Origin of the sequence: Massilia oculi, assembly GCF_017582745.1 — a bacterium.
Taxonomy (GTDB): domain Bacteria; phylum Pseudomonadota; class Gammaproteobacteria; order Burkholderiales; family Burkholderiaceae_D; genus Telluria; species Telluria oculi_A.
Window position 1 is genome coordinate 1 of sequence record NZ_JAFVIM010000029.1, and the last position, 56457, is coordinate 56457.

The 56457-nt window shown below is 65.5% G+C and carries 51 protein-coding genes, 1 tRNA gene and 1 other RNA gene (1 of these 53 only partly in view); 29 read left to right on the plus strand and 24 right to left on the minus strand.

Annotated features, from left to right (window positions below):
• Positions 1 to 114: 114 nt before the first annotated feature.
• The gene (locus J3U95_RS24390) at positions 115 to 1836 is read right to left on the minus strand and encodes a type VI secretion system Vgr family protein (protein WP_229520077.1); all 1722 of its coding nucleotides are present in this window, start codon (positions 1834 to 1836) and stop codon (positions 115 to 117) included.
• 156 nt (positions 1837 to 1992) lie between these two features.
• Between J3U95_RS24390 and J3U95_RS24395 the strand changes: the two genes are divergently transcribed.
• The 4 genes from J3U95_RS24395 (at position 1993) to J3U95_RS24410 (ending at position 4787) form a co-directional block, all read left to right on the plus strand.
• Positions 1993 to 2667, plus strand: a complete 675-nt coding sequence (locus J3U95_RS24395; protein WP_229520078.1) for a hypothetical protein — start codon at positions 1993 to 1995, stop codon at positions 2665 to 2667.
• Between the two features lie 51 nt (positions 2668 to 2718).
• Positions 2719 to 2794, plus strand: a tRNA-Lys gene (locus J3U95_RS24400).
• Positions 2795 to 2855: 61 nt separating this feature from the next.
• Complete coding sequence (locus J3U95_RS24405; RefSeq protein ID WP_208281232.1) at positions 2856 to 3470, plus strand: IMPACT family protein; 615 nt, start codon at positions 2856 to 2858, stop codon at positions 3468 to 3470.
• Between the two features lie 138 nt (positions 3471 to 3608).
• Positions 3609 to 4787: an MFS transporter gene (locus J3U95_RS24410; RefSeq protein ID WP_208281233.1), complete on the plus strand. Its 1179-nt coding sequence runs from the start codon at positions 3609 to 3611 to the stop codon at positions 4785 to 4787.
• Between the two features lie 59 nt (positions 4788 to 4846).
• Here J3U95_RS24410 and J3U95_RS24415 read toward each other — a convergent pair whose 3' ends face one another.
• The 10 genes from J3U95_RS24415 to J3U95_RS24460 all read right to left on the minus strand — a co-directional run bounded on the left by J3U95_RS24415 (position 4847) and on the right by J3U95_RS24460 (position 17215).
• Entirely contained in the window at positions 4847 to 5776 is a 930-nt protein-coding gene (locus tag J3U95_RS24415) for a choice-of-anchor A family protein (protein WP_208281234.1), read from the minus strand.
• A gap of 98 nt (positions 5777 to 5874) precedes the next feature.
• Positions 5875 to 6714, minus strand: coding sequence for an HDOD domain-containing protein (locus J3U95_RS24420; protein ID WP_313166120.1), 840 nt, complete (start codon positions 6712 to 6714; stop codon positions 5875 to 5877).
• 128 nt (positions 6715 to 6842) lie between these two features.
• Positions 6843 to 7916, minus strand: coding sequence for a BON domain-containing protein (locus tag J3U95_RS24425; protein ID WP_208281236.1), 1074 nt, complete (start codon positions 7914 to 7916; stop codon positions 6843 to 6845).
• Positions 7917 to 8145: 229 nt separating this feature from the next.
• The gene (locus J3U95_RS24430) at positions 8146 to 8550 is read right to left on the minus strand and encodes a cell envelope biogenesis protein TolA (RefSeq protein WP_208281237.1); all 405 of its coding nucleotides are present in this window, start codon (positions 8548 to 8550) and stop codon (positions 8146 to 8148) included.
• Positions 8551 to 8688: 138 nt separating this feature from the next.
• Positions 8689 to 9387 (minus strand): hypothetical protein, encoded by a 699-nt coding sequence (locus tag J3U95_RS24435; RefSeq protein ID WP_208281238.1) that lies wholly within the window; start codon positions 9385 to 9387, stop codon positions 8689 to 8691.
• Positions 9388 to 9489: 102 nt separating this feature from the next.
• Complete coding sequence (locus J3U95_RS24440; protein ID WP_208281239.1) at positions 9490 to 11103, minus strand: methyl-accepting chemotaxis protein; 1614 nt, start codon at positions 11101 to 11103, stop codon at positions 9490 to 9492.
• Between the two features lie 117 nt (positions 11104 to 11220).
• Entirely contained in the window at positions 11221 to 12945 is a 1725-nt protein-coding gene (locus tag J3U95_RS24445; RefSeq protein ID WP_208281240.1) for a DUF8614 domain-containing protein, read from the minus strand.
• Between the two features lie 32 nt (positions 12946 to 12977).
• A complete protein-coding gene (locus tag J3U95_RS24450; RefSeq protein WP_208281241.1) occupies positions 12978 to 14411 on the minus strand; it encodes an efflux transporter outer membrane subunit in 1434 nt (477 codons plus the stop codon).
• 26 nt (positions 14412 to 14437) lie between these two features.
• Positions 14438 to 16054, minus strand: a complete 1617-nt coding sequence (locus tag J3U95_RS24455) for a DHA2 family efflux MFS transporter permease subunit (RefSeq protein ID WP_208281242.1) — start codon at positions 16052 to 16054, stop codon at positions 14438 to 14440.
• Between the two features lie 9 nt (positions 16055 to 16063).
• Entirely contained in the window at positions 16064 to 17215 is a 1152-nt protein-coding gene (locus J3U95_RS24460) for an HlyD family secretion protein (RefSeq protein ID WP_208281243.1), read from the minus strand.
• 117 nt (positions 17216 to 17332) lie between these two features.
• On the opposite strand from J3U95_RS24460, the gene J3U95_RS24465 reads away from it, so the two are divergent.
• The gene (locus J3U95_RS24465) at positions 17333 to 17992 is read left to right on the plus strand and encodes a TetR/AcrR family transcriptional regulator (protein WP_208281244.1); all 660 of its coding nucleotides are present in this window, start codon (positions 17333 to 17335) and stop codon (positions 17990 to 17992) included.
• 129 nt (positions 17993 to 18121) lie between these two features.
• The gene (locus J3U95_RS24470; RefSeq protein ID WP_109346579.1) at positions 18122 to 18307 is read left to right on the plus strand and encodes a hypothetical protein; all 186 of its coding nucleotides are present in this window, start codon (positions 18122 to 18124) and stop codon (positions 18305 to 18307) included.
• A 68-nt stretch (positions 18308 to 18375) separates the two neighbouring features.
• Here the strand turns inward: J3U95_RS24470 and J3U95_RS24475 are convergent, their stop codons facing one another.
• The gene (locus J3U95_RS24475; RefSeq protein ID WP_229520079.1) at positions 18376 to 18702 is read right to left on the minus strand and encodes a hypothetical protein; all 327 of its coding nucleotides are present in this window, start codon (positions 18700 to 18702) and stop codon (positions 18376 to 18378) included.
• Positions 18703 to 18919: 217 nt separating this feature from the next.
• Here J3U95_RS24475 and J3U95_RS24480 point away from each other — a divergent pair, with 217 nt between their 5' ends.
• Genes J3U95_RS24480 through J3U95_RS24495 form a run of 4 tightly spaced genes read left to right on the plus strand, consistent with a single transcriptional unit; the run spans position 18920 to position 22734 of the window.
• Positions 18920 to 19330 carry a DUF2141 domain-containing protein gene (locus J3U95_RS24480; RefSeq protein WP_208281245.1) on the plus strand — a complete coding sequence of 137 codons (411 nt, stop codon included), beginning with the start codon at positions 18920 to 18922 and terminating at the stop codon, positions 19328 to 19330.
• A 7-nt stretch (positions 19331 to 19337) separates the two neighbouring features.
• Positions 19338 to 20813 carry a carotenoid oxygenase family protein gene (locus tag J3U95_RS24485; protein ID WP_208281246.1) on the plus strand — a complete coding sequence of 492 codons (1476 nt, stop codon included), beginning with the start codon at positions 19338 to 19340 and terminating at the stop codon, positions 20811 to 20813.
• The gene (locus tag J3U95_RS24490) at positions 20810 to 21967 is read left to right on the plus strand and encodes a sensor histidine kinase (protein WP_208281247.1); all 1158 of its coding nucleotides are present in this window, start codon (positions 20810 to 20812) and stop codon (positions 21965 to 21967) included. Before J3U95_RS24485 ends, J3U95_RS24490 begins: the two co-directional genes overlap by 4 nt.
• A gap of 20 nt (positions 21968 to 21987) precedes the next feature.
• The gene (locus J3U95_RS24495) at positions 21988 to 22734 is read left to right on the plus strand and encodes a LytR/AlgR family response regulator transcription factor (RefSeq protein WP_229520082.1); all 747 of its coding nucleotides are present in this window, start codon (positions 21988 to 21990) and stop codon (positions 22732 to 22734) included.
• A gap of 156 nt (positions 22735 to 22890) precedes the next feature.
• Here the strand turns inward: J3U95_RS24495 and lpdA are convergent, their stop codons facing one another.
• From lpdA to aceE, 3 genes are all read right to left on the minus strand, one after another.
• On the minus strand, positions 22891 to 24714 hold the full coding sequence (gene lpdA, locus J3U95_RS24500) for a dihydrolipoyl dehydrogenase (RefSeq protein ID WP_208281248.1): 1824 nt from the start codon (positions 24712 to 24714) through the stop codon (positions 22891 to 22893).
• 13 nt (positions 24715 to 24727) lie between these two features.
• A complete protein-coding gene (gene aceF / locus J3U95_RS24505; protein WP_208281249.1) occupies positions 24728 to 26395 on the minus strand; it encodes a dihydrolipoyllysine-residue acetyltransferase in 1668 nt (555 codons plus the stop codon).
• A 67-nt stretch (positions 26396 to 26462) separates the two neighbouring features.
• Entirely contained in the window at positions 26463 to 29159 is a 2697-nt protein-coding gene (gene aceE / locus J3U95_RS24510; RefSeq protein ID WP_208281250.1) for a pyruvate dehydrogenase (acetyl-transferring), homodimeric type, read from the minus strand.
• 329 nt (positions 29160 to 29488) lie between these two features.
• Between aceE and folD the strand changes: the two genes are divergently transcribed.
• The 8 genes from folD (at position 29489) to J3U95_RS24550 (ending at position 38561) form a co-directional block, all read left to right on the plus strand.
• Entirely contained in the window at positions 29489 to 30397 is a 909-nt protein-coding gene (folD, locus tag J3U95_RS24515) for a bifunctional methylenetetrahydrofolate dehydrogenase/methenyltetrahydrofolate cyclohydrolase FolD (protein ID WP_208281251.1), read from the plus strand.
• An 84-nt stretch (positions 30398 to 30481) separates the two neighbouring features.
• Complete coding sequence (locus J3U95_RS24520; protein WP_208281252.1) at positions 30482 to 32551, plus strand: M3 family metallopeptidase; 2070 nt, start codon at positions 30482 to 30484, stop codon at positions 32549 to 32551.
• 53 nt (positions 32552 to 32604) lie between these two features.
• Entirely contained in the window at positions 32605 to 33030 is a 426-nt protein-coding gene (locus J3U95_RS24525; protein WP_208281253.1) for a DNA polymerase III subunit chi, read from the plus strand.
• Complete coding sequence (locus tag J3U95_RS24530) at positions 33027 to 33452, plus strand: DUF2486 family protein (protein WP_208281254.1); 426 nt, start codon at positions 33027 to 33029, stop codon at positions 33450 to 33452. The genes J3U95_RS24525 and J3U95_RS24530 overlap by 4 nt, the downstream gene beginning before the upstream one ends.
• Positions 33453 to 33595: 143 nt before the next feature.
• Positions 33596 to 33928, plus strand: a complete 333-nt coding sequence (locus J3U95_RS24535) for an H-NS histone family protein (RefSeq protein WP_109346568.1) — start codon at positions 33596 to 33598, stop codon at positions 33926 to 33928.
• A 133-nt stretch (positions 33929 to 34061) separates the two neighbouring features.
• On the plus strand, positions 34062 to 36203 hold the full coding sequence (locus J3U95_RS24540) for an NHL repeat-containing protein (protein WP_208281255.1): 2142 nt from the start codon (positions 34062 to 34064) through the stop codon (positions 36201 to 36203).
• A 70-nt stretch (positions 36204 to 36273) separates the two neighbouring features.
• Positions 36274 to 37803, plus strand: coding sequence for an FAD-dependent oxidoreductase (locus J3U95_RS24545; protein ID WP_208281256.1), 1530 nt, complete (start codon positions 36274 to 36276; stop codon positions 37801 to 37803).
• Positions 37804 to 37913: 110 nt separating this feature from the next.
• Entirely contained in the window at positions 37914 to 38561 is a 648-nt protein-coding gene (locus J3U95_RS24550; RefSeq protein WP_208281257.1) for an SIMPL domain-containing protein, read from the plus strand.
• Positions 38562 to 38616: 55 nt separating this feature from the next.
• On the opposite strand, the gene J3U95_RS24555 is transcribed toward J3U95_RS24550, so the two are convergent.
• Complete coding sequence (locus J3U95_RS24555) at positions 38617 to 39786, minus strand: L-dopachrome tautomerase-related protein (protein WP_208281258.1); 1170 nt, start codon at positions 39784 to 39786, stop codon at positions 38617 to 38619.
• A 210-nt stretch (positions 39787 to 39996) separates the two neighbouring features.
• On the opposite strand from J3U95_RS24555, the gene J3U95_RS24560 reads away from it, so the two are divergent.
• On the plus strand, positions 39997 to 41031 hold the full coding sequence (locus J3U95_RS24560; RefSeq protein ID WP_208281259.1) for a CHAD domain-containing protein: 1035 nt from the start codon (positions 39997 to 39999) through the stop codon (positions 41029 to 41031).
• A 79-nt stretch (positions 41032 to 41110) separates the two neighbouring features.
• Positions 41111 to 42247: a branched-chain amino acid ABC transporter substrate-binding protein gene (locus J3U95_RS24565; RefSeq protein ID WP_208281260.1), complete on the plus strand. Its 1137-nt coding sequence runs from the start codon at positions 41111 to 41113 to the stop codon at positions 42245 to 42247.
• 25 nt (positions 42248 to 42272) lie between these two features.
• Here J3U95_RS24565 and J3U95_RS24570 read toward each other — a convergent pair whose 3' ends face one another.
• Positions 42273 to 42839, minus strand: a complete 567-nt coding sequence (locus J3U95_RS24570; protein WP_208281261.1) for a DUF3617 domain-containing protein — start codon at positions 42837 to 42839, stop codon at positions 42273 to 42275.
• 592 nt (positions 42840 to 43431) lie between these two features.
• Positions 43432 to 43740: a c-type cytochrome gene (locus J3U95_RS24575; protein ID WP_109346562.1), complete on the minus strand. Its 309-nt coding sequence runs from the start codon at positions 43738 to 43740 to the stop codon at positions 43432 to 43434.
• 181 nt (positions 43741 to 43921) lie between these two features.
• Between J3U95_RS24575 and J3U95_RS24580 the strand changes: the two genes are divergently transcribed.
• From J3U95_RS24580 to J3U95_RS24610, 7 genes are all read left to right on the plus strand, one after another.
• Entirely contained in the window at positions 43922 to 44146 is a 225-nt protein-coding gene (locus J3U95_RS24580; protein ID WP_208281262.1) for a TIGR04438 family Trp-rich protein, read from the plus strand.
• A gap of 68 nt (positions 44147 to 44214) precedes the next feature.
• A complete protein-coding gene (locus J3U95_RS24585; protein ID WP_208281263.1) occupies positions 44215 to 45117 on the plus strand; it encodes a LysR family transcriptional regulator in 903 nt (300 codons plus the stop codon).
• A gap of 13 nt (positions 45118 to 45130) precedes the next feature.
• On the plus strand, positions 45131 to 45940 hold the full coding sequence (gene lgt / locus J3U95_RS24590; RefSeq protein ID WP_208281264.1) for a prolipoprotein diacylglyceryl transferase: 810 nt from the start codon (positions 45131 to 45133) through the stop codon (positions 45938 to 45940).
• Between the two features lie 25 nt (positions 45941 to 45965).
• Positions 45966 to 46583: a hypothetical protein gene (locus tag J3U95_RS24595; RefSeq protein WP_208281265.1), complete on the plus strand. Its 618-nt coding sequence runs from the start codon at positions 45966 to 45968 to the stop codon at positions 46581 to 46583.
• Positions 46584 to 46689: 106 nt separating this feature from the next.
• Positions 46690 to 47988 (plus strand): c-type cytochrome, encoded by a 1299-nt coding sequence (locus J3U95_RS24600; RefSeq protein ID WP_208281266.1) that lies wholly within the window; start codon positions 46690 to 46692, stop codon positions 47986 to 47988.
• Positions 47985 to 48464: a (2Fe-2S)-binding protein gene (locus J3U95_RS24605; protein ID WP_208281267.1), complete on the plus strand. Its 480-nt coding sequence runs from the start codon at positions 47985 to 47987 to the stop codon at positions 48462 to 48464. Before J3U95_RS24600 ends, J3U95_RS24605 begins: the two co-directional genes overlap by 4 nt.
• Complete coding sequence (locus tag J3U95_RS24610; RefSeq protein WP_208281268.1) at positions 48461 to 50644, plus strand: xanthine dehydrogenase family protein molybdopterin-binding subunit; 2184 nt, start codon at positions 48461 to 48463, stop codon at positions 50642 to 50644. The genes J3U95_RS24605 and J3U95_RS24610 overlap by 4 nt, the downstream gene beginning before the upstream one ends.
• On the opposite strand, the gene J3U95_RS24615 is transcribed toward J3U95_RS24610, so the two are convergent.
• From J3U95_RS24615 to J3U95_RS24635, 5 genes are all read right to left on the minus strand, one after another.
• Complete coding sequence (locus tag J3U95_RS24615) at positions 50641 to 51444, minus strand: sulfite exporter TauE/SafE family protein (RefSeq protein ID WP_208281269.1); 804 nt, start codon at positions 51442 to 51444, stop codon at positions 50641 to 50643. The genes J3U95_RS24610 and J3U95_RS24615 overlap by 4 nt on opposite strands.
• Positions 51445 to 51915 carry an EVE domain-containing protein gene (locus J3U95_RS24620; RefSeq protein WP_208281270.1) on the minus strand — a complete coding sequence of 157 codons (471 nt, stop codon included), beginning with the start codon at positions 51913 to 51915 and terminating at the stop codon, positions 51445 to 51447.
• Between the two features lie 88 nt (positions 51916 to 52003).
• Positions 52004 to 52185: non-coding RNA, 6S RNA (gene ssrS, locus J3U95_RS24625), on the minus strand.
• A 46-nt stretch (positions 52186 to 52231) separates the two neighbouring features.
• Positions 52232 to 52543: a cell division protein ZapA gene (locus J3U95_RS24630; RefSeq protein ID WP_123071851.1), complete on the minus strand. Its 312-nt coding sequence runs from the start codon at positions 52541 to 52543 to the stop codon at positions 52232 to 52234.
• The gene (locus J3U95_RS24635) at positions 52540 to 52830 is read right to left on the minus strand and encodes a hypothetical protein (protein WP_208281271.1); all 291 of its coding nucleotides are present in this window, start codon (positions 52828 to 52830) and stop codon (positions 52540 to 52542) included. Before J3U95_RS24635 ends, J3U95_RS24630 begins: the two co-directional genes overlap by 4 nt.
• A gap of 388 nt (positions 52831 to 53218) precedes the next feature.
• Here J3U95_RS24635 and groES point away from each other — a divergent pair, with 388 nt between their 5' ends.
• On the plus strand, positions 53219 to 53509 hold the full coding sequence (gene groES / locus J3U95_RS24640; RefSeq protein ID WP_005665652.1) for a co-chaperone GroES: 291 nt from the start codon (positions 53219 to 53221) through the stop codon (positions 53507 to 53509).
• A gap of 47 nt (positions 53510 to 53556) precedes the next feature.
• Positions 53557 to 55203, plus strand: coding sequence for a chaperonin GroEL (gene groL, locus J3U95_RS24645; protein WP_005665651.1), 1647 nt, complete (start codon positions 53557 to 53559; stop codon positions 55201 to 55203).
• A gap of 113 nt (positions 55204 to 55316) precedes the next feature.
• Here the strand turns inward: groL and J3U95_RS24650 are convergent, their stop codons facing one another.
• On the minus strand, positions 55317 to 56457 hold the 3' portion of the coding sequence (locus J3U95_RS24650) for a PEP-CTERM sorting domain-containing protein (protein WP_208281272.1). The gene runs 173 nt beyond the window's last position; 1141 of the gene's 1314 nt are visible here — the last part of the coding sequence; the start codon falls outside the window, past its right edge; the stop codon is at positions 55317 to 55319.

Consider the following 56457-nt stretch of genomic DNA (forward strand, 5'->3'; position numbering starts at 1 on the left):
CTTGCTTGAGGATGGCGATGATCTGGCTGTCGGTAAAACGGGACGTCTTCATGTAGAGCTTTCTGTTCTTAAGTAGAAAATTCTACTTCTAAACGCGCTCTTTCTGTGGGGGGATTACCCTTCGCTCTCCGGCGACGCGCCATGCCATACCGGGCTATTACCGCCCGCCAGATTGCCCTGCCCCGACCGCGCATGATCGTTCGCCTTCTCGAAGGGCGACACCTTGCCTTGCGCAACGCGCTCTCCGCCCGGCGTCGATACGATGCCGCCCTCCCCCTGCCCGTTATACAAAGCGCCCACGATCACCGGCCGATCGATATCGTTCTCCAGAAACTGGACCAGGACTTCCTGCCCAATGCGCGGCAAGAACTGGAACCCCACCGACCGCTGCGCTACGCGCACCCAGCAAGTCGCACTGCCGCTGTCCTGCCAGTGAAACCGGATCCGTACCCTTCCCAGCCGGTCGCAGCACAGCTCATCGGCGCCCTGCGCGCTGTCATTGCCGCCCATCCCGACCACGATCGCGCTCTGCGCGCCACGCGCCGTTGGTTTGGCATGCGTGCGCCCGTCGCTGCCCGGCAGTTCAGGACGCCAGGGCACCGCGGAAGGAATCGCCTCGAAGCAATTGGCATAGCCAGTGCGATGTGCCTGCGTGATCGCCAGCCCAAAATCCGCCGGCACCACGCGCACCGCCTGCTCCAGCAGTTCGGGAAGAGGACCGAATAACTCCGCCAGCGCATCCCGGGCCGGCGGCGGCAGATTGTTGATGCCGACGCTGCTTACCCGCAGGACAGTGAAGGCGCCGGCCGCACCAAGTTTTTGCAGCGGCGCGCCGGTCACGTCCATTCGCGTGCCGGCACGCAAGGTGCGCACGGTCGAACGTCCCGACCAGATCTGGCCGCGCGCCTCCTTCCCCTGCATCTGCAAATCCACATAACGCCGTGCCTGCGCGCTATTGGCGTAGGCATACTGTCCAGGCACGTCATACGACTCGAGTTCCGGCAACTTGTTGTAGCGCACGTGTGATGGGGAATTCGCGCTGATGCTGCGCCTGGCCTTGTAGTCGCTGCTGAGCACCGTCATGAGCGAGGCGTGCAGCCGCTGCTGGGCGTGCAGGGACTGCACGGAGTCGCGCTGCTCGACCGAGCTGACGCCGTGGTAGCGAATGCCGCCGTCCGACGCGCTGCTCGCATCTTCCGGCACGCCGCTCGGCTGGCTGCTGTCGGCGAACAGCACCAGCCCGTGCCCATCTTCGGTGTCCTCGACCCGCCAGGACAAACCCTCCTCGGCCAGCAGACGCAGCACGAAGTCCAGATCGGACTCACGGTACTGGCAGCAATAGCTGCGCGGCAGCGCGTCTACCATGAAGGAACCGGTCTCGTCGCTCCAGCGCCAGCGCGCCGCCGGCCGGTAATCCGCGAAAACCGCGTCGACGATGTCGATCACGCGCTTGTCTTGCCATACCCGGCAATTGCGCACATGGGCCAGGCGCCAGATCCAGGGGGCGAGGCGAATCCGGTAACGGGCCAGCCCGCCATCGCTGCCCAACATGGCGGCTTCGCAAACCTCCCCCGAGAACCGTGTCCGCGTGCCATTGGCCAGACTGAGCTCGAGCGTGGCCGGCTGTCCCAGCAATGCCGTTACCTGAATATAGGCGCTGGTCGACAAGGCGATCACATCCCGCAGACCGACCTCCTGCAGCGCCTCTTCGGCCGCGAACGCCTCGACCAGCAGCCGATACTCATCGCGCTCGCCGATGCTGAGGTCGATCAGCCTGGTCGTTCCGGAAAATTCCGCCAGCGCGGCGCTCACTTCCTCGATCAACGCGTTCGCCATGGCAATACGTGCTCCTCATCAACTGATCAGGCACACGATATAAGGTGTCCACGGCGTAGCTCTTGCGCACAATCATCATCAAGGCGTGCACTCATTCGTACATGGCATGGACGAAATTTAATGTTAAAGTAATTGCAACTTCTAGGGCTCCACGACATGCGTCTGATCGAAAAAATTTTCCTGCTCGGCTACCTGATGATCGTCACCTTGTTCTTCACTTGCGGAATGGGGCTGATCGTTCTGGCTGGCATCGAAACCTGGCATGCCCTCAATCCCATCAATACGATGCCCACGGACGACCGCTTCGACGTGCTGCTCGAATGCGTGGGCTTGCTGACCATCGCGGTGGCCTCGCTCGAACTCGGACAGACCGTGCTGGAAGAAGAGGTCCAGCGCTCGGCCAATATCAGCGCGCCGACCCGCGTGCGCCGCTTCCTGTCGCGCTTCCTGATCATCGTGGTCGTCGCCCTGTCGGTCGAGGCCTTGATCGGCGTGTTCAAATTCGTGAATGGCCAACCGCAATTCCTGCCGCATGCCGCCTCGGTCGGCCTGGCCGCGGCGGCCATCCTGGCAACCTGGGGCTTGTTCATTCGCATGAACACGGAGGCCGAGAAACTCGAGCCGGAAGCCATGCGCGAAGTGAAGGCCGAGGACGACGAAATCGAACGGGACATCGAGGGCGATCCCAAGACCAAATACGCTCCCGTCCAAAGGAGCGAGTTGCCACCGGGACACGATCATGCGCCGGATTCGCAGGGCGAAACAAGCGATGAAACGCAGGAGAAAGCGCAGGACAGCGAGCCCGACACAACCGGCGCGCATAAAAAGTGATTCGAAGCACTTGGTAAATCGGTCAAGTACCGCTATAATCTTGTCTTCTTCGGGTCGTTAGCTCAGTTGGTAGAGCAGCGGACTTTTAATCCGTTGGTCGCTGGTTCGAGCCCAGCACGGCCTACCAAAGATTCAAACAACAACGCCAGCCTTCGGGTTGGCGTTGTTGTTTTCACTTTCCGAACGCCATGCCCCAGACGATCGCCAGCGCCGTCCACCACGAACTGGTCATCAAGAAAAGCCGCTTCATCGCCTGCGTGCAGCCGATGCCGGACCGCGCCGGGGCCGTCAAGATCGTGGCCGAGCTGCGTGCCCAGCATCCGGGCGCGGCCCATGTGTGCTGGGTCCTGCTGGCCGGTGGCCAGTCCGCCGCGGTCGATGACGGCGAACCCAGCGGCACTGCGGGCCGTCCCATGCTCGACGTCTTGCGCCACCAGGACCTGGAAGGCGTGCTGGCCACCGTGGTGCGCTACTTCGGCGGCGTCAAGCTCGGCGCGGGTGGACTGGTGCGCGCCTATACCGACAGCGTTGCCCAGGCCCTGCTGACGGCGACCAAGGTACCGATCATCAAGCTGCGCCAGCTGCGCTGCACCGCCCCGTATGCCATGGAAGGCATGCTGCGGCGCGAACTCGATGGCGCCGGCGCCAGCCTCGAAGCGGTCGAGCACGGCGACGACGTGCGCTTCACCTTCAGTCTGCCGGCCAGCGCCGCCGACGCGCTGCGCGCCCGCCTCGACGAAGCCGGCCATGGCCGCATCGGCTGGCCGTCCGACGCCGAGGACGAGGACGGGACCCAGGCCTGAAGCCATTCCTGCGCCCTATACCCGTCATCACGACATGAAAGCGGACGCATCCGTCTGCTCCCGGTATAGTTCCAGACCCGGCCGCGCATACGCTTCGGCCGGCTTTCCTCTTTCCACCCCGAACAAAAACAATCCCCCGTGATCAAGAAAAGCCTACTTCCACTCGCCCTTGGCGGCTTCGGCATCGGCATGACCGAATTCGTCATGATGGGCATCCTGCCCGACATCGCCAGCGGCCTGCACATCACCATCCCGCAAGCCGGCTACCTGATCACCGCCTATGCGCTGGGCGTCGTGGTCGGCGCGCCGACCCTGGTCAGCCTGGTGGCGGGCCGCCCGCCGCGCAGCGTGCTGGTCTGGTTCATGCTGATGTTCGCCATCTTCAATGCGATGTCGGCCTTCGCGCCGAACTTCGAAATCATGATGGTGTCGCGCTTCCTGGCCGGCCTGCCGCATGGCGCCTTCTTCGGCGTCGGCGCCGTCGTGGCCAGCCGCCTGGCCGACGAGGGCCGCACCGCCGCTGCCGTCGCCACGATGTTCACCGGCCTGACCCTTGCCAATGTGCTGGGCGTGCCGCTCGGCACCTGGATCGGCCACGTCATCGACTGGCGCCTGGTGTTCCTGATCGTGGCCGTGATCGGCGTGCTGACCATGCTGAGCCTGCGCCAGTGGGTGCCGCACATCGAACCAGGAAAGCGCACCGGCATCATGCAAGACCTGCGCATCTTCCGCCACCTCGACCTGTGGCTGGCGCTGGGCATCGTCTCGATCGGCACCGGCGGCTTCTTCGCCTGGTTCAGCTATATCGCACCGCTGCTGACCGACGTCACGCGCTTCGATTCGACCACGATTCCCCTGATCATGACCGCGGTCGGCGTCGGCATGACGGTCGGCGTGCAGTTCGGCGGCCGCCTGGCGGACCGGGTGCACCCGCTGCCCGCCCTGCTGATCCTCATGATGTCGATGACCGTCCTGCTGCTGTGCAATGGCTTCCTCGCCGAGTCGAAACTGGCGATGGTCGTGCTGGCCTTCCTGACCGGCGCCAATGCGCTGGCGATCGGGCCGCCGATCCAGCTGTTGCTGATGGAGCACTCGCGCGAAGCCGAGATGCTCGGCTCCTCGCTGGGCCAGTCCGGTTTCAATATCGGCAATGCGCTGGGCGCCTTCCTTGGCGGCGTGCCGCTGACCCTGGGTTATGCCTACACGGCGCCGCAGTGGGTGGCGGCTGCCCTGGCGCTGTGCGGCGTGGGCCTGTCGGCGCTCATGCTGGCGCGCCACCGCATGCAGGCGCGCATGGCGGTGGCGGGGTGCGCCTGATCCGGAAATGACAAACGGCGGCTGACAGCCGCCGTTTGTCTTTCAAAACGAAAACTTCTTCAGGCGCGACGGCGCCGCACCGCGATCCCGCCGAGCAGCCCCGCCATCATCAGCGCCAAGGTGCCTGGTTCCGGCACCTCGGCCGGCGTGTCCACCGGCGGATTATCCTTGACCAGCTCGAAGCCAGGGACGTCGATCGGCGTGAAATAATTCTCGGCGTCCACCTGCACGCTTGAATTCCAGGTGTCGGCAATCACTTGGCCCTTAATGACGCCCCAGTTATGGACAACAGTAGCGTGCGGCGCGAGTACGCTGCCAAGGACACCTTTCACGTCGACCGTTTCTGCCTCGAAGAAGTTAAACAGGACGTTGTAGCCCCACAGCGTCTCCATGCCACCGTTGAATACGCCATGAGCGCCGCTGATATTGAAGATCAGCGTCTGCCCCTTGGTCAGGCCACTGAGCACCCAGTTATTTCCGCCACTAAGAAAATCGGCCGAGACATTGAATATGTCCACGCCACCCATGCCGCTACCGATGAGCTTGTTGGCGCTGTACTCGCGCTCGACCTTGCCTGTCGCATCGACCAGGCTCAGTCCCGCGGCAATATCCTTGAACTGCTCGGTCGCTGTAGCAAAGTCCACAGGATTGACCGTCGAACGCGGCGGCGTGGCCGCGCTCTGCATGGTCACGGTACCGCCGGCATACACCGGGCCGTTGTGGATGCTGCCGCTCGTCAGCGAAATATTGCCGCCTGCGACAATCGAATAACCGGCGTAGGCCGCCTTGTTCTTGAGGTTGACTGCGTAATTCTGGATCGTGACGTTACCACCAGAGACGATCGCCCCTTCGACGTCGCTCGAGATCGCCTTGAAGTCGCGCGCCGTATAGACGTTCGCGCCGCCCATGATGGCCCCCAGATCGATGACGCCTGCCTGGGCAACCGTGCTGGCCAATGCCACGCCTAGAAATACGCCAAGCTTGATCATGAAAATTCCACATGGAAATTAATAATGATCAAGAGTATCACTCCAGCAACCCTTTTTGGTTGCAGGAAAGATACGTCCTCGGTAAATCTATCGAATGATCACACCAAGGCGACGTCGCCCATCGCCTTCGCGGTCTCGGCCGCTTCATCCAGGATGTCTTGCAGCGTGAATTCGTCGAACACGAAATCGAGCGCGCTCTCGCCGTGCTCCGGCAAGTTGGCGCGGCGGCTGTCGAGGGGCGACGCCACCGGCGCATACTGGTTCGCAAGCAACAAGGTATCGAGTAAGGTGCCCGGTGGCATATTCATCCAGCCGCCGCGCATGTCGGCGATCGCTTCCGACACCGCCGGCGGAATCGACAGCTTCTTCATCACCTCGGCGCTGACCACGTCTTCGCACAGGGCGCCCCAGTTTTCCGGATCGTCGTCCAGCAGGCCGGGAAATTCGTCGGCCCGCGCCAGCAGGTAAAAGGCGCCGACCTCGTGCACGATGCCGGCGAACAGGGCGGTATCGGGATTGACGCCGGTGACGCGGCGCGCCAGCGAATGGGCGATCGAGGCGACGTGGGTCGTGTGCGCCCACAATTGCTCGGCCTTGGCGCGCAGGCCGGGATCGTTGATGCGGTTGCCGAATTGCCGCACTACCAGACTGGCCACCAGGGCCTGCAGGCGCCGGTAGCCGATGCGCGCCACGGCGGCGCGAACATTGGTCACCGGCATCGCACTACTGCCACCGAAAGCGGGCGTATTGGCGATGGCGACCGTGCGCGCAGCCAATTGCGGTTCGGCCAGCACCAGGCGGATCGCCTCGTCGATATGACAATCCGGGTCGTCGAGGGCGAGCTGCAGGCGCAGCACGGCATTGACGCTGGTGGGGAAAGTGATCTCACCGCGAACGGCCTGCGCCGCGATGTATCCGAATGCTTCAAGTTTATTCACATCGGTAATTATAGCCCCCGCCGGATGCCGGACCGGACGCCGGGATCGCCCCATCTCGGCCGGCTGCCCAAACTGTGGCGCGTCATCCACACAGCATAAGCATCCGGCTCAACGCGATCGGGCCAGAATTACTTGACCTTGATTGCGCTCTTGACGTTGGTCACGCCATCGACGCCCTTGGCCACTTGCATGGCTTTATCGGCTTCGGCCTTCGACTCGACGAAGCCGCTCAGCATCACGACCCCGCCTTCGGTGTCGACGTTGATTTCCATGCCCTTCAGGACCGGGTCGGACACCAGGCCGGCCTTGACCTTGGCGGTGATGGTGCCGTCCGAGGCCACGCGGGCAGTCTTCTCGCCGGCGCGCTCGGTGGCGTTTTCCGCCTTGTGGGCGGCGTTCGACGCCATTTCCTTGGTGCGGTCGAAGGCGGCCGCGGTCTTTTCCTTCACGGTGGCGACCGCTTCGCGGGTGCGTTCGCCAGCGCCGGCCATGCCGGTCTTCTCGGCCACGTTCGATGCCACTTCGCGGGTTTTATCTGCCGCGGTGCGCGCCGCCTCGCGGGTGTTCTCGGCCGCGTTCGCCGCCGCTTCGCGGGTGTTGGCGGAGACGGCCGCGCCGGTGGTGGCGGCCACGTTGGTGGCGGTGGTGACGTTGCCGCGCTGGTCGACCACGCAGGCGGTGCGCGCATCGCCGGTCATCTGTTCGCACTTCTGGACGGCGGCGGCCGTCGCTGGATCCTTCGAGTCGATGCTGCTCACCAGCTCGCCACTGCTGCTGGGGCCGACGGCGCGGTCGATATTCCGGTCATCCAGGCGGGCCAGCGCGGCATCGCGGATCGAACCGGCCGTGGCCTTGCAGCGGTCCTTGTCGCCGGCCGCGGTGGCGTCGCACTGGGTGTCGGCCAGCTCGTGCTCGGCGCGGATCACCTTGGCGCGCGCATCGCGCAGGTTGCCGCCGGTGGTGTCGTGTTTGGTATAGGCATCGAGTTCGGCGCGCGCCTGGGCCAGCTTGGCTTCGTCTTCGCACACTTCCTCGGCATTGCCTTTCATGGCGTCGCACTTGGTCTTGGCAGTGCGGTAGTCGGCAGCGGCCTTGTCCATCGCGGCGCGGTGGGCGTCCTTGTCGACGGGTGCGGCGCTGGCGGGGGCAACGGCGACGGCCGACACGGCGGTCGCGATCAGGGTAGCGATGAGGGTTTTCATGGTCGGATTCCCTTGCATGCGTTGTTAGGATGGCATCCATTAAACGCCCTGCACCCTTCAACATCTGTGCGACAACGTACCTTGTTCGGACAAACCGGACTGCGGGATATGGCCACTGATAATTTGGCTTTTGTTAACGCAAAAACGCCGTTCCCACCAGTGGCAGGAACGACGTTCGCAGGCAAGACAATCGCGCCGCAGTGAGGTGCGAACGCGAAGGCCTCAGCGATTACTTGGCCTTGTTGGCATCACGTGCGGCATCGCGGGTCGACTTGGCCTGCGCTTCGCACTTGTCCTCGGCATCGCCTTTCAGCGAATCGCATTTTTCGTCGGCCAGTTCATACTCGGCATCGATCACGTTGTCGCGTGCCTTGCGCACATTGTTGCCGGTGTTGTCGAACTTGGTGGTGGCGTCCAGTTCGGCTTTCGCGCGCATCAGCTTGGCCTCGTCTTCGCAGATGTCTTCGGCGTGACCGCTCATGGCGTCGCACTTGTCCTTGGCGACGCGGTAGTCGGCCTTGGCCTTGTCCATCGCCGTCTTGAAGGCGTCCTTATTGGTTTGTGCGGCAGCAGGAGCGATGCCGATGGCGGCGACGGCGGCGGTGGCGATCAAGGTAGCGATGAACGATTTCATGTTGAGTCCCTCTATTGGTTATTGGTGAGTCCATTAAACGCCCACGCCGCAGAGCACTCTGTGCGGCACCGAACGCTTATTAAAAAACCAATTAAGCTTATAAGGACGATAGCGACCAACGTCGATCTACCTCAATGGTCAGTCGCCATGCAACAAGCCTTCGCGCCACAGCGCATCGGCGGCCTCGAATGGCGACAGGCGGCTGTCGAACTGGCGGCCGTTGCCGGCCAGCTTGACCCAGGCGCGCGTGTCGTGGCCGCTGCCCGGCACCGCGACGGTGGCGCGTACGCCGTGCAGCCAGTCGTGCACCCGCGCGTATTCTCCCGGCTGGGTGCGCTGGATCCAGGCCAGCGCCACCAGGTCGGCGAAACCCTCCTCGCGCCGGGTATCGCGCATCGCCTTCGCCGCCGCCAGCAGTTCGGGATCGTGCGAGGTCTGGTCGCCGGTCTCGACGAAGCCCGCTGGCAGCAGATGCCATTCTCCCTGGGCATAACGCCAGCAATGGGCCAGTTCATGCGCGGCCATCGCTTCGATCAGCAGCGCCTGCTCGTCGGCAGGAACGTCGGCCAGCACCTTCTCGGCCTCGGGATTGCCGCGCATCGACAGCACCAGCTTGCAGCGGCCCTTGTCGAAGCCCATCGCCAGCGGCACCGCGCCGGCCGGCGCCCGCGGCTGGACGATGATGTCGACCGGCAGGTCGATCGATTTCGAATATTCCAGCACGGGAGCGGCGGCGCGCAGCCAGCGCGTCTCCTGGGACGTCAGCGGGGACGCATGCGAGGGAAGCGAAGCGGATGCGGCGATCAAGACCGCCGCATTCAGGAGATGCCTGGACATGTGCTACTCCGGGGATGAACGAAATTCCTATCGGAAATTCTATCCCCGAATACAGCACAGCTTTCAGGAAAATATTCCTGTCTGTTTAAAAGAGCAAGGATGTCAGGTTGGCAGTGCCAGCCGCGTCTTGCCACCGACGTGCGCCGTCTGGTCGAGGCGGAAGATGCTCACCAGCTGGGCCAGGCGTTCCGCCTCTTCTTCCAGCGAGGCCGCAGCTTGGCTGGCCTGTTGCACCAGTTCCGCGTTCTGGCGCGTGGCGTCGTCGATCTGGCCGATCGCGCCATTGACCTGCTCGATGCCCGCATTCTGTTCCGCGGACGCATGGCTGATCTCGGCCATGATGTCGGTCACGCGCTTGACTCCGGTGACGATCTCGTCCATCGTCGCGCCGGCCTGGTCCACCAGGCGTGCGCCGGCATCGACCCGCTCGACCGAGCTGCCGATCAGGACCTTGATCTCCTTGGCCGCCGCCGCCGAACGCTGCGCCAGGTTGCGCACCTCGGTCGCCACCACGGCGAAGCCGCGGCCCTGCTCGCCGGCGCGCGCCGCTTCCACGGCCGCATTGAGCGCCAGGATATTCGTTTGGAATGCGATGCCATCGATCACGCCGATGATGTCCACGATCTTCTTCGACGATTCATTGATCGCCGCCATCGTGCCCACCACTTCGGCCACGACCTTGCCGCCGCGCTGCGCCACTTCGGAAGCCGATTCGGCCAGCATGTTCGCCTGGCGCGCGTTGTCGGCATTCTGGCGCACGGTGCCGGTCAGTTGCTCGACCGAGGCGGCAGTGGCCTGCAGGGTGCCGTTCTGGCGCTCGGTGCGGCTGGCCAGGTCGCGGTTGCCGTCCGCGATCTCGGTCGACACGGTGCCGATCGCCAGGGTGCCGTTGCGCACCTGGGCCACGATGCGCACCAGGCTGTCGCGCATGCCCTGCATCGCGAACAGCAGGCTGCCGCGGTCGCCCGGGCGGGTGACGATCTCCACGCCCAGGTCGCCGCTGGCGATGGCGCTGGCGATCGAGGCCGCATAGTCCGGCTGGCCGCCCAGCTGGCGCAGCAGGCCGCGGCTGATGTACCAGGCCGCCGCCGAGCCGGCCGCGATCGCGCCCGCGCACAGCAGCGCCATCCAGCCAAAGAAACCGTTGGCCATGCGGCGCGCCTCGGTGGCCGCGTCGTTGCTCAGCTTTTCCTCGAGGTCGATCAGGCGGTTGATGCTGGCCAGCCAGGCGGTGAACGCCGGCGCCGCTTCTTGCGCCAGCAACGCGTTCGCTTCGATCGCCTGGCCGGCGGCGTGCAGCGCGACCACGCGCGCAATCAGCGGCTTGGTGCGGCTTTCCTGGGCCTTGATCGCGGCGAGCGCCTCTTTTTCCTCGGGCAAAATGTCTTTGCGTTCATTGAACAGCGCATCGAGCGGGCCGGCCGAACGTGCGTAATTGTCGTCGAGGGTCTGGATCAGCGCGATCGGCGCGCTGGCGCCGGCCGCGTCAGGCGCCAGCGCCACGTCGCGCAGGGCAATCGCGCGGTCGTGTACGCTGCCGCGGAAATTGATGGCGTGGCGCTGCTTGACGCTGTTGACCTCGTTGATGTGGTTGAGAACGCTCTCGATCCGCCCTACGCGGTTCACCGCCAGCGCGACCAGGGCAATCATCAATAAAAAAACGGCGCCGTAGCCGATTGCCAGCCGAGCGCCGATGGTCAGGTTTTTGTTTTTCATGTTGGCTACAAATCGATTGTGTTAATCAAAAATAAATAAATATTTCCTAATTACAATCAACCGACTATAGCATGGCACTTTAAATTTTGCTTACAGGCATATTACTATCGTGTGCCCCTATTTCAGCAGGCCATCCGCCGTCACGAAAGCCGGACGAATGTCGTTCGGCACCGCCTTCAGCTTGTCGAGCGCCTTGCGCACCTCGGGACGGATGACCACGTACTTGTCCATCATCGCCTTGGCGCGCGCATAGTCGCCGGTGGCTTCGATGGTCAGGAATTCGCGATCCAGGTCGATCACGGCCCCCTTGATCTTCTTGAAGTCGACCGCGAAGGTGCCGTCGTCGTGGGCGACAAAGCCGCCCTTGTCGAGCAGGTAGTTGACCTGGATCGCCATGCCGCGCGCGTGCGAAGAACTCAGGCCGAAGTGCAGGGTGCGGAAGCTCGAGGCCAGGAAGGTGTTGTACAGCTTGCGCTCGGCCGCCGCGCCCTGTCCCAGCGTATCCTTCAGCAGGCCCTTGTCCATCATGTACTGCAGCGCCCACAGGCCGGTGATGTCGGCCTTCGCTTCTTCGATGGTCGAATAGGTTTCCTTCAGGTCCTGGCGCGGGGTCGAGTCCTTGCCGTCCTTCTTCGTGTGATGCGGTCCCAGGCCGTGCATGATCTCGTGCGCCAGGATGTGGGTGAAGAAGGAATCGAAGTCCAGGTCCTTCTGGTCCGCCGGCGTGAGCACCTGCTTGCTGATCGGGGTGAGCGTCGACGCGAACTTCGCCTGCTGCACGTTCTTGAGCATCACGCGCTTGGAGCCGCGCTCGCGGATCACGCGCTCGTCGTTCGGCAGGTTGTAGGCCGCGGTCTGCACGCCCATATTGCCGTCGCCGGCGCCATAGACCTCGTTGACCACCACCATCGGCGCGATGGCGCCGACCTTCGGGTTGCGGTACTGCTTGTCCAGCGGGAGGTTGTCTTCGAGTTCCTGCAGGTGCTTGCCGAAGAAGTCCAGCTTCGCCGTTTCCTTCGGATCGCGGATGCTCACATAGGCTTCGAAGGCGGCCTTGTAGCCGAACAGCTCGTCGTTATAGGTTTCATAGGGCCCGATGGTCACGTCGACCGGCGAGTCGAGGTCCATCCAGGCGAAGTCCGAGGCCAGGTAGTCGTTGGACAGAAAGGCGTCGGCGCGCAGGCTCAGGAATTTCTTGAGCGAGGCGTTGTCGGTGGATGCCGCGGCGTCGCGCAGCAGCTTCGCCAGCTGTTCCAGTTCGGGGCGGTACTCGCTTGAGTATTTCACGGTGCGCAGCTTGCCGTCCGGGCCGGTGCGGATCACGGTGAAGAACCACTGCGCCTCTTTCTTCTGCTCCGGCGCCAGGCCGTTCATCCAGCTCTCCAGCGATGCCTTGGTGGCGCCTTCCGGATAGAAGTTGGCGCCCTCGGGCTTCTTCGCCGGAATCCTGATGCCCGCATACTCGGCCGGCATGAACGAGGCATTGTTGTCGAGGCTCGACCACGGGCCCTTGTTGAGCCAGAAGGCGTCCAGGCGCGCGCGGCCGAGCGGCGTGGTGTCCTTCTTGAGCGCGTTCCACAACGCCTCGTTGTGGGCCCAGCGCTGGCGCAGCTGCAGCGTGTCGATGATTTTGGCCGCTTCGATCAGTTTCACGATGGCGGCGCGGTCGCCCTTCGACAGATGCGACAGGTCGGCGCGCAGCTCGACCGGCGCGAAGCGTTTCGACATGGCTTGCAGCTGGTCGGCGCTGGCGGCCGTCGGCGCCGTTTGCGCGTACACAGCCGGGGCAAAAGCGGCGCAGATCGCGGCGCACAGCACGAGTGGTGCGAGGATGGTTTTCATGGTCTCTCGGGTCGTGGATGACAACCGCACCATTATCGCACCGTCGCCAGCGCCTCCCCCTGCTCCCAACCGCCGCCGAGCGCACGCGCCACCGCCACCGTCGCCAGCAGGCGCTGGGTGCGGATCTGGGCCGCGGCGCGGTCCGCCGCCAGCGTGCTGCGCTGGGCATCGGTCACGTCGAGATAGGTCGACACGCCGCGCTCGTAGCGCGCCTGCGCGACCAGCAGCGCGCGCGCCGCGGCCTGTTGCGACTGGGCCTGCACATCGCCCTGTTGCTGGCGCTGCTGCAGGTCCGACAGCGCGTCTTCCACCTCGCGCAGCGCCGTCAACAACTTCGTCTGGTGGTTGGCCACCGCCTCGTCGTAGCGCGCCCTGGCCAGCGCCAGGTTGGCGCGATTGCGTCCGCCATCGAAGATCGGCAGCGACAGCGCCAGCGGGCCGGCCGAGAACTGGCGCGCGCCGCCGCTCGTCAGGTCGTTCAGGCTTTGCGAGGCATAGCCGAAATTCCCGGTCAGCGACAGCGCCGGATAGAAGGCGCCTTCGGCCACGCCGATCTGCGCATTGGCCGCCTTCAGCTGCGCCACGCTTGCCGCCAGGTCGGGCCGCTGGCCCACCAGGCTGGCCGGCAGGCCGACGGGAATCGCGGGCGGTTGCGGCAGTTGCGCGGCCGGCGTTGCCGGCAGCAAGGGCGCGCTCGGCGTGCTGCCCACCAGCGTGGCCAGCGCGTGTTCCACCAGGTTGCGCTGGCGCTGCACCTCGTGCAGGTCGGCTTCGGCGTTGGCGCGCTCGATGCGCGCGCGCGACACGTCCAGTTCGTTCGACAGGCCGGCATTGAAGCGGGCCTCGACCAGTTCCTGCGACTCGCGGCGCGTGGCCAGGGCGCCCTCCAGGATCGCCCGCTCGGCGTCCAGTCCGCGCAGCTGCCAGTACGACGAGGCGACCTGGCTCGACAGCAGCAGGATCACGCCGTCGCGGTCATCCTGCGCCGCCAGCGCCTGCGCATCGCTGGCCTCGACCACGCGGCGCACGCGGCCCCACAGGTCGAGCTCATACGACAGCGAGGCGCCGACGCTGTAGTTATTGCCCTCGATCGAACGGCCGCCCAGGGCCAGGCCCTGCGAGGTTTCGGCCGAGGTACGGGAATTCGACACGCCGGCGCCGACCGAGACGCTCGGGAGCTGGCCGGCGCGCACCACGCCCAGTTGCGCCTGCGCCTGCAGCAAGCGCTGGGCCGCGGCCTGCACGCCCGGATTGTCGCGCAGCGCGCGCGTCTCGAGGCTGTCGAGGGTGGCGTCATGGAACACGGTCCACCAGGCGGCCGGCAGGCGCGCGCTGTCGCTGCCCGCTTCCAGATGACGGAACGCCGTTTGCGCCGGCGCGTCCGGCGCCTTGAAATCCGGGCCGAGCGTGGTGCAGCCGGAGACCAGGGTAGCGATCGCAAGGACGGAGGCAAGAGGTTTGAACATGGTTGAGATCTTCATTCGATTCAGTATCAATGGGCGCCTGAGCCGCCACCCGGCGACTTGACCTTGTCGGCCATCCAGATCGCCGCGATGCAGCCGAGCAGGATCATGCCGATGATCCAGAAGCCGTCGTTATAGGCCATCACATAGGCTTCGCGCCGCACCAGGCGGTCGACCACGGCCAGCGCCTGGTTCGCGGCGCTGGCGGGATCGATGCCCTTGGCGATGAAGCCCTGGGTCAGCACATCGAGGCGTTCCTGGGTCGCGGGCGCATAGCTGGAAACCGCTTCGCCCAGGCGCGCCGAGTGGAAGTGTTCGCGGTTGGTGAGCGAGGTCGCCAGCAGCGCGATGCCGATCGAGCCGCCCAGGTTGCGGGTCATGTTGAACAGGCTCGAGGCCGAGCCCATGTCGCGCGGCTGCAGGCCCGACATCGCGAAGTTCGACAGGGTCAGCATCACGAAGGGCTGGCCGATGGCGCGCACGACCTGCGTCCACATCAGCTGGTCGTAGCCGGTGGTGGCGTCCATGAAGGAATTCATGATGCACGAGATGCCGAACATGAACAGGCCGAAGCTGCACAGGATGCGGTTGTCCACTTTCGAGGACAGCTTGGCCGCGAACGGCATCACCAGCAATTGCGGCAGGCCGACCCAGGCGATCACTTCGCCGATCTGCATCGGCGTATAACCGGCGATCTGGCCCAGGTACAGCGGCAACAGGTAAGAGGAACCATACAGGCCCATGCCGATCACCGCCGACAGCGTGGTCGCCACCAAAAAGTTGCGCTGGCCGTAGAGGCGCAGGTTGACGAACGGTTCCGGCTTCGAAAAGCTCAGCGCCACCCAGCCCAAGAGGCCCGTGAGCGAGAGCGCGGCGAAGGTCACGATGAAGCTCGAATCGAACCAGTCCTTCGAATTGCCCTCTTCCAGGAAGATCGTCAGGCAGGCCAGGCCCATCGCCATCAGCGCGATGCCCAGCCAGTCGGCCTTCACCAGCGTCCTGAGGTTGGCCTTCTCGGGATTCAGGCCCCAGGCCATGCCGGCGATCAGGAGCACGCCCGGCACCCAGTTGATGTAGAAGATCGAGGGCCAGCCATACAGCTCCGCTAGGAACCCGCCCAGGGTCGGGCCCATGGCCGGCGCCAGCGTCGCGGTCAGGCCGAAGATGGCCATGCCGGTGGCGCGCTTCGACGGCGGCAGCAAGGTCATCACGAGGGTCATCGCCATCGGGATCAGCGCGCCGCCGGTGAAGCCCTGCAGCATGCGGAACACGATCATGCTTTCCAGGCTCCAGGCCGCGCCGCACAGGGTCGAGAACACCAGGAACAGCGCGGTGGTGCCGATCATGTAATTGCGCACGCCAAAAGCGCGTGTAAACAGCGCCGTCAGCGGGATCACGACGATTTCGGCGCACAGGTAAGCGGTCGAGATCCACGAGCCTTCTTCCTGCGTGGCCGACAAGGTGCCGAGGATGTCGCGCAGCGAAGAGTTGGTGATCTGGATGTCGAGCACCGCCATGAAGGCGCCCAGCATGCCGGCGGCGATCGCGATCCAGGTGCGCAGGTCCACCGCGGCGCCGTTTGCAGGCGCGCCCGGGACTGCCCCCAAGGTCGGGCCAACTGCGGCGGGTTTGCTCAGGGTAGTCATGGCCAGCGCTTAGTGGACGGCCGCGGTCTGGGTCGGTTTGACGTCCTGGCCCAGTTCGACCTCGGCCACCACCGACATGCCGGGCACCAGGCGGCCGGCGTATTTTTTCACGTCCTGCGGGTCGAGCGTGATCTTGACCGGCACGCGCTGCACGATCTTGGTGAAGTTGCCGGTCGCATTATCGGCCGGCAGCAGCGCGAACTGGTTGCCCGAGGCCGGGGCGAAGCTGTCCACGCGGCCCACCAGGTGATGCTCGGGCAGCGCGTCGACGTCGAGGCTGACCTTCTGCCCCGGCGCCAGGCCGGCGAGCTGGGTTTCCTTGAAGTTGGCGACCACCCACACGTTGTCCTCGACCACGGCCAGCATCGCCTGGCCCGGCTGCACGCGGGCGCCGACTTCGACGCTGCGGCGGCCGACGCGGCCGTCCACCGGCGCCACGATGCGGTTGTAGGCCAGCTGCTGCTGCGCTTCCTTCCACTGCGCCTGCAACACCTTCACCTGCGCCTTGAGCACATCGCGGCCCGCCTCGGCAGCGCCGATCTGGGCTTGCGCGGCGGCGGCGTTGTCGCGGCGCGCGGCCAGGTCGGCCACGGCGGCGTCGCGCGCGGCGTTTGATGCATCCACCTCGGCCTTCGAGACCGCCTTCATGGTCTCGTTGTACAGCTGGCCGAAGCGCTCGGCATCCTGGCGCGCCCGCAGCAGCTGGGCCTGGGACTGCTTGACCTGGGCGCCGGCGGCGGCGGCCTGCGCGCGCACCTGCTCTATCTGGGCCTCGGCCTGCTTGAGCTGCTGCTGCACGCTGGCGATCTGGGCTTCGATCTGCTCGACGCGCACCGCATGGTCGACCGGATCCAGCTCGGCGATCACGTCGCCCGCCTTCACCAGCTGGTTGTCGTCCACCGCTACCCGCGTGACCACGCCGGCCACGCGCGACGACACCTGGTGCACGCGCCCGGTGACGTAGGCATTTTCGGTCTCGACGAAGTGATGGCTGCGGTACCACATGCGTCCGCCGGCACCGATCGCGGCCAGTGCGATCAGGCCGACCACCACCAGCACACGCTTGTTGGGCCCGCTCTTGCCTGGCCCGCTGCCTGGCACCCCGCCCGCTGGGGTTTGTGCCGCGGGCGCCTGCCCTGCCGTGCTGTGCATCTCTGCCATGGAAAAGCTCCGGAAAAATGAAATGAAATGGATTCATCGCATTATTTGCCAGCAATACGCGGAAGTCAAGAAATGAAACGGTTGCGTTTCATTTTGGTTTGCACTAGAGTCCTTGCCATGAGCAAAGCACAGAATGAAACAGTGGCGGCCGTCAAATCCGCCGGACGCCCGAAGGCGTCGGAAGTCGAGGCCCGCACCCAGGAATTGATCCACGCCGCAGGCTGCCTCATCCTGCGCCATGGCTATACCAAGGTCAGCCTGGAAGCCATCGCTCGCGAGGCGCGGGTGGCGGTGCGCACGATCTATGTGAAATTCGGCGGCAAGGCCGGCCTGCTCAGGGCCGTGCTCGCTTCACGGCGCGAACGCCTGTTCGCCGGGCACGATATGGACGTCGACACCCGGCCGCTGCGCGAGATCGTCGACGACTTCGCGCGCAGCTTTTACGATTTGCTGGTCGACCCCGATACGATGGCCATGCAGCGCGTGGTGATCGCCGAAGCCGGCAGCAATCCGGAACTGGCCGAGGCTTTCTATGAAGGCGGGCCGCGCCTGACGCGCGAGATGCTGTACCGCTTCTTTTCGCGTCCGGACATCCGCAGCCAGTTGCGCGACGGCGTGCCGCTGGAGTTGCTGCCGACCCACCTGATCGGCTGCATCTGCGGCGATCCGATCGGGCGCTTCCTGTTCCCCGACACCCAACCGTCGCGCGAGGAGGCGCGGCGCGAGCTGGCGGCGCGTCTTGAGCTGTTTTATGCCAGTGTGTTGAAGAATTGTTAAATTATTGTTAAGTCACGAAACTAAGTGCGGCATCGCACGGACACAAGGGATGATTTTGTGGCAATCTGTAAGCCTTCACAGAGGGTGTCGTGAATATCAATAACAGCGGTGTGACCGCGAGGAGAAAGCATGAGCAAGTCGTCCAGATACGAATGGCGTGATCAACAGGCATCGCTGCAAGAACGCATGAAGAACTTCATCGAAAATCCCGGCGCCGACCAGATGGAAGCGGTCATCGCAGAAATGCGCACCTACGCCGCCGCCGCCAAGGCCGGCACGATCGATATCCCGGAGCGCTTCGTCAGCTTCGGCTGAAGCAAAGTCGCCTTCATCACAATGCCGCTTGGCGCAAGCCGGGCGGCATTTTTCATTTGTAAAGCCCTTCAGACCGCCGACACGGGCACCGGCCTGGCCTGCTCTTCCACGTCGTGCACGCGCGTGAGCAGGTGCACCTTGCGCGGCGCCCGGTGGCGCTCGTGCAGTTCGCGGGTCAGCACCTCGACCCGGCGCGGCCGCAGCGCCACCTGCTGCGGATCGACGGTGCCGATGGCGCCCGGCATGTACTGGCTGAACTGCGAGGCCAGCAGCTGGGACACCGTGCCGGTAATGGTCGCCGGCGCGCCATGGACCGTGGTATGGAGTTCGAAACAGCGGGTTTCCGGTAACACGTAGACGGTCCCGACGTACTCGTTGCAGTGCTCGTCCATCATGCCCTCCTGAGCTGAACACGGACGCGGCAAGTCGGCTTGCCGCCGCATTCCCTCATCATAGGCTTTTGGCAGGCGCTGGCAAGCGGCGCATGCGGGCATGGCAACTCGCGCCACATGCCTGCAACTCGCGCCGCCAGGCGCCGCTTCGTCGCAAACCGCGGCGGACACCGGTTCACTCTTCCAGAATGGCCCTACCGACCACTCAACGGAGACTTCCATGAACCGCCTTGCCCTTCTGCTTGCCCTGCTGTCCAGCGCTGCCGCCAGCCACGCCGCCGACTTGTCGATCCAGGTCGACGGCACGCGCGGCGACGGCGGCAGCGTGAAGATCGCCCTGTTCGACAGCGCCGACCGCTTCCTCAAGCGCCCCTTGCACAGCGCCAGCGCGCCGGTCCGGAATGGCGGCGCCACGTTCGCGCTCAAGGACCTGGCCGCCGGCCAGTACGCCATCGCCGCCTACCATGACGCCAACGACAACGGCAAGCTGGACCAGAACATGATGGGCATCCCGGTCGAGGCGACCGGCTTCAGCAACGATGCGCTGGGCAATATGGGCCCGCCGGCGTTCGAGGCCGCCCGCTTCGCGTTGCCGCTTGACGGCAATGCCGTCCGCATCACCCTGCGCTGAGGCCACCATGGACCGCCGCTCCTTCCTGCATGCCGGCGCCGCCCTCGGCGCCCTCGCCCTCGCGCCAGGCGTCCGCGCCGACGAGGCCACCTACCAACGCTTCCACGCCGCGCTGGCGCGCGACCCGTCGCTGGCGGTCTACGCCAACCAGGCCGGCAGCCAGGAAGGCGATGCCGCCATCAAGGGCCGCCTGCCGCGCGACCTGCGCGGCGCCTTCTACCGCAACGGGCCGGGCCGCTTCGAGCTGGGGGGCGAACGCTATCACCACTGGTTCGACGGCGACGGCTTCGCCCAGGCCTGGACCGTGGCCGACGGCGAGGTGCGCCACCGGGGCCGCTTCGTCGAGACCCAGCGCTACGTCGAAGAAAGCGCGGCCGGCCAGTTCCTGTATCCGGCCTTCGGCACCCTGGTCACGCGCCGAGGCATGCGCGACAACGACACGATGAACGCCGCCAATACCAACCTGCTGCCCTATGACGGCCGGCTGTATGCGCTGTGGGAAGGCGGCTCGGCGATCGAACTCGATCCGACCACGCTGGCCACGCGCGGAGTAAAAACCTGGAGCATTGACTTGCGCGCAATGCCGTTCTCGGCCCACCCCAAGCTCGATCCGCAGGGCGGCATGTGGAACTTCGGCACGCTGCCCGGCGCCAACCGGCTGGCGCTGTACCAGATCGGCGCACAGGGCCAGGTGCTGCGCACCGCCCTGCTGCCGGTGCCGCAACTGGCGCTGGTGCACGACTTCGTCGTCAGCAGCAAGCACCTGATCTTCGTGGTGCCGCCCTATGACCTGAAAAAGGATCCCGGCCTGAGCTTCGCCGAACGCCACGCGTGGGCCGGCGGCGCCCGTGGCGCGCGGGTGCTGGCGATCGCCAAGGACACGCTGGCGCTGCGCCAGGTCTTCGAGCTGCCGCCGACGATGGTGTTCCACTTCGGGAATGCCTGGGAAGACGGCGACTGCACGCGCTTCGACGTCGTGCTGCACGAAGGCGACGCGCTGGCCGAGGTGGGCAGCGTAATGCGCGGCGAGCACACGCCGCCGCGCAGCCGCACGGTGCAGGTCACGCTGGACTATGCCAGCGGCCAGGCGCGCACCGAGCGCCTGTTCGGCACCAGTGAATTCCCGCGCGTGATGCCGCAGGTGGCGATGGCGCGCCACCGCCGCCTGGCCCTGCTGGGCGCCAGCGGCGCCTCGCCCGACCTCAGGCTCGACAGCGTCAACCTGGTCGATACGGATAGCGGCAAGGTCGATGGCTACACCTTCGGCGCCGGCTGGCAGGTCGAGGAACACGTGCTGGTCCCGCGCCGCAACGCGCGCTCGGAGACGGACGGCTACCTGGTCGGCGTGGCCCAGGACTTGCGCGCCAGGCAGACCGTGATGACGGTGTTCGATGCCGCCGGTGTCAAGGACGGCCCCGTGGCGCTGGCGCGACTTCCCTATCGCGCACCGCACTGCTTTCATGGTAATTTCCTAACAGCATGAATACAGCCAACCCTACCCTGGCGCGCAGGCGCAGCCACCCGCTGGAACTGTTCCCGGTGTTCCGGCGCTGGCCGCGTTCGACGGTGCGCGACCTGCTCTACACCGCGCTGTGGAATACCCTGATCGCATTCGCGATCACGGTGGTATTGCAGGCCTTCGGCAACTGGCCCTCTTCTTTCCACACCATGTTCGGCTACAGCCTGCTGGCCTCGCAGTGCGTCGGTTTCCCCATCCACGGCGCATTGCGGCTGCTGGAAACCGTGGTGCCGCCGACCACCAGCCGGCTGGTCGCGCGCCTGCTCGAGCTGGCCGCCATCGTCGTGTGCGGCGCTTTCGGCGTCGTCCTGTCGGGCGCCATCCTGCGCGGCGCGCTGCCCGTCCTGCGTTCCGATGCGCTCAACGGCTTGCTGGCCTTCGGCCTGGTCATCGGCGTGGCCATGCTGGCGGTGCTGGTGGCGGGCGAGCGCCGCATCGAACGCCAGACGCGCGAAGCGCGCCAGCAGGAACAGATGGCGACCACGGCGCGGCTGCTGGCCGAGGCCCAGCTGCGCGCACTGCAGGCCCAGATCGAGCCGCACTTCCTGTACAACACGCTGGCCAATGTGGTCAGCCTGATCGACAACCAGCCGCTTGATGCGAAACGCATGCTGGAACGCTTCATCGACTACCTGCGCGCCAGCCTGGCGGCCAGCCGCGCCGGCAGCGCCACGCTCGGCGCCGAACTGGATCTCGCAGCAAGCTATCTCGACGTGCTGGGCGTGCGCATGGGCGGGCGCCTGCGCTGGCGCATCGAGGCGCTTGATGCCTGCCGCGCCCTGCCAATTGCGCCGATGCTGATCCAGCCGCTGGTGGAGAACGCCGTCATGCACGGGCTGGAACCCAAGGTGGACGGCGGCGAGATCGTGCTGCGGGCGGCCCTCGATGAAGGCGTGCTGCGGGTCGAGGTGCGCGACAGCGGGCGCGGGCTGGTGGCCGCGCCACCGCGGCCCGGCGGCGGTGTGGGCCTGTCCAATCTGCGCGAGCGCGTGCGCCAGCTGCATGGGCCAGGCGCGCGCCTGGAGCTGCTCGACAATCCCGGCGGCGGCGTGATCGCGCGCCTGCTGCTTCCGCTTTCACAGACCGAGGTGACATCATCGACCGCTGCCTTGCCCTGATCGCCGACGACGAGCCGCACCTGCTCGACTATCTCGCCACCCAGCTGCGTGAGGCCTGGCCCGGGCTCGAGATCGTAAGCGCGCCGAACGGCATCGAAGCGCTGCGCCTGATCGACGAGCTCGCGCCGCAAGTGGTCTTCCTCGACATCCAGATGCCGGGCCTGACCGGGATCGACCTGGCCGCGCGGCTGTGCGCCGGCGGCAATCCGCCGCGCGTGGTGTTCACCACCGCCCACGAGCATTACGCGGCCCAGGCCTTCGAGCACGAGGCCTTCGATTATTTGCTGAAACCGATACGCCAGGAGCGGCTGGCGCGTACCGTGGAGCGGCTGCGCGCCACCCTGTCGGCACCGGCGCCCGCGCCCGCCCTGCCGGCGGATGCGCTACAAGCGCTGCTGCGCCAGCTGGGGGCCAGTGCTCCTGCGGCCGCCGCCACGCCGGCGCCGCTGCAATGGATCCGTGCCGCCGCAGGCCAGGAAACGCGCCTGATCGCGGTCGAGGAAGTGATCTATTTCCAGAGCAACGACAAGTACACCAGCGTATTCCTGCCGGACGGCGAAAGCCTGATCCGCACGCCGCTGCGGCAGTTAAAGGAACAGCTCGATCCGCAACAGTTCTGGCAGATCCACCGCGGCGTGATCGTGGCGGCGCGCCACGTGGCGGGCACGCGCACCGATTTTCGCGGGCGGCTGCATGTGAAGCTCAAGGGACGGGAGGAACAGCTGGTGGTGAGCCGCAACTACATGGACGTATTTCGGCAGATGTAAAAAAAACAACAGCGGGGTCAGGTCTGACATTCGGACACGGGCTCTACAACACCGGTGTACGAATATCAGCTTTTGACCCAGCTGTTGCTTGATGAATGCTGAGGCCGTGTCCGAATGTCAGACCTGACCCCAGCTTTGACCCCAGCTTTTTGCGGCTTAGCGCTTCTTCGGCGGCGGCAGGTCGGTGCAGACGCCTTCATAGGCCTCCGCCGCCATGCCGATCGACTCGCCCAGGGTCGGGTGCGGGTGGATGGTCTTGCCGATGTCCACGCCGTCCGCGCCCATCTCGATCGCCAGCGCGATCTCGCCGATCATGTCGCCGGCATTGGTGCCGACGATGGTGCCGCCGACGATGCGGTGGGTCTCGGCGTCGAACAGCAGCTTGGTGAAGCCTTCGTCGCGGCCGTTGGCGACCGCGCGGCCGCTGGCGTTCCACGGGAAGTGGCCCTTCTCGACCTTGATGCCCTTCTGCTTGGCTTCGTCCTCGGTGAGGCCGACCCATGCCACCTCAGGATCGGTATAGGCAACCGACGGAATCACCTTGGCGTCGAAGTGGGTCTTCTTGTCCAGGGCCGCTTCGGCCGCCACGTGCGCCTCGTGCACCGCCTTGTGCGCCAGCATCGGCTGGCCCACCAGGTCGCCGATGGCGAAGATGTGCGGCACATTGGTGCGCATCTGGCTGTCGACCGCGATGAAGCCGCGATCGCTCACCGTCACGCCGGCCTTGTCGGCCGAGATCTTCTTGCCGTTCGGGCTGCGGCCCACGGCTACCAGCACCAGGTCGTACAGCTGCGGTTCTGGCGAGGTCGCGCCGGCTTCGGCGGCTTCGAAGGTGACCTTGATCCCTTCCGGCAGCGCTTCCACGCCGACGGTTTTCGTCTTGGTCATGATGTTGTCGAAGCGGTGGGCATTGAACTTCTGCCAGACCTTGACGGCCTCGCGATCCGCGCCCTGCATCAGGCCGTCCATCATCTCGACCACGTCGATGCGCGCACCCAGCGACGAATAGACGGTCGCCATTTCCAGGCCGATGATGCCGCCGCCGATGACCAGCATCTTCTTCGGCACCTGGCGCAGCTCCAGCGCGCCGGTCGAATCGACGATGCGCGGATCTTCCGGCACGAACGGCAGCTTCACGACCGACGAACCGGCGGCGATGATCGCCTTCTTGAAGGCGACGACCTTCTTGCCGCCATCCGGGCCGGTGACTTCGATGTGGTTCGGGCTCAGGAACTGGCCCACGCCCTGCACCACATTGACCTTGCGCGCCTTGGCCATGAAGGCCAGGCCGCCGGTCATCTTCTTGATCACGCCATCCTTGTGCGCGCGCAGCTTGTCGATGTCGACTTGCGGCTTGGCGAACGAGACGCCCAGGTCCGCCATGTGCGCGGTTTCATCCATGATGTGCGCCACGTGCAGCAGCGCCTTCGATGGAATGCAACCGACGTTCAGGCACACGCCGCCCAGGGTCGCGTACTTCTCGACCAGCACGGTGTTCATGCCTAAGTCGGCGGCGCGGAAGGCGGCCGAGTAACCGCCAGGGCCGGCGCCCAGCACCATCATCTCGCATTCGATGTCGACCTGGCCCGAGTAGCTCGACGCGTTCGGCGCGGCTGCAGCCGGCGTGGCCGGCGCAGGCGCCGGCTTGGCTGGCGCTTGCGATTCGGTCGGCGCGGCAGGCGCGGCTGCAGGTGCTGCAGCAGCAGGCTTGTCGGCCGGCTTGTCCGCAGGCGCGGCAGCGCCCGACTCTTCCACCGTCAGCAGCAGCGTGCCTTCGTTGATCTTGTCGCCGACCTTGACCGCGATGTCCTTCACCACGCCCGCATGGGTCGATGGGATCTCCATGCTGGCCTTGTCCGATTCGACGGTGATCAGGGACTGGTCGACCTTGATCGTGTCGCCGGCCTTGACCATCAGCTCGATCACTTCGACGTCCTTGAAGTCGCCGATGTTCGGGACTTTCACTTCAACAGTGCTCATCTGGGCGCTCCAATCACAGAAGGGTCTTGCGCAGGTCGGCCAGCACGTCGGCCAGGTACGCGGCGAAGCGCGCGGCGCCGGCGCCGTCGATCACGCGGTGGTCGTACGACAGCGACATCGGCAGCATCAGGCGCGGCTGGAAGCTCGAACCGTCCCACACCGGCTTCATCGCCGACTTGGACAGGCCCAGGATCGCCAGCTCCGGCGCATTGATGATCGGCGTGAAGTTGGTGCCGCCGATGCCGCCCAGCGACGAGATGGTGAAGGTCGCGCCCTGCATCGCGGTCGGCGGCAGCTTGCCTTCGCGCGCCTGGCCCGACAGTTCGCCCATCTCGGTGGCGATCTGCGAGATGGTCTTCTTGTCCGCATCCTTCACGACCGGGACCACCAGGCCGTTCGGGGTGTCGGCCGCGAAGCCGATGTTGTAGTACTGCTTGGTGATCAGGGCCGCGCCGTCTTCCGACAGCGACGCGTTAAATTGCGGGAACTTCTTCAGTGCCGCGACGCTTGCCTTGATCACGAAGGCCAGCATGGTCAGCTTGACGTTTGATTTCTGCTTCGCCAGCGCGGCGTTCGAATCGACGCGGAACTGTTCCAGGTCGGTCACGTCGGCTTCATGGAAGTGCGTCACGTGCGGGATCATGACCCAGTTGCGATGCAGGTTCGGGCCCGAGATCTTCTTGATGCGCGACAGCGGCACGGTTTCGGTCGGACCGAACTTCGAGAAGTCGAGCGACGGCCATGGCAGCAGGTTGATGCCGCCGATGCCGGCGCCCGAGCCGCCTGCAGCTGCTGGAGCTGCGGCTGGCGCAGCCATCACGCCCTTCACAAAAGTCTGCACGTCCTGCTGGGTGATGCGACCCTTGGGACCGGTGCCCGGCACGCGGCCCAGGTCGACGCCCAGCTCGCGCGCGAACTTGCGGATCGATGGCGAGGCGTGGGCTTTGGAGCCGGTGACGCCTGGCGCGGCTGGCGCAGCCGCAGGCGCTGGCGCTGGCGCTGGCGCCGATGCTTGCGCAGGTGCCGGTGCGGCTGCAGGAGCAGCTGCGGCGGGTGCAGGTGCTGCTGCGGCAGGTGCTGCTGCAGGCGCGCCACCAGTGGCTTCGACCACCAGCACCAGCGAGCCCTTGGCGACCTTGTCGCCGACCTTCACTTTCAGTTCTTTCACGACGCCGGCATGGCTCGATGGGATCTCCATGCTGGCCTTGTCCGATTCGACCGTGATCAGCGACTGGTCGACCTTGATCGTGTCGCCGACCTTGACCATCAGTTCGATGACTTCGACTTCCTTGAAGTCGCCGATGTCCGGCACGGTCACGTCGACCGGGCCGCCGGATGCCGCAGGGGCGGCAGCGGCCGGCGCTTCGGCAGGCTTGTCGGCCGGTTTTTCAGCGGCGGCAGGCGCGGCTGCCGGAGCAGCAGCAGGCGCTTCGGCGGCACCGCCGGCTTCCTCGAGCAGCAGCACCAGCGAACCCATGGCGACCTTGTCACCGACATTTACCTTGATCTCTTTGACGACGCCGGCATGGCTCGATGGAATCTCCATGCTCGCCTTGTCCGATTCGACGGTCACCAGCGACTGGTCCACCTTGATGGTATCGCCCGGCTTGACCATCAGTTCGATGACTTCGACTTCCTTGAAGTCGCCGATATCGGGGACTTTGACTTCCACAACGCTCATAGTGTTAGCTCCGTTATTGTTCGTTTGCCTTGCAACCGCCGTTCCCCGGGAACGGCGGCGGCGAGCATTACTGGGTCACCGGATTCGGCTTGTTCTGGTCGATGCCGTACTTGGCGATCGCCTGCGACACGATGGCGCGGTCGATCTTGCCTTCGTCGGCCAGGGCGCGCAGGGCAGCAACCGTGACGTAGTAGCGGTTCACCTCGAAGAACTCGCGCAGCTTGACGCGCGAATCCGAGCGGCCGAAGCCGTCGGTGCCCAGCACCTTGTAGGTGCGGTCCTTCGGCATGAAGGCGCGGATCTGCTCGGCGAACATGCGCATGTAGTCGGTGGTCGCGACGATCGGGCCGGAGGTAGCTTGCATCAGCTCGGTCACGTACGGCACGCGCTGCGGCAGTTCCGGGTTGACCATGTTCCAGCGCTCGGCGTCCTGGCCGTCGCGCGCCAGCAGGGTCAGCGAAGGCGCCGACCACACGTCGGCGGCGATGCCCCAGTCGTTCTTCAGCAGCTCGGCGGCGAACATCGATTCGCGCAGGATGGTGCCGCAGCCGATCAGCTGGACGCGGTTCGACGCTTCCTTGTCGCCTTCCTGCAGCAGGTACATGCCCTTCAGGATGCCCTCTTCCTGGCCTGGCTTCAGGCCTGGATGCGGGTAGTTCTCGTTCATGATGGTGATGTAGTAGAACACGTCTTCCTGTTCTTCCACCATGCGGCGCAAGCCGTCCTGGATGATGACGGCGACTTCGTGGCCGAAAGTCGGGTCATACGGCAGGCAGTTCGGCACGGTCGCGGCGATCACATGGCTGTGGCCATCTTCGTGCTGCAGGCCTTCGCCGTTCAGCGTCGTGCGGCCGGCGGTGCCGCCCATCAGGAAGCCGCGCGCACGGATGTCGCCGGCCAGCCAGACCAGGTCGCCCACGCGCTGCATGCCGAACATCGAGTAGAAGGTGTAGAACGGGATCATCGTGCGGTTGTTCGACGAGTACGAAGTCGCCGCCGCGATCCACGAGCTCATGCCGCCCGCTTCGTTGATGCCCTCTTGCAGGATCTGGCCTGCCTTGTCTTCACGGTAGTACATCACCTGGTCGCGGTCGACCGGCTCGTACAACTGGCCCTGCTGGTTGAAGATGCCGATCTGGCGGAACAGGCCTTCCATGCCGAAGGTACGCGATTCGTCGACCAGGATCGGCACGATGCGCTGGCCGATGCTTTCGTCCTTCAGCAGGCTGGTGATCACGCGCACGTACGACTGGGTGGTCGAGATCTCGCGGCCTTCCGCGGTCGGCTCGAGCACGCCCTTGAACGATTCGAGCTTGGGCACCACCAGCTGCTCGTCGGCCTTCTCGCGGCGCTGCGGCAGGTAGCCGCCCAGGGCCTTGCGGCGCTCGTGCAGGTACACCATCTCGGGCGCATCGTCGGCCGGCTTGAAGAACGGGATCTCGGCCAGCTGGTCGTCGGGGATGGCGATGTTGAAGCGGTCGCGCATGTCGCGGATCGCCTGGTCGTCCAGCTTCTTGGTCTGGTGGGCGGTGTTGCGCGCCTCGCCCGACTTGCCCATGCCGAAGCCCTTGACGGTCTTGACCAGCAGGACGGTCGGCGTGCCCTTGTTTTCTTGCGCGTTCTTGAACGCCGCGTAGATCTTGTGCGGATCGTGGCCGCCGCGGGTCAGGCGCCAGATGTCGTCGTCGCTCATCTTCGAGACCATCTCGAGCAGCTTCGGATGCTTGCCGAAGAAGTGCTTGCGCACGTAGGCGCCGTCCTTGGCCTTGTAGTTCTGGTATTCGCCGTCGACGGTTTCCATCATCACGCGCTGCAGGATGCCGTCCTTGTCCTGGGCCAGCAGCGGATCCCACTGCGAGCCCCAGATGACCTTGACGACATTCCAGCCGGCGCCGCGGAAGTCGGCTTCGAGTTCCTGGATGATCTTGCCGTTGCCGCGCACCGGACCGTCCAGGCGCTGCAGGTTGCAGTTGACGACCATGACCAGGTTGTCCAGCCGCTCGCGCGCGGCCATGCCGATCGCGCCCATCGATTCCGGCTCGTCCATCTCGCCGTCGCCGCAGAAGACCCAGACCTTGCGGTTGTCGGTCTTGGCGATGCCGCGCGCGTGCAGGTACTTCAGGAAGCGCGCCTGGTAGATCGCCATCAGCGGACCCAGGCCCATCGACACGGTCGGGAACTGCCAGAAGTCCGGCATCAGTTTCGGGTGCGGGTACGACGACAGGCCCTTGCCGTCGACTTCGCGGCGGAAGTTCAGCAGCTGCTCTTCGGAGAGGCGGCCTTCGAGGAAGGCGCGCGCGTAGATGCCGGGCGACGAGTGGCCCTGGATGTACAGCAGGTCGCCGCCGTGGTCTTCGGTCGGGGCGTGCCAGAAGTGGTTGAAGCCGGTGCCCAGCATGTTGGCCAGCGAGGCGAAGGACGAGATGTGGCCGCCCAGGTCGCCGTCGGCGCGGTTGGCCTTGACGACCATCGCCATCGCGTTCCAGCGCATCCACGAGCGCAGGCGCTCTTCGTATTCGAGATTGCCCGGCGAGTTCTGGTTCAGGTGGGCCGGGATGGTGTTCACGTAGGCGGTATTGGCCGAGAACGGAACGTGGGCGCCACGGCGGCGCGCCAGGTCCACCAGGCGCTCCATCAGGTAATGGGCGCGTTCGGTCCCTTCATGTTCGATCACCGCTTCCAGCGCATCGAGCCATTCCTTGGTCTCGATCGCGTCCGGATCATTGGCGGCTTGCGCGGTCAACTGGTCGAGTTGAGCTGACATGTCATGCGTCTCCTAGAGTGGTGCGCCCCGACCCGATCCCTGCGCAGGCTGGCGGCGAGTAGTGAATTTTCAAACTAACTTTTTGATAAACCAATGGATTCTACCAGTGGATTTTGGCATTTTCAAATTGCGATATGCGATTTCACAATGCAAAATCCCATGCTGCAAGTGCACAATTTTTATAGGGAAACACTGCACTTCTGATCAACGAACATCGTATACCGAAGCATCTTCGGAACGGCGAAAAACGGGGGATTTATAGGCTGAACGGAGGAGATTGCATGCGTGGGTCGTATAATTCTGTTTTTGCCCAGCGACGAGCCTTCACCATGCCTGCACAACTGATCGACGGAGTTCTCCTTTCCAAACAACTGCGCGAAGATATCGCCGCGCGCGCTGCCAAACTCACTGCCGCCGGCAAGCAACCTGGCCTGGCGGTCATCCTGGTCGGCGAAGACCCGGCCAGCCAGGTCTATGTGCGCAACAAGGTGAAGGCCTGCGGCGACGTGGGCTTCCATTCGGTGCTCGAGAAATACGAGGCCGACCTGTCCGAGCAAGCCCTGCTCGACCGCATTGCAGCATTGAACGTGGATCCGGCCATCCACGGCATCCTGGTGCAGATGCCGCTGCCGAAGCACATCGATCCGTCGAAAGTCATCGAGGCCATCTCGACCGCCAAGGACGTCGACGGCTATTCGGTGCTGTCGGCCGGCGAGCTGGTTGCCAACCTGCCGGGCTTTCGCCCCTGCACCCCGTATGGCTGCATGAAGCTGATCGAGACCACCGGCATCGACCTGCGCGGCAAGCACGCAGTGGTGATCGGCCGCTCGAATACCGTCGGCAAGCCGATGGCCCTGTTGCTCTTGCAAGCCAACGCCACCGTCACCATCTGCCATAGCGCAACGCCGGACCTGGGCTACCACACCCGCCAGGCCGACGTGATCGTGGCCGCCGTCGGCCGCCGCAATACCCTCACCGCAGAGATGGTCAAACCTGGTGCGATCGTGATCGACGTCGGCATGAACCGTGACGACGCGGGCAAGTTATGCGGCGATGTCGATTTCGCGGGCGTGTCCGAGATGGCATCGCACATCACTCCGGTGCCGGGCGGCGTCGGTCCGATGACGATCACGATGTTGTTGATGAATACCCTCGAGTCCGCGGAGCGCGTGCACGCCAGCGGCCAGCCGCCAGCTGGGCAGGCGTCGGGCATGGAACCGAAACCAGGCCTGGCGTAAGCCAGTCATGGCGCCATGGCCGGTTCACTGGCCATGGCATGAGCGTTCGGCGTACCAGTGATTAACGAATATGGAAGGACTACGATGACGACCGCTACCAATCCCCTCCTCGACTTTTCCGGCCTGCCGCGCTTCGACGCGATCAAGCCCGAGCACGTCACGCCCGCCATCGAACAGCTGATCGCGCAAGCGAACGCCGTGGTGGCCCAGCTCGAAGCCCCGGTGGACGACGTCACCTGGGACACCCTGGCCCCGCTCGACGATGCCAGCGAACGCCTGGGCCGGGCCTGGGGCGTGGTCGGCCACCTGAACCACGTGGTGGACACGCCCGAACTGCGCGCCACCTATAACGAGAACCAGCCGAAGGTCGTGGAGTTCTCCACCGCCATCGGCCAGAACGAGGCGCTGTTCGCCAAGTACAGGCAGCTGCGCAACGGCCCGCACTGGGACAGCCTCAATCCTGTGCGCCAGCGCATCGTCGAAAACGCCCTGCGCGACTTCCGCCTGGGCGGCGCCGAACTGCCGGAAGATAAAAAGCCGCGCTTCGCCGAGATCCAGGAACAGCAGTCGCAGCTGTCGACCCGCTACTCGGAAAACGTGCTGGACGCGACCAACGACTACAAGCTGGTAGTCGAGAACGAAGACGAACTCGCGGGCCTGCCCGACGATGTAAAGGCAGCGGCGAAAGCCGCCGCCGAGCGCGATGGCAAGGAAGGCTGGCAGTTCACCCTGCACTTCCCGTCCTACTTCCCGGTGCTGCAGTTCGCCGACAACCGGCTGCTGCGCGAAAAAATCTACCGCGCCAGCGCCACCAAGGCATCGGACGCCGGCATCATGTTCACCGAAGTCGAGAAGTGGGACAACTCGTCAAATATCGTCAACCTGCTCAAGCTGCGCAACGAAGAGGCGCGCCTGCTCGACTACGGCAGCTTCGCCGACGTCTCGCTGGTGGCCAAGATGGCGCAGAGCCCGCAGCACGTGATCGAATTCCTCGAAGACCTGGCGCGCCGCGCGCGTCCGTATGCCGAGAAGGACCTGCTTGAACTGCGCGAGTTCGCGCGCACCGAGCTTGGCATCGACGACCTGCAGTCCTGGGACGTCACCTATGCCTCCGAAAAGCTGCGCGAGAAGCGCTATGCCTTCTCGGCCCAGGAAGTGAAGGAGTACTTCCCCGAACATAAGGTGCTGCAAGGCCTGTTCGGCGTGATCCGCCAGCTGTTCGAAGCCGACGTCATCCCCGAGGACGCGCCCGTGTGGCACCCGGACGTGCGCTTCTACCGCATCGAGCGCAATGGCCAGCTGGTCGGCCAGTTCTACCTCGATCCGTATGCGCGCGCCGGCAAGGCGCAGGGCGCCTGGATGAACGATGCTCGCGGCCGCCGCCTGCTCTCCAGCGGCACGGTGCAGACGCCGGTCGCCTACCTGGTCTGCAATTTCACGCCGCCGGCGATGGTGGACGGCGTGCTGCAGCCGTCGCTGTTCACGCATGACGAAGTGACCACGCTGTTCCACGAATTCGGCCATGGCCTGCACCATATGCTGACCGAAGTCGAAGAACTGTCGGTGGCCGGCATCTCGGGCGTCGAATGGGATGCGGTGGAGCTGCCGTCCCAGTTCATGGAAAACTTCTGCTGGGAGTGGGACAAGCTGCAGCAGATGACGGCGCACTACAAGACCGGCGAGCCGCTGCCGCGCGCGCTGTACGACAAGATGCTGGCGGCGAAGAACTTCCAGTCCGGGATGCAGACCCTGCGCCAGGTCGAGTTCTCGCTGATCGACATGCACCTGCATTACGATTTCGATCCGCACAACCAGGAAGTGCAAAGCCTGGTCGACGACATCCGCCGCAACTTCGCCGTCATCACGCCGCCTTCGTTCAACCGCTTCCAGCATTCGTTCAGCCATATCTTCGCGGGCGGCTACGCGGCCGGCTACTACAGCTATAAATGGGCCGAGGTGCTGTCCGCCGACGCTTATGCCGCGTTCGAGGAAGCCGTCGAAGGCGGGGCCGACCTGTTCGAGACCGGACGGCGCTTTCACCGCGAGATCCTCGCCGTGGGCGGTTCGCGTCCGGCGCTCGAATCGTTCAAGGCCTTCCGCGGCCGCGAACCTTCTATCGACGCCCTGCTGCGCCATAGCGGCATGAATGCCTGAAGAATTAATGAACTGCACCGGAGGGCGAAAGCCCTCCTCTTTTCAGTGATGACATGACCCGGATCGACTTCCACACGAATATTCCCGATAAGCTGTCCTATGCCTGCCGGCTGGCGCGCAAGGCATATGGCGCGCGTGCCAAAGTCGTGGTGCTGGCAGAAAGCACTGAACAGGCCGAGGCATTGAATGCGGCGCTGTGGAACGTGGGGGATACCGATTTCATTCCGCACGTGCTGGCCGGCGATCCGCTGGCGCCGCAAACTCCGATCGTGATTACCGATAATGAAGACGCGACGCTGCCGCACCACGATATGCTGGTGAACCTCACGCGCCGTACGCCGAACAATTTCGCGCAATTCGCGCGCGTGTTCGAAATCATTTCGCTTGATGAAGACGATGCCGCAGAGGGACGCAAACGCTATGTCGCATATAAAAGGCAATCCTATCCATTGACCCACTTCGTGGCAGGACAGACATGAACCAGGATACCGCTTTCGATGCCAGCATTCCCGTATTGACCGAGGTCGTCGCCGACTCGCCGGCGCCGGTAGCAGCAGTAGCATCGGCCGCTCCCGCCGCTGCTGCGACAGTCGCCGCCAGCGCCAGCGACGACGACGCGGAGTCCCCGGAAGCCCTGGAACGGCGGGCCGCCGACCGCTGGAGCGGCGAGCAGTGGAGCGTCATGGAACGCCGTCTCACCGAACGCGTGCTGCAGCAATTGCAGGGCCGGATCGATTTCGTGCTCGAACAGCGGCTGCGCGATGGCATCGCCGAAGCGGTGGATAAAGCGATGGCGGGTTTTTCGGCCGAAATTCGCACAAGCCTGCATGAATCCTTGGGCCAGGTCGTGAGCCGCGCCGTTTCACAAGAAATTGCCCATCTCAAGACCTTGGGAAAATAACCCCATATGCATTAACGATTTGCCATCGATTTGATTCGAAATCACCCCGCGCACGATTGTCATTCATATTCGGCGATTAAATAGTAAAATCCCTGCGCGGCACTTCGAAACGAATCGAATCACCTAATCAAGGATGAAACAAAATGGCAAACATCGATCTGTCGGGTTATAACCTCGCCGAGCTGAAGGGTCTTCAATTCGATATCGAAAAGGAGATCAAAAACCGCCAGCAGCAAGACGTCAAGAAAGCGCGCGAGCAGATTCTCGAGATCGCCCAGAATATGGGAATCTCGGTGGAAGAATTGCTGGCCAAGGGCACTGGCAAAAGCAAGAAAGCGGGCAGCGGCGCCAAGGTGAATCCCCAGTATCACAACCCGGCCGACAATTCCCAGACCTGGACCGGCCGCGGCCGTCAGCCGAAATGGGTAGTGGAAGCCTTGGGCAAGGGCAAGTCGCTGGACGATCTGCGTATCTGATCCCGGCTTTACCCTGTCAAAGCAGTTCCTGAGCGCCGCCGTGACCACGTCCGGCGGCGCCCCCCCTCCTGTTTTCCGTCTCATCGATGGTTTCGGCTAAGATTGCAGGCTCAGCAATCACCCGGCCGTACCAGTGAAACGAACTTCCCTCATCGCCGCGCTCGTAGGCGCCGCCATCCTGGCCATCGGCACGGCCGTCTACTTCACCGATACCATCGAACAACGCCCCGGCGCCCTGGCCATCCTGACGCCTCCCGTTACGAAGACCACGCCATTCTGGCCGGCGCGCGTGAGCCTGCTGGCGGGCGACGGCCGTGACGGCGTGATCGACGGGCCGGCCAGCGCCAGCCGCTTCAGCGATCCCTATGGCGTGGCCATCGGCCCGCGCGGCGTGGTGTACGTTGCCGACGGCGGCGAAGCCAACCGCATCCGCCTGATCCAGCCCGACGGCGCGGTCTCGACGCTGGCCGGGGGCAAGGAAGGTTTTGCCGACGGTATCGGCGCGGCGGCCGCCTTCCACACCCCGTCCGCGCTGGCGCTCGACCATGAAGGCAATCTGTACGTGGCCGACACCGGCAACCATGCGATTCGCAAGGTGGCGCCCGACGGCCTTGTCACCACGCAGGCCGGCAGCGGCAGCCCCGGCTACCTGGATGGCGTTGGCCGTGCAGCCCAGTTCAACGGCCCGGTCGGCGTCGCGGTGGACGATGCCGGCATCGTCTACGTGGCCGACACCTACAACGACCGCATCCGCCGCATCGCGCCCGACGGCACGGTGACGACGCTGGCCGGCAATGGGAAACCCGGCCTGCTGGACGGCGCGCTGCCGGACGCCGGCTTCGACACCCCGAGCGCGCTGGCGGCCGGCCGCGACGGCACGCTGTACGTGGCCGACACCGGCAACCACGCGGTGCGCCGCATCAAGACCGACGGCACGGTCGACACGCTGGCGATCCCGCTCGAAGGCGACGTCCGGCCGCCGCTGCGGCGCCCGGCGGGCCTGGCGCTCACACGCGACGGCTACCTGTACATCGCCGCCAGTTCCGGCGGTCGCATCCTGCAACTGACGCCGGAAGGCGAGATGCGTCCGCTGCAGGACGCCGACCGCCCGCCCGATCCGAACGGCTTCGGCAGCGACGGCACGGTGCAACTGTACGGCCCGCGCGGCATCGCGGTCGGCCGCGACGGCAGCCTGGTGGTGGCCGACGCCAATGCCCACCGCGTGCACCTGCTGGCGCCGCCGCGCGAGGGCGAAGCCGCGCCGGTACTGGCGCGGCCGGAGCTCGTCACGCGCACCGAGCCGATGCCGTGGCCGGTCGGCCCGCAAGACATGGTCCATGAAGTCGTCGGCGTGATGGGCGAGGTGCGCGGCGCCTACAACGGCGACAGCCGCCACCATTTCCACGCCGGCCTGGACGTGCGCGCCGACGTCGGCGCGAAGGTGCTGGCGGTATTCCCGTCGAAAGTGACCGACCCGCACGCCAACTGGGGCTTCAATACGCTCAGCGAAGGCCTGAGCGTGGGCCCGCTCTCGTACATCCACATGCGCGTCGGCCGCGACCCGCAGGGCCGGCCGCTCGATCCGCGCTTCCAGATCCTGCGCGATGCAAAAGGGAAGGCGGAACGCGTGCGGGTGCCGCGCGGCACCCGCTTCGCGGTGGGCGATGCGCTCGGCACCATCAATGCCATGGCCCACGTCCACCTCGATTACTACCAGGGCGGCACGGTGGTCAATCCGCTCACACTCCCCTTCACGGGCTTTACCGACACCGTGCCGCCGTTCATCCAGCGCATCGCGCTGTACGACGGCGCCGGCAAGCGCATCACGGCGAAGAAGGGCCAGCCAATTCGCCTGGCGCGCAGCCTGGGCGAGGTGCAGGTGGTCGTCAACGCCTACGACCAGGTGAACGGCAACCTGGCGCGCCGCAAGCTCGGCCTGTACAAGCTGGGCTACCAGCTATTGCAGGCCGACGGCACGCCCCTGCCCGGCTTCGGGCAGCCGGTCATCACCCAGGTCTTCGACCGCCTGCCGCGCAACCAGGACGCCGTCAAGGCCGTCTATGCGCCGACCAGCGGCATCACGGTCTATGGCAGCAAGTCGACCCAGTTCGACTACGCGCTCAACAACCGCCTGCAGGACGGCGAGATCGAGACCGGCAGCTGGCGCATCGGCGAGCTCGCGCCCGGCCGCTACACGCTGCGCATCCACGCCGCCGACTTCGCCGGCAATCTGGCGCAGGAGGGGCGCGACCTGGACTTCGAAGTAGTAGAGTAAAGGCCTCTCGGCCGCCCGCCACGGAACCATCGGGCCACGCCGGTATCTGAGTAGGATGAAGGAGGCGGCGGTGGACAGGTACGACGTGCTCATCGCCGGCGCGGGGCCGACCGGCTTGGTGCTGGCCCTGTGGCTGGCGCACCAGGGAGTCAAGGTCGCGGTCGTGGACAAGGCGGCGCAGTCCGGCACGACCTCGCGCGCGATGGCGGTCCAGGCGCGCACCCTGGAGCTGTACCGCCAGCTCGGCCTGGCCGACGAGACGATCGCCGCCGGCAAGCGCAACATCGCCCTCAATATGTGGGTGCGCGGCAAGCGCCGCGCGCGCCTGTCGTTCCAGGATGCGGGCGAGAAGCTCACGCCCTACCCCTTCGTGCTGGTGTATCCGCAAGACCTGCACGAGCGGCTGTTGCTGCGCCATCTCGAGCAGGCCGGGGTCCAGGTCCAGCGGCCGGTCGAGCTGGTCGCCTTCGAGGACCGCGAAGATTACGTGGTGGCGCGCCTGCGCGACCCGGACGGCGGCCTGCGCGAATGCGAGGCGCGCTTCCTGGCCGGCTGCGACGGCGCCAGCTCCACCGTGCGCCAGAAGCTCGGCGCCGGCTTCCCGGGCGGCACCTACGACCACGTCTTCTACGTGGCCGACGTCCAGGCCGCCGGCGTGGCGGCCGACGGCGAGGTGCACGTCTCGCTCGAGACGTCCGACTTCGTCATCATGCTGCCCTATACCAACACCGGCCGCGGACGCCTGGTCGGCACCGTGCACGGCGCCCATGTCGGCGGCGCCGGCCCCTATACCTTCGACGACGTCGGCCACAGCGCCCTGTCCAGCCTGGGCCTGCGGGTCGACCAGGTGCACTGGTTCTCGACCTACCGCGTGCACCACCGCGTGACCAGCCATTACCGCAGCGGCCAGGTATTCCTGGTCGGCGACGCCGCCCACGTGCACAGTCCGGCCGGTGGCCAGGGCATGAACACCGGCATCGGTGACGCCGTCAACCTGGCCTGGAAGCTGGCCGCCGTGGTGCGCCACGAGGCGCCGGACAGCCTGCTCGACAGCTACGAGACCGAACGGCTGGCGTTCGCGCGCAAGCTGGTCGACACCACCGACCGCCTGTTCAACTTCATCACGGCCGAGGGCAACTTCGCCGACTTCGTGCGCACCCGCATCGCGCCGCTGTTCGCCACGGTCGCCTATGGTGTCGACGCGGTGCGCGAACTGATCTTCAAGATCGTCTCGCAGATCACGATCAGCTACCACGACAGCCCGCTCAGCGTCGGCAGCACGGGGAGCATCAAGGCCGGAGACAGGCTGCCCTGGGTCGAGGCCGATGGCGTGGACAACCACGCGCCGCTGGAGAAGATCGACTGGCAGGTGCAGGTCTATGGCGAGGCCGGCGACGGCCTGCGCGCCTGGTGCCTGCTTCATGGCATGCCCATGCGCGAACTCACCTGGACCGAGCGCCATGAGGCAGCCGGTTTCGCACGCAACGCCCACTATCTCGTGCGGCCGGATGGTCACGTCGCGCTGTGCGATCCGAGCGGTGGGGCGGACGCCGTCGCCCACTACTTCCGCAACCGTGCTTATCGACGCTTCTGCGACTGACGGCGCGCGATACCCGTCCGGCATGAAATGCCATGACACTTCTAGACATCGATGTCTAGATCATCTAATCTGGCTTTCGCCGGGAATCCTCCCGCCTCACAAGGACCGTCATGCTGAAGAAACTCGCCGCCACGCTCGCCATCGTTTCCTGCACCGCACTCACCCCCGCCCAGGCTGCCGACCTGCCGACCTACCCGTTCATCCACGTCAACGCCGCCGCCAACCTGCACGTGATGCCGGACACGGGCGAGATCGATTTCGAGATCGTCAGCCTGGACCCCGACCTGGAAGCGGCCTGGAAGCTGGTCAGCGAACGGCTCGAGGCCAGCCGCGCGCTGCTCGCGCAGCATGGCGTGGCGGTCGAGGACATCTCGGTGCAGGACCTGCTGCGTCGCCCACTCAAGCAGGGCGATACGGTGCAGGCAATCGAGACCCGCGCCGCGGTCCACGCCACGGTGCGCGACCTGGATGGGTGGACGGCGCTGATCCAGGCCCTGATGACGATGCCGAACGTCGAATCGCTGGCGGTCGCCTTCAGCCGCAGCGACGCCGACAAGATCGAAGCCGAACTGGTGAGCCAGGCCCTGGGCGCGGCGCGCCAGAAGGCGCAGAACATCGCGCGCGGCATCGGCGCCAGGCTGGGACCGGCGAACGGCGTTGCGCTGGCGCCGCTCAAGAACCTGTCGAACGCGATGGGACTGGCCACCGACGGGCCGCTTACAGCCCGGTGTCCACACCGGGCGATCAGCTGCTGGTGACGGTGCAGAAGCTGGTGCAGGGCGTGGACGTGATCTACCGGATCGGCAAGTAACATCAGCGCGTCGGCGCCGGCCCGTGCCCTATCTTCATGCGCAGCAGGCGGTACGGCTTGGCGCGCAGGTCCTTGCCGCCGTTGAAGCCGGCCTGGCGGTGCAGCTGGTTGGCGGTGACGTACAGGTAGCCATCCGGACCGGCGGAGAGCGTATCGGGCCACAGCAGCTCGGGGCTTTGCGCGATGGTGCGCCAGCTGCCATCGGCTTCAAGGCGGCGGATCGCATTGTTCTCGTAGTCGGTCGCATACAGGTTGCCGGCGGCATCGGTCTCCAGCCCGTCCGACGCGCCCTTCTCGCCCAGGTCGCGCACGGCCAGCGCCAGCGCCGCCTCGCTGACCGCCGGATCGCGCAGCAGGCGCGTGGCCACCGCGTAGCCATGACGGCTGGAGAGCGGGCTGAAATACAGGGTTTCACCGTCGGGCGAGAGCGCGATGCCATCCGACGCCACCCGGAACGGCGCGGTCTTGCCATCGGCCCCACGGCTCTGCAAGACCCGGCCTTCCACGCGCGGCACGAAGCGCGGGTCGGCCGAGGTGGAGCGATCCCCTTGCAGGCGGCGCTGCGCCTTGCCGGTGGCCAGGTCGAGCACGATGATGGCGCCCGGCCCGCTCAGGGACGAATCGGTCACATAGGCCACGCCCTCGCGGCCGACGCGGAAATCGAAACGCACGTCGTTGACGTAGGTGCTCGGCAGGATCGCATCGGGCGGAAACACCACCGTCCTGACCACCTTGTCGGTCTTCAGGTCGACCGCCACCAGCTTGGCGCCACCCGGCCTCGGCGCGGCGAAGCCCGGTGCGGCGGTGTCCAGGATCCACAGGCGACCCTGGCCATCGGCGACCACGCTTTGCACGCTGAGCAGGCCGCGGGCCGGATCGCCCGGATCGGTGCGGTTGATGGCGGCGTCGGGGTACGGAACCGGCATGCCGTCGCGGATTTCCGCCACCGTATAGGGCGCGTCATCGCCCCAGCGCGGGAAGTTCACGAAGATACGGTTGCCTTCGGCCACGGTGACGCCGGTGGGCATCGGGCCGTCGAAGGCGGCCACACGTTCGAGCTGGCCGATGGTCGGGATGGGTGCGGCGGCTTGCGCCGCCTGGGCCGCGCCCGGGACGGCGATGGCGATGGCGATGGCGGCGCACAAGCGCGCGAGGGGCTTTGGATGCATCATGTCATTCTCCTGTCATGTATGGGCGAGCTGGACGGTTCCCCGGCGTATGATCGATCTGTCCAGCTCGTTGTCGGGAGAAGCATAGGATTTCTCGTGGCAGCGAAACAGCCAGCGGAGTGGGTAGCACTTTCACGCCTGCAGTGAAAATCGACACAGACTTCTTTGCGATCCGCCTTGCCGCTGCGCTTCCCTACCGTGAAAGGAACCAGCATGAGTAAGCAACAGAAAGAAAAACTGGCGCCCGAAGGCAAAGACGCGGCCATCGCGCCGCCGACCGAACAGCAAGTCCAGCAGCAGGCCGCACCGATGGCGCCATCCGAGCCCCAACAGGATCAACCTTTGCCGAAGGACGAGCCGATCCGCCCGGTGAAGGCCGAACCGGTGCGCCTGCGCGGGCGCATGACGCTGGAAGACGCCTTCCAGTCCATCGGCCTCAATTGCGTGCACCAGATCGAAGCGAACGTGCCGGGCGTGCTGAAGCAAAACGTCGAAAGCCTGCACCAGATGCGGGTCGGCCTGCGCCGCCTGCGCGCGCTGCTTGCCATGTTCGAGGACCTGGCCGCGCCGCCGGTCGCCCTGCATGCCGACATCGAATGGCTGTCCGGCGAACTGGGACCGGCGCGCGACTGGGACGTGCTGGCCGACTCCACCCTCGACCGGGTCCATGGCTTCGACGCGACGGCGCTACGCCAGGCCGCGCATGAACGTGCCAATGCCCACCACGCGCACATCCTGAACGTGCTGCGCGAGCCGCGCTATGCCGAGCTGATGACGCAGCTGAACGAATGGCTCGGCGAACGCCGTTGGCGCCTTGACGCCACCCTGGACAAGGATTCGCCCCTGGCCGAGCGCGCCGCCAGGGCCGCCCTGCCCCTGCTGCGCAAGGCCGAGAAGCGCCTGGCCAAACGCATTGACGGTCTCGACGAGGACGACGCGCCGGGCCGTCACCGGGTGCGCATCGCCGCCAAGAAGGCGCGCTACGCGGCCGAATTCTTCCGCGACCTGCTGCCGGCGCGCCGCGTCAAGCGCTACGTCGGCCACCTCGAAAAGCTGCAGGATCGCCTTGGCCTCCTGAACGACATGGCGGTGGCCGACCACCTGCTCGAGGAACTCAAGGGCGGCAGCAGCCAGGTCGCCAGGCAGGCCGCCTACGTGCGCGGCTACATGGCCGCCAGCAGCGAGGCCGGCGCCCAGGGCCTGGCGAAGACGCTGGCGGACGTCGCCAGGCGCCGCATCACGCGCTGAACGAGGCTGTATTTACCGCTTTCCGAAGATCGCGATTTGCTGTAACGTTGCTCTGCAATTCACCACTTCGGAGTCGTCCATGCGGTTCTGCACCAGGTCCCTCGCCTTCACCCTCGCCCTCGCCGCCGCGGGCGGCGTCCATGCCCAGCCGGTCGTCAGGATCGGCCACGTGGGGCCGGTCTCCGGCCCCAACTCCCACCTCGGCAAGGACAACGAAAATGCGGCGCGCATGGCGATCGATGAACTCAACGCCAAGGGCTTCACGATCAACGGCCAGAAGGTCACCCTGCAGCTGCTGGCCGAGGACGACGCCAGCGATCCCAAGCAGGGTACGGCGGTGGCGCAGAAACTGGTCGACGCCAAGGTCAACGGCGTGGTCGGCCACCTGAACTCCGGCACCAGCGTGCCGGCCTCGCGCATCTACCACAACGCCGGCCTGGTGCAGGTGTCGCCGGCGACCACCGCGACCCAGTTCACCAAACAGAAATTCCCGGGCGTGTTCCGCGTGGTCGCCAACGACGCCAAGCTTGGCGGCACCCTCGGCAAGTACGCGGTCGAGACGCTCAAGGTCAAGAACATCGCCGTCATCGACGACCGCACCACCTACGGCCAGGGCGTGGCCGCCGAATTCGCGAAGGCCGCCAAGGGGCCGGGCGTGCGCATCGTCGACAAGCAGTTCACCAGCGCCACCGCCACCGACTTCACCGCCATCCTCACCGCCATCCGCGCCAAGAAGCCCGACCTGGTCTTCTTCGGCGGCATGGACGCGGTGGCCGGCCCGATGCTCAAGCAAATGAAGGCGCTCGGCATCGACGCCCGCTTCATGGGCGGCGACGGCATGTGCACCACGGCGCTGGGCCGCCTGGCGGGCGACGCGGTCGGCGAAGGAAAAGTCGTGTGCGCCGAAGCGGGTGGCGTGAAAGGCGCGCAAGAGCAGGTGATGGCCGACTTCCGCAATCGCTTCAAGCAGAAAACGGGGCTCGAGGTGCAGCTGTATGCGCCGTATGTGTACGACTCGGTGATGGTGATGGCGGCCGCGATGCAGAAGGCGAAATCGGCCGAGCCGGCGAAGTACCGGCCCGAGCTCAAGAAGATCAAATATGAGGGCGTGACCGGCACCATCCAGTTCGATCCGTCGGGCGACATCCTCGATGGCGCCCTGACCCTGTACACCTACAAGGGCGGCAAACGCACGCGGATGGACGTGATCCGCTGATCGTCACGCCCCGCGCGGAACGCATTCACCCCTCGCCGGATACCCGCGCGGCATTGCCGCAGTCGCTTCCCAGCCATTTACCCGAGCCGGTGGTTTTCTGGGTCACCATCACGCCGTTCGGACCGGCCACGGTGGCAGTCGAATCGAAGGTATAGGCCGTCTCGCTCGGGGTCTTCACGACGGCATCGATCTTCATTTGCGGCTGGGTGCACTGCATGCTGACATTCATGCCGCCCGTAGTGGGCGTCGCGTTCCTGGTGCAGCCGTCCGGACCTTTTTTACCGAATACGTCGAACTTCGCGATGTCCTCTTTCGTGATGCATTGCTTGGTGCGCAAGCCATCGTCCGTGAATTCCGTGCCACTGGCACCCAGCCTTTTTTGGATCTCCGCGCGCTGCGCCGGCGACATCGAGGCCATCTGGCTCTTCATCAACGCAGCGATGCCCGCCATTTGATTGCCCCCTCCCTGGCCGGGCAGTGTCATGTCGATCTGCCACAGTCCAGGCTTGATGTTGACTTGCTGTGCAAACGCATTCGCTGCGCACAAGGTTGCCATGCTCAATGCGATGCTGGCGGTCCGAATCAGTCTCATATTCGCTCCTGGTGAGTGGGCCACCAGTGTAGCCGACCTCGCTCTACCGCCGCGCGCGCAATCCCATTAGGGTCAGAGTAAAATTAATTGGCAATTTCCCTAAAACCTTACGAATTAATTAGGGTCGGAGTCGAATTATTGAGCAATTTTCCCGCGCCGGCCGTCGTTCCAATGGCGCGTTGCCATACCAGTCCGCCGCAATGCGACTTTGCACAAGCAATCGTTAGGCTGGTTTTGATTTCGCCCAAAGCGATCATCTTCTGCCCGGGGACCTACATCTTCACGGCATCTAAAATCAACAGCGCCTTTCGTTTGCGCAAAAAGTTGTCAAAGAATTCGACTCCGACCCTAATTAATTCGTAAGGTTTTGTGGAAATTTCTTATTAATTCGACACTGACCCTATTGGAACGTTCGACCCTACTGGGACGTTCTACGATGAATTGCAGTTCGTGCAAGGCCTGGGAAAAGGCGGGCGGCCCGCCAGCAGTTGCAATGCGCGGCGCGATCCCGTACAACGGCTGAAGCGAAGCCGTAAACGACAAAGCGCGCCTCGCTCACGCAGGCGCGCTTTTTACGGATAAGGTGTAACGCTTACTTGGTCGCCAGCACCCACTTGACCAGCGAGCGCGCTTCGGCCTCGCTCACCTGCGGATTGGCCGGCATCGGGATCGGGCCCCAGGTGCCCGAGCCGCCTTTCAGCACCTTCTGCACCAGCTTGTCCTCGGCGCCCTTCTGGCCCGCGTACTTTTCCGCGACGTCCTTGTAGGCAGGACCGACCAGCTTGGTGGCGACGGTGTGGCAAGCCATGCAATTCTTGGCCTTGGCCAGGTCGGCCTGGGCGAACGCACCCGACGACGCGAAAGCCGACAGCACCACACACAACATCAGGGACCGCTTCATTTGTTTCTCCGAGTTTATGACTGATTGGATTCTACCCCCTTTCCCCGCAGGCCAAAGAGGTCGATACACTCTGTAACGCGATCGCCACGTTTACCAATATCCTGTAACAAGAAAATAGCAACTTTTGCCCGTCGGCATTCTTTTCTTTGTAAGATGTGAAACCTGAAGGAGCTTTTACATCATGCCACTCATCCTCTTGATCGTCGCCCTGGCCGCACTGCGCTTCTTCGAGGTCTGGCGTTTTGCCGAGCTGTCCTGGTGGGTCATTGCCGGGCTGTTCGTGCTCGCCTTCATCTGGTTCGAGTACATCGAAAAGATCCTCGGACTCGACAAGAAAAAGGAACACGAGCTCCAGGACAAGCGCCGCGACGAACGCGTCAAGAAGACCCTCGACAAGCGCCGCTGAACCGGCCCGGCCGATCCACTCGGCGCTGTGATACATTGGACATATCACAGTCTGTCCAATCATCCCCCATGCATCCCGAACTGCGCCAGCTGCGCCATTTCGTCACCGTGGCCGAAGAGCTGCATTTCGGCCGCGCCGCGCGCCGCCTGCACATGACCCAGCCGCCGCTGTCGCAGAGCATCGCCAACCTCGAAGAACTGTTCAAAGCCCCGCTGTTCGTGCGCAACCGGCGCATGGTCGGCCTGACCGCGGCCGGCGCCGCCCTGCTGCCGGAAGCCCGCCGCATCCTCGAGGAGGCCGCCGCGCTGCCCGAGCTGGTGCGGCGCGCGGCCAGCGGCGAAGCGGGCCGCCTGGCCCTGTCCTTCGTCTCGACCGCCGGTCTTGGCATGCTGCCCGACGTGCTGCGCCGTTATCGCGCCGCCTATCCGGCCGTGCGCCTGGTGCTGCAGGAGGCGACCTCCGACGTCCAGTTCGACGAACTGCTCTCCGGCCGCATCGACGCCGGCTTCGTGATTCCGCCACAGCCGGGCGCCGCGGACGTCATGGCCGACGGCGCCCTGGACTACCTCAAGATCATCGACGAACCGCTGGTGCTGTGCGCACCGAGCGGCCTGTCGGCGCTGGAAAAACCAGGCCCGGTGCGCCTGCGCGACCTGCCGCCGCTGCCGCTGGTGATCTTCCCGCGCACGGTGGCGCCCAGCCTGCACGATGCGATCCTGGCCTGCTTTCGCGCGGCCGGCGTGCTGCCCACCATCGGCCAGGAAGCGATCCAGATGCAGACCATCGTCAGCCTGGTTTCCGGCGGCATGGGCTTGGCACTTGTGCCACAATCCGTGTCGAACCTGATGCGTCCCGGCGTAGAATACCGTGCCCTGATCGATCCGGCGCCGCTGGCCGAAACCGGCCTGGCCTGGCGGCGCGACAACGATTCGCCCGTGCTGAGGGGCTTCCTGGAATGTTTGAAGAATTGAAGAGAGACTGACTATGCTGATTCATCCGCAGCCGGACCCGATCGCGATTTCGCTCGGCCCGGTGCAAATCCACTGGTATGGCCTGATGTACGTGGTCGCCTTTGCCCTGTTCATCATCCTGGGCCGGGTGCGCATCCGCATGCCGCATGTGGCGGCGCAGGGCTGGACCCGCGACGACCTGGACGACATGCTGTTCTATGGGATGCTGGGCGTGATCGTGGGCGGCCGCCTGGGCGAAGTGCTGTTCTACCAGCCGCTGTACTTCCTCGCGCACCCGCTCGAGATCTTCATGATCTGGAAGGGCGGCATGTCCTTCCACGGCGGCTTCCTGGGCGTGCTGATCGCGATGGCGCTGTGGGCGCGCAAACGCAAGCGCAACCTGCTCGACGTCTACGACTTCATCGCGCCGCTGGTACCGCTCGGTTATGCCGCCGGCCGCATGGGCAACTTCATCAACGCCGAACTGCCGGGCCGCCTGGCCGACCCGAACCTGCCGTGGGCGATGCTGTGGCCCGGCGTGGCCGGCCCGCGCCATCCGTCGCCGCTGTACCAGGCGCTGGTCGACGGCGTGCTGGTATTCGTGATCCTGTGGCTGTTCGCGCGCAAGGCGCGTCCGCGCCTCGCGGTCGGCGCCATGTTCACCCTGCTGTATGGCTGCGCGCGCTTCTTCACCGAGTGGTTCCGCGTGCCGGACTGGGAAACCACCGTGTTCGGCCTGCCGATCACCTCGGGGCAGGTGCTGTCGCTGCCGATGATCGTCGCCGCCCTCGTCATGCTGGCCTGGGCTTACCGCCAGGCGCCGGGCCGACCTGTGACCGCCTGACAGGCGAACCGGGACAAACAACGGCATGGCGCTGGACATCACCAGCAAGGAGATCGAGCAGAGGTGCGCCGCTGCTCTCAAGGACATCGGCTTCAGGACGACGAGCGGCACGGCCTACTGCCCGATCAACGAGACCGTTCTCGGGTGGGTTGGCCTGAATATCGCGAAACACCGGGATTTCGTCAGGATCAATCCGAATATCGGCGTTCATTGTGTTCCGGTGATGCGATGCATGGACAGCATCAGGGGCAAGAAATACCAGCCTGGCCGCATCGCCACCCTGGCCGAACCGCTCGGCGTCATCCTGCCAGGCGAGCGCCAGATCGTGATGACGGATCGAACGGAGATCGAGCCGGAAATCGACCGTTTGATGTCTTACATCGTCAGCGACGCGAAGGACCGTATTGCGCACCTTGCGGACCTCTCCGTCCTGGAATCGGCCCTTCACCGGAGGGTTCCCCAGTTTGGCGGCGCCCCCGAGATGTATGCGCTGACGCTGCTGCTGAACGGGAAGACCGACGAATTCACCCACTTCGTTTCGCAGCAAACGGTCACCGTAGGACAACTTGGCGAGCCAGGCATGCTCGCTGACTGGAACGATTTCAAGGGCAAGGCTCAGGGCTGCCTCCTCGACCTGCGATAAGCAGCGCCCGCACCTGGGCATCCGCATGAGCGCCTATTGAGTGGGGGAACGCACAGAACGGCGTCCTGTGCGGTCCGACAATGAGGCTCCACGGAACGGAGCCCTCATGGATCAAACAAGGCGCAAGCGGCATACCGGACGGTGGCTGCTTCTTGCCGCCATCGTCGTATTGACAGGCATCGCCTTCGTCATCATGTGGCGCCCCGCGCTGGCGCCGCAAGCCACGCCACCTTCCTTCGACCAGGCCCGCATCGAGCGCGGCGCCAATCTCGCCCACCTCGGCATGTGCGCCTCCTGCCACACGGCCGCTTTGTCCCGCCCCTTCGCCGGCGGCAAGCCGATGGAAACGCCGTTCGGCACCGTCCACAGCACCAATATCACGCCCGACCGCGACACCGGCATCGGCGCCTGGAGCCTCGAAGCCTTTACTCGTGCAATGCGCGAGGGCGTCTCGCGCGACGGCCACCTGCTCTATCCCGCCTTCCCCTACAACCACTACGTGCGCATGACGCAGGCCGACATCGACGACCTGTACGCCTACTTCATGACGCGCTCCCCGATCGCCGCGCCGGCGCCCGCCAACGACATGACCTTCCCCTTCGGTTTCCGGCCGCTGGTCGGCTTCTGGAATGTGCTGTACCTGGACGACGCGCCATGGCAACCCGATCCGAAACAATCCGTCGAATGGAATCGCGGCGCCTACCTGGCCGACGCCGTCGCCCACTGCGCCGCCTGCCACACGCCGCGCACGAAGCTGGGCGGTCCGGATATCAAGCGCCAGCTGGATGGCGGCGAAGCCGAGGACTGGTACGCACCCGCCCTGAACGCGACATCGCCGTCACCGCTGCCATGGACACGCGCGCAGCTGCAGGCCTACCTGCGCACCGGCATGGCCGAGGATCATGCGGTGGCCGGCGGCCCGATGCAGGACGTGGTGATGCACCTGGCCCAGGCCGATGAAGGCGACGTCGCCGCGCTGGCCGCCTGGACCCACAGCCACCTGTCGCAGGCGCCGCCGCGCGCGACGCCGGCGCAGCGCGATGGACCGCTGCCTCAACCCGCCGCCGATGATCCCGACCTGCCGCGCATGCGCCTCGGCTACGAGCTGTACGCCAATTCCTGCGCGCGCTGCCACGACGTCGGCCGCGCCCCGAGTTCGGGCACCGCCCTGCCCTTGCAGAAAGCGATCGCCCTGTACGATCCCGATCCGCGCAGCCTGATCCATATCGTCGACACCGGCATCCTGCCGCCGGATGGCGAAGCTGGACGCTGGATGCCCGGCTTCAAGGCGATCCTGAGCGATGAACAGGCCGGCGCGCTGGCCGCCTACCTGCGCAAGTACGGCGCCGGCCAGCCGGCCTGGCCGGAACTGGACGAGCAAGTGAGCAAAGCGAGAGCACCATGACGACCTACCGCCTGCAGGTGAACGGCAAGAGCCACGCCGTCGACCTTGACCCCGATACCCCGCTGCTGTACGTGCTGCGCAACGACCTGGCCCTGAATGGCGCCAAGTTCGGCTGCGGCCTGGGCCAGTGCGGCTCCTGCACCGTGATCATGGACGGCAAGCCCGTGATGTCCTGCCTGGTGCCGGTCTCCAGCGTCGGCGCGCGCGCCGTGCGCACCGTCGAAGGCCTGGGCGCCAGCGACAAGCCCGGCGTGCTGCAGCAGGCCTTCATCGACGAGCAGGCGGCGCAATGCGGCTACTGCATTGCAGGCATGATCATGCAGGCCACCGCGCTGCTCGAGAAAACGCCGGCGCCGACCGACGCCCAGATCCGCGCCCATATGTCGCCCAACCTGTGCCGCTGCGGCACCCATATGCGCATCCTGCGCGCGGTGCGGCGCGCGGCGGACCGACTCGCCGCGGGAGGCAAGCGATGAGCCTCGACCAGGGCCGCCGCCGCTTCCTGGCCGCCGGCGGCGCGTTGACGCTGTCGTTCGCCATGCCCGCGTGGTCCGCGCAAGACGCACTGCCGAAGAGCCTCGAACAAACGCCCTGGCTCGACGCCTGGATCCGAATCGACGCCGATGAGCGCATCACCGTCTTCACCGGCAAGGCCGAGCTGGGGCAAGGCATCAAGACCGCGCTGCTGCAGGTCGTGGCCGACGAGCTGCGCATCGCGCCAGGGCGCCTGACGCTCGTCACCGCCGACACCGCGCGCACGCCGGACGAAGGCATGACCGCCGGCAGCAACTCGATGAAGGACAGCGGCACAGCGCTGCGCCATGCGGCGGGCCAGGTGCGGATGCGCCTGGGCGAACTGGCGGCTGCGCGCCTTGGCGCGCCCGCGGCCGGCCTGGCATTGAAGGATGGCGCCTTCGTCGCCCCCGACGGCCGCCGCTTCAGCTTCGGCCAGCTGGTCACCGGCCAGGAACTGCACCTGCGCGCCACGCCGCAGCCCGCGCCGCCTGCGCCTGGCCCGAAGACCGCGATCGGCCAGTCGCTGCCGAGGGTCGACATCCCGGCCAAGGTCACGGGCGGATCCGCCTACGTGCAGGACCTGCGCCTGCCGAATATGGTGCATGCGCGCGTGGTGCGTCCGCCCGCGCAGGCGGCGACATTGATGGAAGTGGATGCGGCCGCCGTCATGCGCCTGCCCGGTGTCTTGAAAGTCGTGCGCGACGGCCGCTTCCTGGCCGTGATCGCGGACGGCGAATACCGCGCCGTAAAGGCCGCCGCGCTGCTCGCGCGCGCCGCGCGCTGGGAGACGCCGGCCGCGCTGCCGGTGCATCCCGACATCAAGGCGCTGGTGATGGCGCAGCCGGCCGAGCCGACGACCATCCTCGAGCGGGGCGCGCGGGTGCCGGAGGGCATGCACTTCAAGGCCACTTACACCCGCCCCTTCCAGCTGCACGCTTCCATCGGCCCGTCCTGCGCGGTGGCGCAGCTGGTGGAGAACCGCTACACGGTCTGGACCCACTCGCAGGGCGTGTTCCCGCTGCGCAGCGCGCTGGCCGAACTGCTGGGAGCGAAGGAGGACGCGATCCGCTGCATCCACGTCGAGGGTGCGGGCTGCTATGGCCACAACGGCGCCGACGACGTGGCGGCCGACGCCGCCCTGCTGGCGCGCGCCTTCCCGGGCCGGCCGGTGCGGGTGCAATGGATGCGCGAGGACGAACACGGCTGGGAGCCGTTCGGCGCGGCGATGGTGGCGCAGGTGGCTGCCACGCTCGGTCCCGACGGCCGCATCGCCAACTGGCAGTACGACGTCTTCACGCCTTCGCACAACACCCGTCCCGGCAGGGCCGGCAACCTGCTGCCGGCAACGCATCTCGCCAAGCCCTTTACGCCACCAAGGCCGAAACCCAGCCCGCAGCCGGAAGGCAGCGGCGACCGCAATGCGATCCCCTATTACCGGCTGCCGAACGCGCGCGTGACCCACCACTTCCAGCCGAAGGCGGTCCTGCGCACCTCGGCCATGCGCGGCTTGGGCGCCTATTGCAATGTGTTCGCGATCGAGAGCTTCATGGACGAACTGGCGCGCGCCGCGAAACTCGACCCGGTCGCATTCCGCCTGCGCCACCTGGAAGATCCGCGCGCCATCGACGTGGTCAAGCTGGCGGCGGCGAAATTCGGCTGGGATGGCTACAAGAAGACTGCGCGGCGCGGCCGCGGCTTCGCCTTTGCCCGCTACAAGAACCTGGCGTCGTATTGCGCGCTGGCGGTCGAGGTGGAGGTGGCGCGCGAAACGGGCCTGGTCCGCGTGACGCGCGTATCGAGCGCCGTCGATTGCGGCGAGATCGTCAACCCGGACGGCGTGCGCAACCAGATCGAGGGCGGCATCATTCAGTCGGCCAGTTGGACCTTGTTGGAACAGGTGCGCTTCGACGCCGAGCGGGTACTCACCGTGGACTGGGCCTCGTATCCGATCCTGCGCTTCGGCCAGGTGCCCGACAAGGTCGACGTGCACCTGATCGACCGCCCCGGCCAGCCCTTCCTGGGCACCGGCGAGGCGGCGCAAGGCCCGGCCGCTGCGGCGATCACCAACGCGGTGTTCGATGCCTGCGGCGTGGCGCTGCGCGACCTGCCGCTGGACCGCGCGCGGGTCAGGAAAGCTTAATTGAAGGCTTTCCAGAACATATAGGCCGCCAGCGCATACAGGATCACGGCGAAGATACGCTGCAGCTGGCGCACCGGCATCTTGTGCGCTGTGCGGGCGCCGAGCGGCGCCATGGTCACGCTGGCCAGCACGATGATGGCCAGCGCCGGCAGGTAGACGAAGCCCAGCGACCATGCCGGCAGGCCCGGCTCGCCCCAGCCATAAAACATATTCGACAGCGTGCCCGAGAGCGCGATCGGAAAGCCAAGCGCCGCGCTGGTGGCGACCGCGTTATGGATGCGCACATTACAGCGCGTCATGAACGGCACCGAGACAAAGCCGCCGCCGGCGCCCACCAGTCCCGACAGGATCCCGATCAGGCCACCGGTGGCGAACATGCCGGCCCGGCCCGGCAATTCGCGCGCCGCCTTCGGCTTCTTCCCGATCAGCATCTGGGTGGCCGAGAAGGCGACGAAGCAGCCGAAGAAGAAGGCCAGCACCGAGGTATTCATCTGCTTGCCGATCCAGGGTCCGATCCAGGAGCCGATCAGGATGCCCGGCGCCAGCAGTCGCACCACGGGCCACAGCACGGCGCCGTGCTTGTGGTGGGCGCGTACCGAGGACATCGAGGTAAACAGGATGACGCCGAGCGCGGTGGCGATCGCCATGTGGACCACGAGTTCGTCGGCGAAGCCACGCGCGGTGAAGATCATCGTGATGAACGGGACCAGCACCATGCCGCCGCCGATGCCGAGCAGGCCGGCCGCGAAGCCGCCGAAGGTGCCCATCGCCAGCAGGGCAAGAATCAGCCAGGGATCCATTCAGGCTCCCTTGGCGCGCACGAGTTTGACGACCGCATCCCATTCGGATTTGGTGACCGGCGAGATCGACAACCGGCTCCCCTTCTGCAGTAGCACCATGCTTTCCAGCGCGGGATTGGCGCGCATCTCGGCCAGCGGCAGATAGCGCCCGGCCTCCCGTGCGCGGACGTCGATCGAGATCCAGCGCGGTGTTTCCTGGGTGGCTTTCGGGTCGTGGTAATGGCTGGCGGGGTCGAACTGGGTGGCGTCGGGATAGGGCCCGCTCGCGATCTCGGCCAGCCCGGCCACGCCGGGCACGGAGCAGCTGGAGTGGTAGAACAGTACGCCGTCGCCGACGGCCATCGCGTCGCGCATGAAGTTGCGCGCCTGGTAGTTGCGCACGCCGAACCAGGCCACGGTCTGGCCGGGTGCGGACAGGACGTCGTCGAAACTGACTTCGTCCGGTTCGGATTTCATCAACCAATAGCGCATCGCGCCGTTCTCCCTGCAAGGCGCACCGTCACCGAGGCGCGCACAAAAAAAAGCGGCTGCGTACAAAGTGCGCAACCGCTTGTGTATCCTAGCCCCCGCCAGTGCCGTTTTTGCCGGCATCCTGAACCAAAACGGTTCAAGGCGGTCACGGTCAGATCAATTTCGGGTTCGTCAAACGAGTGACGCTCACTCCCATCGAACTTGTTCCACGACCTATGCGTAAGAATGGTTCAAGGAATATATGGCAAATCTCGAACACCGCAGGGTAGAGCGCAGTTTACTCTTTTGAAGCGGCATGTCAAACGGATTCGGCTTTTCAGAAAAGATTTTCCTGGGGCGTCAGCGCCTTGTCGAGCACCGTGTGCATCGCTTCCAGCTTTTGCTTGACCTCGAGGATCGACATGTCCGACAACGGCCCCTGCGGCGACTTCACCGACAGGAATTCCGCGGCCACGCTCAGCGCGGCCATGACGGCAATGCGGTCGGTGCCCCTCACCTTGCCCGAATCGCGCAACTGGCACATCTTGCCGTCGAGGTAAGCCACTGCCTCGCGCAGGGTGCGCTCTTCGCCGTCGCGGCAGGCCAGGCGGTAGGGCTGGCCCATGATGGTGACGTCGAGATGGATCATCGTGCTGCCTCACTATTGCCTGGTGCGCCGGTTGCCGTGCCGGCCGAATCGCCGGCGGCTTCGTCTTCCGCGCCCTCTTCGCCGTCCTCGCCCGGTGGCTTGGGCAACTCGTCGAGCAGGGCCTCGACCCGGCGCTGGGCCTCGACCAGGCGCTCCTTAAACGCCAGGTTCTCGGCGCTGAGCAGGGTATTGGCCTGGCGCAGCAAATAGTTCTCGGCGCGCAACGACTGGGTCAGCTGGGCGAGCCGGTCGATTTTGTCTGAGAGGTCTTGGAATTCGGAAATCATTCGACACTATAGGATCGAGATCGATTTTCCGTCAACCGAATCGCGCTGCGGTGCGGCAAGACGCATCTGGCGGGCCCTGCCGCGATGGCCTGGCGTGCGGCAGGAAAGCGCCAGGCAGTGTACGCTGCCCGCCTCTTGTCTGTTTCGCACTCGTCGGCAAGAGATGCCAAAAACACATTGCGCAGGGCCTGGACCGGCTTGCGCCAGCTCAAGCGCATAAAAGTATTTAGCAATCTTGCTGCTTGAAATGGCAAATTATCGTCCCTATAATTAGCACTCGTTAGTAGAGAGTGCTAACAACTCTTTGCAGACCGCCGCAATGCTTGATACAAGATTGCAGCGGTGTCAAAAAACGCTAGTTAAACCACTGAATATTAAGGAGTTTTGCATGAACCTTCGTCCTCTGCACGATCGCGTTATCGTGAAGCGCCTCGACCAGGAAACCAAGACTGCGTCCGGCCTGATCATTCCTGATGCCGCGGCAGAGAAGCCAGACCAAGGCGAAGTCCTCGCCGTCGGTAACGGCAAAGTGCAAGACAACGGCCAGGTCCGTCCGCTGGAAGTGAAAGTCGGCGACCGCGTGCTGTTCGGTAAGTACTCCGGCCAGGCCGTAAAGGTCAATGGCGAAGAACTGCTGGTGATGCGCGAAGAAGACATCATGGCCGTCGTGGCCCAGTAAGTCTCATTCCCTGACCCCATTCACGAAATAATTCGGAGAAATAACAAATGGCAGCTAAAGAAGTAGTGTTCGGCGACGCAGCGCGCGCCAAGATGGTCGAAGGCGTCAATGTCCTGGCCAACGCAGTCAAGGTCACCCTGGGCCCGAAAGGCCGCAACGTCGTGCTCGAGCGCTCGTTCGGCGCCCCGACCGTCACCAAGGATGGTGTCTCGGTCGCAAAAGAAATCGAACTGAAAGACAAGCTCCAGAACATGGGCGCGCAGATGGTCAAGGAAGTCGCTTCCAAGACCAGCGACAACGCCGGTGACGGCACCACCACCGCGACCGTGCTGGCACAAGCCATCGTGCGCGAAGGCATGAAGTTCGTTGCCGCCGGCATGAACCCGATGGACCTGAAGCGCGGCATCGACAAGGCCGTCGCAGCGACCGTCGAAGAACTGAAGAAGATCGCCAAGCCAACCACCACCTCGAAAGAAATCGCGCAAGTCGGCGCGATCTCGGCCAACTCGGAAACCTCGATCGGCGAGCGTATCGCTGAAGCGATGGAAAAAGTGGGCAAGGAAGGCGTCATCACCGTGGAAGACGGCAAGTCGCTGAACGACGAGCTGGACATCGTGGAAGGCATGCAGTTCGACCGCGGCTACCTGTCGCCGTACTTCATCAACAACCCGGACAAGCAAGTCGCCGTCCACGAGCAGCCGTTCATCCTGCTGTGCGACAAGAAGATCTCGAACATCCGTGACCTGCTGCCGGTGCTGGAGCAAGTCGCCAAGGCTGGCCGTCCGCTGGTCATCATCGCCGAAGACATCGAAGGCGAAGCGCTGGCGACCCTGGTCGTCAACAACATCCGTGGCATCCTGAAGACCGTCGCCGTCAAGGCCCCTGGCTTCGGCGACCGCCGCAAGGCCATGCTGGAAGACATCGCCATCCTGACCGGTGGCCAGGTCATCGCCGAAGAAGTCGGCCTGACCCTGGAAAAGGTCACCCTGGCGGAACTGGGCCAGGCTTCGCGCATCGAAGTCGGCAAGGAAAACACCATCATCATCGACGGCGCCGGCCAGGCTGAATCGATCGAAGGCCGCGTCAAGCAGATCCGCGCCCAGATCGAAGAAGCGACCTCGGACTACGACCGCGAAAAACTGCAAGAGCGCGTGGCCAAGCTGGCCGGCGGCGTTGCCGTGATCCGCGTCGGTGCAGCCACCGAAGTCGAGATGAAAGAGAAGAAGGCACGTGTCGAAGACGCGCTGCACGCAACCCGCGCTGCCGTCGAAGAAGGCATCGTGCCAGGCGGCGGCGTGGCCCTGCTGCGCGCCCGCGCTACCCTGGACGTCAAGGGCGACAACCCTGACCAGGACGCCGGCATCAAGATCGTCCTGCGCGCCATGGAAGAGCCACTGCGCATGATCGTCCAGAACGCTGGCGACGAGCCATCGGTCGTGGTCGCAGCCGTCCTGGGCGGCACCGGCAACTACGGCTACAACGCCGCCAACGGCACCTATGGCGACATGGTCGAAATGGGCGTGCTGGATCCAGCCAAGGTCACCCGCTCGGCACTGCAGAACGCAGCGTCGATCGCCGGCCTGATGCTGACCACCGACTGCATGGTCTCGGAAGTCGTCGAAGACAAGCCAGCCGGCGGCATGGGCGGCATGGGTGGCATGGGCGGCATGGGCGGCATGGACGGCATGATGTAATTCAGCCGGTCGCCTGGCGCGCCGCGGCAACGCCGGCGCGCCAGTCCTCCACGACAAAAAGCCCGCGAGGTTCACGCCTCGCGGGCTTTTTGCTTTTTAACGCAGCGGGACGGTCAAGCCTTGGCGCGCGGCCCCTTGCGACGCAGCCACAGCATGGCCGCGAAGGCCGCGCCGCCCAGCCACAGGGAACCTGGCTCCGGCACGTCGACCGGGTCGTTCGGCTCGACCTCGATGTCGTCCGGCGGGCCACCCGGTGTGCCGGGGGCGCCGGGGATGCCCGGTACGCCTGGCGTGCCGGGCGTACCCGGCGTATCGGGGCTACCGGGCGTACCCGGCACGCCCGGCGTGAGCGGCGGCAGCTCGGGATTGGGTCCCGGGCCGGGATCGGGATCAGGGCCCGGCCCGGTGCCGGTTTCCGGCGTGGGCGTGGATGGCGTCGGCGTGGACGGCGTCGGCGTGCCGGGCTGTTCGGCGCCAGGGCCGTCATTGCCGCCGGGGTTGTTTCCGCCGCCTGGATTATCGCCGTTGCCGGTGCTGCCATTGCCGTCGACGCCCGGCGTCGGGGTGGTGCCTGCGGGCGTCTCGCTCGATGGCGGCCTGTCCCCATCGCCGCTTCCACCGCCCAGCGTGCCGCCGCTCGAGATGCCCGAGCCAAGCCGTCCCGGGCCGGATCCCAGCTCGCCCATGCGCGGCCGTGCGGCCAGCACGGGCGACGTCAGCAGGCCAGCGCCGTTCGGGAACACGTCGGTGTAGTAGCCCGGTCCCGTGCCCGGACCGTCGTCGAGTCCCTCCAGGCCGGCCGCCACGGCCATCATTCCGCCGCCATCCTCGGTGACGAAGGAGTCGAGTTCCGACTCGGTCGGTCCATGGGCTTCGACCGGATACATCGGCACGTCGGAAATCCGGTTGGCGCAGCGCGCCCGCATCTCGTTCTTGCCGTCGGTGAGCAAGGTTTCGCCCGGCGCCAGCATCAGCTTCTTTTTGGTCCAGTAGACCTGGTCGCCCTTGCGGTACGACACGTAGACGGCGCGCGGCGCGGTCACGGTGACTGCGCGCGCATTCGCCACGTCGAAGCCGGCATAGTGGGCCGCGACCACGGTGTCGGTGCGGATCACGCGCGCCAGTTCGTCCTTGTCCGCCACGCCGCCGGGAATGATCGAGAATGGGTAGATGCGCCGCGCGGCGCCCTGCCCTGCGGCCGGCGCCGGGACCGACGCGGCCGGCGCCAGTGTGGCGCCCGGGCTTGCGCCGATG

Excerpts from the sequence above, each read along its gene's own strand:
- J3U95_RS24390 (WP_229520077.1), bottom strand. The coding sequence starts at position 1,836 with ATGGCGAACGCGTTGATCGAGGAAGTGAGCGCCGCGCTGGCGGAATTT.
- J3U95_RS24395 (WP_229520078.1), top strand. The coding sequence starts at position 1,993 with ATGCGTCTGATCGAAAAAATTTTCCTGCTCGGCTACCTGATGATCGTC.
- J3U95_RS24405 (WP_208281232.1), top strand. The coding sequence starts at position 2,856 with ATGCCCCAGACGATCGCCAGCGCCGTCCACCACGAACTGGTCATCAAG.
- J3U95_RS24415 (WP_208281234.1), bottom strand. The coding sequence starts at position 5,776 with ATGATCAAGCTTGGCGTATTTCTAGGCGTGGCATTGGCCAGCACGGTT.
- J3U95_RS24425 (WP_208281236.1), bottom strand. The coding sequence starts at position 7,916 with ATGAAAACCCTCATCGCTACCCTGATCGCGACCGCCGTGTCGGCCGTC.
- J3U95_RS24430 (WP_208281237.1), bottom strand. The coding sequence starts at position 8,550 with ATGAAATCGTTCATCGCTACCTTGATCGCCACCGCCGCCGTCGCCGCC.
- J3U95_RS24435 (WP_208281238.1), bottom strand. The coding sequence starts at position 9,387 with ATGTCCAGGCATCTCCTGAATGCGGCGGTCTTGATCGCCGCATCCGCT.
- J3U95_RS24440 (WP_208281239.1), bottom strand. The coding sequence starts at position 11,103 with ATGAAAAACAAAAACCTGACCATCGGCGCTCGGCTGGCAATCGGCTAC.
- J3U95_RS24445 (WP_208281240.1), bottom strand. The coding sequence starts at position 12,945 with ATGAAAACCATCCTCGCACCACTCGTGCTGTGCGCCGCGATCTGCGCC.
- J3U95_RS24450 (WP_208281241.1), bottom strand. The coding sequence starts at position 14,411 with ATGTTCAAACCTCTTGCCTCCGTCCTTGCGATCGCTACCCTGGTCTCC.
- J3U95_RS24455 (WP_208281242.1), bottom strand. The coding sequence starts at position 16,054 with ATGACTACCCTGAGCAAACCCGCCGCAGTTGGCCCGACCTTGGGGGCA.
- J3U95_RS24460 (WP_208281243.1), bottom strand. The coding sequence starts at position 17,215 with ATGGCAGAGATGCACAGCACGGCAGGGCAGGCGCCCGCGGCACAAACC.
- J3U95_RS24465 (WP_208281244.1), top strand. The coding sequence starts at position 17,333 with ATGAGCAAAGCACAGAATGAAACAGTGGCGGCCGTCAAATCCGCCGGA.
- J3U95_RS24470 (WP_109346579.1), top strand. The coding sequence starts at position 18,122 with ATGAGCAAGTCGTCCAGATACGAATGGCGTGATCAACAGGCATCGCTG.
- J3U95_RS24475 (WP_229520079.1), bottom strand. The coding sequence starts at position 18,702 with ATGATGGACGAGCACTGCAACGAGTACGTCGGGACCGTCTACGTGTTA.
- J3U95_RS24480 (WP_208281245.1), top strand. The coding sequence starts at position 18,920 with ATGAACCGCCTTGCCCTTCTGCTTGCCCTGCTGTCCAGCGCTGCCGCC.
- J3U95_RS24485 (WP_208281246.1), top strand. The coding sequence starts at position 19,338 with ATGGACCGCCGCTCCTTCCTGCATGCCGGCGCCGCCCTCGGCGCCCTC.
- J3U95_RS24490 (WP_208281247.1), top strand. The coding sequence starts at position 20,810 with ATGAATACAGCCAACCCTACCCTGGCGCGCAGGCGCAGCCACCCGCTG.
- lpdA (WP_208281248.1), bottom strand. The coding sequence starts at position 24,714 with ATGAGCACTGTTGAAGTGAAAGTCCCGAACATCGGCGACTTCAAGGAC.
- aceF (WP_208281249.1), bottom strand. The coding sequence starts at position 26,395 with ATGAGCGTTGTGGAAGTCAAAGTCCCCGATATCGGCGACTTCAAGGAA.
- aceE (WP_208281250.1), bottom strand. The coding sequence starts at position 29,159 with ATGTCAGCTCAACTCGACCAGTTGACCGCGCAAGCCGCCAATGATCCG.
- folD (WP_208281251.1), top strand. The coding sequence starts at position 29,489 with ATGCCTGCACAACTGATCGACGGAGTTCTCCTTTCCAAACAACTGCGC.
- J3U95_RS24520 (WP_208281252.1), top strand. The coding sequence starts at position 30,482 with ATGACGACCGCTACCAATCCCCTCCTCGACTTTTCCGGCCTGCCGCGC.
- J3U95_RS24525 (WP_208281253.1), top strand. The coding sequence starts at position 32,605 with ATGACCCGGATCGACTTCCACACGAATATTCCCGATAAGCTGTCCTAT.
- J3U95_RS24530 (WP_208281254.1), top strand. The coding sequence starts at position 33,027 with ATGAACCAGGATACCGCTTTCGATGCCAGCATTCCCGTATTGACCGAG.
- J3U95_RS24535 (WP_109346568.1), top strand. The coding sequence starts at position 33,596 with ATGGCAAACATCGATCTGTCGGGTTATAACCTCGCCGAGCTGAAGGGT.
- J3U95_RS24550 (WP_208281257.1), top strand. The coding sequence starts at position 37,914 with ATGCTGAAGAAACTCGCCGCCACGCTCGCCATCGTTTCCTGCACCGCA.
- J3U95_RS24555 (WP_208281258.1), bottom strand. The coding sequence starts at position 39,786 with ATGATGCATCCAAAGCCCCTCGCGCGCTTGTGCGCCGCCATCGCCATC.
- J3U95_RS24560 (WP_208281259.1), top strand. The coding sequence starts at position 39,997 with ATGAGTAAGCAACAGAAAGAAAAACTGGCGCCCGAAGGCAAAGACGCG.
- J3U95_RS24565 (WP_208281260.1), top strand. The coding sequence starts at position 41,111 with ATGCGGTTCTGCACCAGGTCCCTCGCCTTCACCCTCGCCCTCGCCGCC.
- J3U95_RS24570 (WP_208281261.1), bottom strand. The coding sequence starts at position 42,839 with ATGAGACTGATTCGGACCGCCAGCATCGCATTGAGCATGGCAACCTTG.
- J3U95_RS24575 (WP_109346562.1), bottom strand. The coding sequence starts at position 43,740 with ATGAAGCGGTCCCTGATGTTGTGTGTGGTGCTGTCGGCTTTCGCGTCG.
- J3U95_RS24580 (WP_208281262.1), top strand. The coding sequence starts at position 43,922 with ATGCCACTCATCCTCTTGATCGTCGCCCTGGCCGCACTGCGCTTCTTC.
- J3U95_RS24585 (WP_208281263.1), top strand. The coding sequence starts at position 44,215 with ATGCATCCCGAACTGCGCCAGCTGCGCCATTTCGTCACCGTGGCCGAA.
- lgt (WP_208281264.1), top strand. The coding sequence starts at position 45,131 with ATGCTGATTCATCCGCAGCCGGACCCGATCGCGATTTCGCTCGGCCCG.
- J3U95_RS24595 (WP_208281265.1), top strand. The coding sequence starts at position 45,966 with ATGGCGCTGGACATCACCAGCAAGGAGATCGAGCAGAGGTGCGCCGCT.
- J3U95_RS24600 (WP_208281266.1), top strand. The coding sequence starts at position 46,690 with ATGGATCAAACAAGGCGCAAGCGGCATACCGGACGGTGGCTGCTTCTT.
- J3U95_RS24605 (WP_208281267.1), top strand. The coding sequence starts at position 47,985 with ATGACGACCTACCGCCTGCAGGTGAACGGCAAGAGCCACGCCGTCGAC.
- J3U95_RS24610 (WP_208281268.1), top strand. The coding sequence starts at position 48,461 with ATGAGCCTCGACCAGGGCCGCCGCCGCTTCCTGGCCGCCGGCGGCGCG.
- J3U95_RS24615 (WP_208281269.1), bottom strand. The coding sequence starts at position 51,444 with ATGGATCCCTGGCTGATTCTTGCCCTGCTGGCGATGGGCACCTTCGGC.
- J3U95_RS24620 (WP_208281270.1), bottom strand. The coding sequence starts at position 51,915 with ATGCGCTATTGGTTGATGAAATCCGAACCGGACGAAGTCAGTTTCGAC.
- J3U95_RS24630 (WP_123071851.1), bottom strand. The coding sequence starts at position 52,543 with ATGATCCATCTCGACGTCACCATCATGGGCCAGCCCTACCGCCTGGCC.
- J3U95_RS24635 (WP_208281271.1), bottom strand. The coding sequence starts at position 52,830 with ATGATTTCCGAATTCCAAGACCTCTCAGACAAAATCGACCGGCTCGCC.
- groES (WP_005665652.1), top strand. The coding sequence starts at position 53,219 with ATGAACCTTCGTCCTCTGCACGATCGCGTTATCGTGAAGCGCCTCGAC.
- groL (WP_005665651.1), top strand. The coding sequence starts at position 53,557 with ATGGCAGCTAAAGAAGTAGTGTTCGGCGACGCAGCGCGCGCCAAGATG.